This window comes from Tenacibaculum xiamenense (assembly GCF_964513065.1).
In the GTDB taxonomy this organism is placed as follows: Bacteria; Bacteroidota; Bacteroidia; order Flavobacteriales; family Flavobacteriaceae; genus Polaribacter; species Polaribacter xiamenense.
This window is the reverse complement of sequence record NZ_CAZEQU010000033.1, coordinates 693,912-751,582: the sequence shown is the minus strand read 5'-3', so window position 1 is coordinate 751,582 and position 57,671 is coordinate 693,912. Positions and strand designations below refer to the sequence as shown.

General features: G+C 31.8%; 50 protein-coding genes and 1 pseudogene (2 of these 51 cut by a window edge). 19 read left to right on the top strand and 32 right to left on the bottom strand.

The genetic code is table 11. The annotated features are described in order from the left end of the window. Together lpdA and argS are read right to left on the bottom strand one after the other, a co-directional pair. Positions 1–968, bottom strand: partial view of a dihydrolipoyl dehydrogenase gene (gene lpdA / locus ACKTTV_RS14380; protein ID WP_408031544.1) — the 5' portion only. 421 nt of this gene lie to the left of the window's left edge; 968 of the gene's 1,389 nt are visible here — the first part of the coding sequence; its start codon is at positions 966–968; its stop codon lies beyond the left edge, outside the window. Between the two features lie 267 nt (positions 969–1,235). Beyond that, a complete protein-coding gene (gene argS, locus ACKTTV_RS14375) occupies positions 1,236–3,011 on the bottom strand; it encodes an arginine--tRNA ligase (RefSeq protein WP_408031543.1) in 1,776 nt (591 codons plus the stop codon). A 174-nt stretch (positions 3,012–3,185) separates the two neighbouring features. On the opposite strand from argS, the gene ACKTTV_RS14370 reads away from it, so the two are divergent. After that, complete coding sequence (locus ACKTTV_RS14370) at positions 3,186–3,689, top strand: YkgJ family cysteine cluster protein (RefSeq protein WP_408031542.1); 504 nt, start codon at positions 3,186–3,188, stop codon at positions 3,687–3,689. A 57-nt stretch (positions 3,690–3,746) separates the two neighbouring features. On the opposite strand, the gene ACKTTV_RS14365 is transcribed toward ACKTTV_RS14370, so the two are convergent. From ACKTTV_RS14365 to ACKTTV_RS14355, 3 genes are all read right to left on the bottom strand, one after another. Continuing rightward, complete coding sequence (locus ACKTTV_RS14365; protein ID WP_408031541.1) at positions 3,747–4,709, bottom strand: SDR family NAD(P)-dependent oxidoreductase; 963 nt, start codon at positions 4,707–4,709, stop codon at positions 3,747–3,749. 82 nt (positions 4,710–4,791) lie between these two features. Then, entirely contained in the window at positions 4,792–5,145 is a 354-nt protein-coding gene (locus tag ACKTTV_RS14360) for a hypothetical protein (RefSeq protein WP_408031540.1), read from the bottom strand. A gap of 81 nt (positions 5,146–5,226) precedes the next feature. Beyond that, entirely contained in the window at positions 5,227–6,075 is an 849-nt protein-coding gene (locus ACKTTV_RS14355; RefSeq protein WP_408031539.1) for a helix-turn-helix domain-containing protein, read from the bottom strand. Between the two features lie 200 nt (positions 6,076–6,275). Between ACKTTV_RS14355 and ACKTTV_RS14350 the strand changes: the two genes are divergently transcribed. After that, the gene (locus ACKTTV_RS14350; protein WP_408031538.1) at positions 6,276–7,109 is read left to right on the top strand and encodes a sterol desaturase family protein; all 834 of its coding nucleotides are present in this window, start codon (positions 6,276–6,278) and stop codon (positions 7,107–7,109) included. A 59-nt stretch (positions 7,110–7,168) separates the two neighbouring features. Here the strand turns inward: ACKTTV_RS14350 and ACKTTV_RS14345 are convergent, their stop codons facing one another. After that, entirely contained in the window at positions 7,169–7,423 is a 255-nt protein-coding gene (locus ACKTTV_RS14345) for a hypothetical protein (protein WP_408031537.1), read from the bottom strand. A gap of 171 nt (positions 7,424–7,594) precedes the next feature. Continuing rightward, positions 7,595–8,179, bottom strand: coding sequence for an adenylosuccinate lyase (locus ACKTTV_RS14340; protein WP_408031536.1), 585 nt, complete (start codon positions 8,177–8,179; stop codon positions 7,595–7,597). A 46-nt stretch (positions 8,180–8,225) separates the two neighbouring features. Between ACKTTV_RS14340 and ACKTTV_RS14335 the strand changes: the two genes are divergently transcribed. The 5 genes from ACKTTV_RS14335 (at position 8,226) to ACKTTV_RS14315 (ending at position 13,696) form a co-directional block, all read left to right on the top strand. Then, positions 8,226–8,921, top strand: coding sequence for a toxin-antitoxin system YwqK family antitoxin (locus ACKTTV_RS14335; protein ID WP_408031535.1), 696 nt, complete (start codon positions 8,226–8,228; stop codon positions 8,919–8,921). Positions 8,922–9,104: 183 nt separating this feature from the next. Next, positions 9,105–10,292: a tRNA 2-thiouridine(34) synthase MnmA gene (gene mnmA, locus ACKTTV_RS14330; RefSeq protein WP_408031534.1), complete on the top strand. Its 1,188-nt coding sequence runs from the start codon at positions 9,105–9,107 to the stop codon at positions 10,290–10,292. A gap of 44 nt (positions 10,293–10,336) precedes the next feature. Beyond that, on the top strand, positions 10,337–11,953 hold the full coding sequence (locus tag ACKTTV_RS14325; protein WP_408031533.1) for a S8 family serine peptidase: 1,617 nt from the start codon (positions 10,337–10,339) through the stop codon (positions 11,951–11,953). A 92-nt stretch (positions 11,954–12,045) separates the two neighbouring features. After that, positions 12,046–12,984, top strand: a complete 939-nt coding sequence (locus ACKTTV_RS14320) for an NAD(P)H-dependent flavin oxidoreductase (protein ID WP_408031532.1) — start codon at positions 12,046–12,048, stop codon at positions 12,982–12,984. 1 nt (position 12,985) lies between these two features. After that, positions 12,986–13,696, top strand: a complete 711-nt coding sequence (locus ACKTTV_RS14315) for an aspartyl/asparaginyl beta-hydroxylase domain-containing protein (RefSeq protein ID WP_408031531.1) — start codon at positions 12,986–12,988, stop codon at positions 13,694–13,696. 3 nt (positions 13,697–13,699) lie between these two features. Here ACKTTV_RS14315 and ACKTTV_RS14310 read toward each other — a convergent pair whose 3' ends face one another. After that, positions 13,700–14,482, bottom strand: coding sequence for a hypothetical protein (locus ACKTTV_RS14310; RefSeq protein WP_408031530.1), 783 nt, complete (start codon positions 14,480–14,482; stop codon positions 13,700–13,702). Beyond that, positions 14,482–15,036 carry an RNA polymerase sigma factor gene (locus ACKTTV_RS14305; RefSeq protein ID WP_408031529.1) on the bottom strand — a complete coding sequence of 185 codons (555 nt, stop codon included), beginning with the start codon at positions 15,034–15,036 and terminating at the stop codon, positions 14,482–14,484. The genes ACKTTV_RS14310 and ACKTTV_RS14305 overlap by 1 nt, the downstream gene beginning before the upstream one ends. 137 nt (positions 15,037–15,173) lie before the next feature. On the opposite strand from ACKTTV_RS14305, the gene ACKTTV_RS14300 reads away from it, so the two are divergent. After that, positions 15,174–16,424, top strand: coding sequence for a S8 family peptidase (locus ACKTTV_RS14300; protein ID WP_408031528.1), 1,251 nt, complete (start codon positions 15,174–15,176; stop codon positions 16,422–16,424). A 25-nt stretch (positions 16,425–16,449) separates the two neighbouring features. Then, positions 16,450–18,963, top strand: a complete 2,514-nt coding sequence (locus tag ACKTTV_RS14295; protein ID WP_408031527.1) for a CHAT domain-containing protein — start codon at positions 16,450–16,452, stop codon at positions 18,961–18,963. 33 nt (positions 18,964–18,996) lie between these two features. Here ACKTTV_RS14295 and ribB read toward each other — a convergent pair whose 3' ends face one another. The 6 genes from ribB to tpx all read right to left on the bottom strand — a co-directional run bounded on the left by ribB (position 18,997) and on the right by tpx (position 25,752). Then, the gene (gene ribB / locus ACKTTV_RS14290; protein ID WP_408031526.1) at positions 18,997–20,139 is read right to left on the bottom strand and encodes a 3,4-dihydroxy-2-butanone-4-phosphate synthase; all 1,143 of its coding nucleotides are present in this window, start codon (positions 20,137–20,139) and stop codon (positions 18,997–18,999) included. Next, the gene (locus tag ACKTTV_RS14285; RefSeq protein WP_408031525.1) at positions 20,117–21,589 is read right to left on the bottom strand and encodes an LptF/LptG family permease; all 1,473 of its coding nucleotides are present in this window, start codon (positions 21,587–21,589) and stop codon (positions 20,117–20,119) included. Before ACKTTV_RS14285 ends, ribB begins: the two co-directional genes overlap by 23 nt. An 84-nt stretch (positions 21,590–21,673) precedes the next feature. Continuing rightward, positions 21,674–22,351, bottom strand: a complete 678-nt coding sequence (locus ACKTTV_RS14280) for a LolA family protein (RefSeq protein ID WP_408031524.1) — start codon at positions 22,349–22,351, stop codon at positions 21,674–21,676. Positions 22,352–22,361: 10 nt separating this feature from the next. Continuing rightward, positions 22,362–24,839 (bottom strand): DNA translocase FtsK, encoded by a 2,478-nt coding sequence (locus ACKTTV_RS14275; protein ID WP_408031523.1) that lies wholly within the window; start codon positions 24,837–24,839, stop codon positions 22,362–22,364. Between the two features lie 28 nt (positions 24,840–24,867). Further along, positions 24,868–25,248: a diacylglycerol kinase family protein gene (locus ACKTTV_RS14270; RefSeq protein ID WP_408031522.1), complete on the bottom strand. Its 381-nt coding sequence runs from the start codon at positions 25,246–25,248 to the stop codon at positions 24,868–24,870. A 6-nt stretch (positions 25,249–25,254) separates the two neighbouring features. After that, a complete protein-coding gene (tpx, locus tag ACKTTV_RS14265; protein WP_408031521.1) occupies positions 25,255–25,752 on the bottom strand; it encodes a thiol peroxidase in 498 nt (165 codons plus the stop codon). Positions 25,753–25,819: 67 nt separating this feature from the next. Between tpx and ACKTTV_RS14260 the strand changes: the two genes are divergently transcribed. Continuing rightward, entirely contained in the window at positions 25,820–27,244 is a 1,425-nt protein-coding gene (locus tag ACKTTV_RS14260) for an MATE family efflux transporter (protein ID WP_408031620.1), read from the top strand. Between the two features lies 1 nt (position 27,245). Continuing rightward, positions 27,246–27,473, top strand: coding sequence for a hypothetical protein (locus tag ACKTTV_RS14255; protein ID WP_408031520.1), 228 nt, complete (start codon positions 27,246–27,248; stop codon positions 27,471–27,473). Positions 27,474–27,500: 27 nt separating this feature from the next. On the opposite strand, the gene ACKTTV_RS14250 is transcribed toward ACKTTV_RS14255, so the two are convergent. The 3 genes from ACKTTV_RS14250 to htpG form a co-directional block, all read right to left on the bottom strand. Continuing rightward, a complete protein-coding gene (locus ACKTTV_RS14250) occupies positions 27,501–27,983 on the bottom strand; it encodes a hypothetical protein (RefSeq protein ID WP_408031519.1) in 483 nt (160 codons plus the stop codon). 16 nt (positions 27,984–27,999) lie between these two features. Beyond that, positions 28,000–28,959: an OmpA family protein gene (locus tag ACKTTV_RS14245; RefSeq protein ID WP_408031518.1), complete on the bottom strand. Its 960-nt coding sequence runs from the start codon at positions 28,957–28,959 to the stop codon at positions 28,000–28,002. A 142-nt stretch (positions 28,960–29,101) separates the two neighbouring features. Continuing rightward, positions 29,102–31,012 (bottom strand): molecular chaperone HtpG, encoded by a 1,911-nt coding sequence (gene htpG / locus ACKTTV_RS14240; protein ID WP_408031517.1) that lies wholly within the window; start codon positions 31,010–31,012, stop codon positions 29,102–29,104. A 186-nt stretch (positions 31,013–31,198) separates the two neighbouring features. Between htpG and ACKTTV_RS14235 the strand changes: the two genes are divergently transcribed. Next, on the top strand, positions 31,199–32,206 hold the full coding sequence (locus tag ACKTTV_RS14235; protein WP_408031516.1) for a 3-oxoacyl-ACP synthase III family protein: 1,008 nt from the start codon (positions 31,199–31,201) through the stop codon (positions 32,204–32,206). Between the two features lie 71 nt (positions 32,207–32,277). On the opposite strand, the gene ACKTTV_RS14230 is transcribed toward ACKTTV_RS14235, so the two are convergent. Together ACKTTV_RS14230 and ACKTTV_RS14225 are read right to left on the bottom strand one after the other, a co-directional pair. After that, complete coding sequence (locus ACKTTV_RS14230) at positions 32,278–34,668, bottom strand: outer membrane beta-barrel protein (RefSeq protein WP_408031515.1); 2,391 nt, start codon at positions 34,666–34,668, stop codon at positions 32,278–32,280. A 183-nt stretch (positions 34,669–34,851) separates the two neighbouring features. Next, entirely contained in the window at positions 34,852–37,245 is a 2,394-nt protein-coding gene (locus tag ACKTTV_RS14225; RefSeq protein ID WP_408031514.1) for a TonB-dependent receptor domain-containing protein, read from the bottom strand. A 93-nt stretch (positions 37,246–37,338) separates the two neighbouring features. Here ACKTTV_RS14225 and ACKTTV_RS14220 point away from each other — a divergent pair, with 93 nt between their 5' ends. Next, entirely contained in the window at positions 37,339–37,704 is a 366-nt protein-coding gene (locus tag ACKTTV_RS14220; protein WP_408031513.1) for a CoA-binding protein, read from the top strand. A 19-nt stretch (positions 37,705–37,723) separates the two neighbouring features. After that, positions 37,724–38,065 (top strand): hypothetical protein, encoded by a 342-nt coding sequence (locus tag ACKTTV_RS14215; RefSeq protein ID WP_408031512.1) that lies wholly within the window; start codon positions 37,724–37,726, stop codon positions 38,063–38,065. A 42-nt stretch (positions 38,066–38,107) separates the two neighbouring features. Here ACKTTV_RS14215 and ACKTTV_RS14210 read toward each other — a convergent pair whose 3' ends face one another. The 5 genes from ACKTTV_RS14210 to pyrR are packed head-to-tail and all read right to left on the bottom strand — an operon-like array spanning position 38,108 to position 41,255. Beyond that, on the bottom strand, positions 38,108–39,049 hold the full coding sequence (locus tag ACKTTV_RS14210) for a ribonuclease Z (RefSeq protein WP_408031511.1): 942 nt from the start codon (positions 39,047–39,049) through the stop codon (positions 38,108–38,110). Then, entirely contained in the window at positions 39,049–39,372 is a 324-nt protein-coding gene (locus ACKTTV_RS14205; protein ID WP_408031510.1) for a T9SS type A sorting domain-containing protein, read from the bottom strand. The genes ACKTTV_RS14210 and ACKTTV_RS14205 overlap by 1 nt, the downstream gene beginning before the upstream one ends. A 36-nt stretch (positions 39,373–39,408) precedes the next feature. Further along, entirely contained in the window at positions 39,409–39,741 is a 333-nt protein-coding gene (locus ACKTTV_RS14200; RefSeq protein WP_408031509.1) for a hypothetical protein, read from the bottom strand. A 2-nt stretch (positions 39,742–39,743) separates the two neighbouring features. Then, positions 39,744–40,676 (bottom strand): aspartate carbamoyltransferase catalytic subunit, encoded by a 933-nt coding sequence (locus tag ACKTTV_RS14195; RefSeq protein WP_408031508.1) that lies wholly within the window; start codon positions 40,674–40,676, stop codon positions 39,744–39,746. 27 nt (positions 40,677–40,703) lie between these two features. After that, positions 40,704–41,255, bottom strand: coding sequence for a bifunctional pyr operon transcriptional regulator/uracil phosphoribosyltransferase PyrR (gene pyrR / locus ACKTTV_RS14190; protein WP_408031507.1), 552 nt, complete (start codon positions 41,253–41,255; stop codon positions 40,704–40,706). 146 nt (positions 41,256–41,401) lie between these two features. Between pyrR and ACKTTV_RS14185 the strand changes: the two genes are divergently transcribed. Further along, positions 41,402–43,294, top strand: a complete 1,893-nt coding sequence (locus tag ACKTTV_RS14185) for a SulP family inorganic anion transporter (RefSeq protein ID WP_408031506.1) — start codon at positions 41,402–41,404, stop codon at positions 43,292–43,294. Between the two features lie 90 nt (positions 43,295–43,384). Here ACKTTV_RS14185 and ACKTTV_RS14180 read toward each other — a convergent pair whose 3' ends face one another. Beyond that, on the bottom strand, positions 43,385–44,326 hold the full coding sequence (locus ACKTTV_RS14180; protein WP_408031505.1) for a hydrogen peroxide-inducible genes activator: 942 nt from the start codon (positions 44,324–44,326) through the stop codon (positions 43,385–43,387). 116 nt (positions 44,327–44,442) lie between these two features. Between ACKTTV_RS14180 and ACKTTV_RS14175 the strand changes: the two genes are divergently transcribed. Beyond that, a complete protein-coding gene (locus ACKTTV_RS14175) occupies positions 44,443–44,913 on the top strand; it encodes a Dps family protein (protein ID WP_408031504.1) in 471 nt (156 codons plus the stop codon). 64 nt (positions 44,914–44,977) lie between these two features. On the opposite strand, the gene ACKTTV_RS14170 is transcribed toward ACKTTV_RS14175, so the two are convergent. Then, complete coding sequence (locus ACKTTV_RS14170; protein ID WP_408031503.1) at positions 44,978–47,023, bottom strand: thioredoxin domain-containing protein; 2,046 nt, start codon at positions 47,021–47,023, stop codon at positions 44,978–44,980. Between the two features lie 223 nt (positions 47,024–47,246). On the opposite strand from ACKTTV_RS14170, the gene ACKTTV_RS14165 reads away from it, so the two are divergent. After that, entirely contained in the window at positions 47,247–50,525 is a 3,279-nt protein-coding gene (locus ACKTTV_RS14165; protein ID WP_408031502.1) for a VCBS repeat-containing protein, read from the top strand. 45 nt (positions 50,526–50,570) lie between these two features. Here ACKTTV_RS14165 and ACKTTV_RS14160 read toward each other — a convergent pair whose 3' ends face one another. The 5 genes from ACKTTV_RS14160 to ACKTTV_RS14140 form a co-directional block, all read right to left on the bottom strand. After that, the gene (locus tag ACKTTV_RS14160) at positions 50,571–51,287 is read right to left on the bottom strand and encodes an energy transducer TonB (RefSeq protein ID WP_408031501.1); all 717 of its coding nucleotides are present in this window, start codon (positions 51,285–51,287) and stop codon (positions 50,571–50,573) included. A 489-nt stretch (positions 51,288–51,776) separates the two neighbouring features. Then, a complete protein-coding gene (locus tag ACKTTV_RS14155; protein WP_408031500.1) occupies positions 51,777–52,445 on the bottom strand; it encodes an energy transducer TonB in 669 nt (222 codons plus the stop codon). Positions 52,446–52,977: 532 nt separating this feature from the next. Next, complete coding sequence (locus ACKTTV_RS14150; protein ID WP_408031499.1) at positions 52,978–53,667, bottom strand: energy transducer TonB; 690 nt, start codon at positions 53,665–53,667, stop codon at positions 52,978–52,980. Between the two features lie 272 nt (positions 53,668–53,939). Beyond that, positions 53,940–54,716, bottom strand: a complete 777-nt coding sequence (locus tag ACKTTV_RS14145; protein WP_408031498.1) for a sulfite exporter TauE/SafE family protein — start codon at positions 54,714–54,716, stop codon at positions 53,940–53,942. Positions 54,717–54,740: 24 nt separating this feature from the next. After that, positions 54,741–55,658, bottom strand: coding sequence for an AraC family transcriptional regulator (locus tag ACKTTV_RS14140; RefSeq protein WP_408031497.1), 918 nt, complete (start codon positions 55,656–55,658; stop codon positions 54,741–54,743). A 173-nt stretch (positions 55,659–55,831) separates the two neighbouring features. On the opposite strand from ACKTTV_RS14140, the gene ACKTTV_RS14135 reads away from it, so the two are divergent. Both ACKTTV_RS14135 and ACKTTV_RS14130 read left to right on the top strand, forming a co-directional pair. After that, a complete protein-coding gene (locus ACKTTV_RS14135; protein ID WP_408031496.1) occupies positions 55,832–57,328 on the top strand; it encodes an aldehyde dehydrogenase family protein in 1,497 nt (498 codons plus the stop codon). Positions 57,329–57,565: 237 nt separating this feature from the next. Beyond that, positions 57,566–57,671 (top strand): annotated as a pseudogene (locus tag ACKTTV_RS14130) (DUF779 domain-containing protein); it runs 226 nt beyond the window's last position.

Below are 57,671 nucleotides of genomic sequence, written 5' to 3'. Positions count from 1 at the left end.
CCTTCAGCAGAAGCAACGTGCGCTAATGCAGGACCAGGAGTTACATCACCAATAGCATAATATCCAGGAATATTTGTTTGATAGAAATCATTTACTAAAACCTTGTCTCTATCAGTAATAATTCCAACATCTTCTAAACCGATGTTTTCAATATTGGTTTTAATACCTACCGCCGATAAAACTACATCAGCTTCTAATACTTGCTCTCCTTTTTTAGTTTTAACCGTCGCCTTCACTCCATCTCCTGAAGTATCAACAGACTCCACAGAAGAGCTGGTCATTACTTTAATTCCAGCTTTCTTGAAAGAACGCTCCATTTGCTTAGAAACGTCTTTATCTTCAACAGGAACAATGTTTGGCATAAACTCAACAATAGTTACATCAGTTCCCATAGAGTTATAGAAGTGAGCAAACTCAACTCCAATAGCTCCAGAACCAACAACAATCATTGATTTAGGTTGTGTAGATAACGTCATTGCTTCACGGTAACCAATTACTTTTTTACCATCTTGAGGTAAGTTTGGTAATACACGTGAACGAGCTCCGGTAGCAATAATAATATGATCTGCTGAATATTCAGTTACTTTACCATCCTTGTCAGTTACATCAACTTTTTTACCTGTCTTAATTTTACCAAATCCGTCGATTACATCAATTTTATTTTTCTTCATTAAGAACTGAACACCTTTGCTCATTCCTTCGGCAACACCACGACTACGCTTAATAACAGCATCAAAATCTTTATCAATAGCCTCAGCCTTTAAACCATATTCATCAACATGCTTTAAATAATCATATACTTGTGCAGATTTTAATAAAGCTTTGGTTGGGATACATCCCCAGTTTAAGCATATTCCACCTAAGTTTTCTTTCTCAACTACGGCAGTTTTAAATCCTAATTGTGATGCTCTAATGGCAGTTACATAACCTCCAGGACCACTTCCAATTACTAGTACGTCGTATTTCATGTTTTAGTTGTTTACTTAATTTTATAAGAAGCAAGATTTTAAAAAAATAATTGCTCCATTGAATTCATTAATTTAATTTATTTGGGCGTTCGAGCAGGCTTTCCGTTACATCTTTTGTTTTCTATTCTCAATACTTGCTTCGCAAACTCGAATCAAAACCAAAAGGATGCCACTTCAATCCCTAACGCTATTTTAATTATGAATGTTAAATCTTGAATTAATAGTTCAACATTCAAAACTTATAATTCAACATTTATAATTAAAATATTACATTCTTTCAGGAACGTTAATTCCTAACAATTTAAACGCTAGTTTAATAGTGTTTGCTACCTTATTAGATAACTGAACTCTAAATATTTTTTTATCCTCATCTTCTTCTCCCAAAATAGATACGTTTTGGTAAAATGAATTAAATTCCTTTACCAAGTCGTATGTATAATTAGCCACTACAGCAGGAGAATAGCTTCTAGCAGCCTGTTGAATTGTATCTGGGAAAAGGGCAAGTTGTTTAATTAACTCCTTTTCCTTATCGTGTAATTCAATACCAGATATCTCTTTACTGTAATCAAATTCGGCCTTTCTTAAAATAGACTGAATTCTCGCATAGGTGTATTGAACAAATGGTCCAGTATTACCTTGAAAATCAACAGAAGCTTGAGGGTCAAACAAAATTCTCTTTTTAGGGTCAACCTTTAAAATGAAATATTTTAAAGCTCCTAAACCAATAGTATTGTATAAAGAATTCTTTTCTTCAGTTGAGTATCCTTCTAATTTCCCTAATTCCTGAGAAATTTCTTTAGCAGTATCCGCCATTTCGACCATTAAATCATCGGCATCAACAACAGTACCTTCTCTCGATTTCATCTTACCAGAAGGTAAATCAACCATTCCATAACTTAGGTGATATAAATGATCAGCCCAGTTATATCCTAATTTTTTAAGAATTAAGAATAATACTTTAAAGTGATAATCTTGTTCATTCCCAACGGTATAAACCATTCCACTTAAATCAGTAAAATCTTTCGCTCTCTGAATGGCTGTTCCAATGTCTTGCGTCATATATACAGCAGTTCCATCAGAACGAAGCACTAACTTTTCATCGAGTCCTTCATCCGTTAAATCACACCAAACAGAACCATCTTCTTTCTTAAAGAAAACACCGTCTTTTAATCCTTGTTCAATAACATCTTTTCCTAAAAGATAGGTGTTACTTTCATAATATAGCTTGTCAAAATCAACTCCAATGTTTTCGTAAGTAACATCAAACCCTTTGTAAACCCAACCGTTCATCATTTCCCAAAGAGCTACTACTTCTTTATCTCCAGCTTCCCACTTTCGTAACATTTCTTGTGCTTCCAGGAATAAAGGAGCTTGTTTCTTAGCGTCGTCTTCAGAAACACCATCTGCTACTAAAGCGTTGATCTCTTTTTTATACTCTTGGTCAAACTTTACATAATAATTACCTACAAGTTTATCTCCTTTTAAACCAGTAGATTCAGGAGTTTCACCATTCCCATATTTTTTCCATGCCAACATTGATTTACAAATATGGATTCCTCTATCATTAATGATTTGGGTTTTGTAAACCTTATGCCCAGCAGCTTTTAAGATTTCAGATACAGCATATCCTAATAATACGTTTCTAACATGCCCTAAATGCAATGGCTTATTGGTATTCGGAGATGAGTATTCAACCATACGAGCATCTCTAGTATCTGCTTCGACGTAACCGTAAGTTTCATCTAAAGAAATTTGATTGAAAAAATTGGTATAAAAGCTATCCGCAATTACTAGGTTTAAAAAGCCTTTTACAACATTATAACTTGTTACATCCTCAACATGCTCAACTAAGTATTTTCCTAAATCTTCACCAATTTGAACAGGATTTCCTTTCCTATACCGCAATAAAGGGAATACTACAACTGTAATATCTCCTTCAAAATCTTTACGGGTTGCTTGAAATTCAACATTAGGAATTTCTACATCATACAAGGCTAAAAATCCTTCTTTTACTTTAGTTTCTAGTACGTTTTGAATATTCATTAATTGTCATAAATTGAAGTGCAAAATTACATAAATTATTTGGATGATATTTAAACTGATTCTAACAATTTATATGGGTATTTTTGCCACCGGAAAATCAAAGGTTTTATGTTAATAATTTGGCATTGAGTTGAATTGCTAACTCTTTGATTTTTAACCATAATAATGTTAGTGATGATAGATAAGGATTTAGAGAATTTACCACGATTGGCTAAAGAGGCTAAGGAAGAAAATATTAAATATTTTAAGAAGTTAAAGAAAAGAACACCAAAACGCTTGGATGTGTTAATGCAAGAAATTCATGAAGAAGAATTTGAGAGAACTGATTGTTTGACTTGTGCCAATTGTTGTAAAACAACGAGTCCTATGTTTACTTATAAAGACATTGAACGAATAGCGAAGCATCTAAAAATGAAAGTAGCAGATTTCGTTGCTCAATATTTAAGGATAGATGAAGATGATTTTCATGTATTAAAAACGGCTCCATGTCCTTTTTTAGATGAAAGCGATAATACCTGTTTTATCTATGATGTTCGCCCAAAAGCTTGTTCAGAATATCCACATACAAATAGAAAAAAGTTTATTCAATTGGCAAACCTTACGGTTAAAAATACTGAAGTTTGTCCAGCAACTTACAGAATAGTAGAGGAGCTGAAGAAGCGCTTGCCAAGTTCATAAGATACCTATGTATTTGAAATATAAAAAAGAAGTGCTTATTTAATAAGCACTTCTTTTTTATGCGTCGAATATTTTTAAGCTATCCCAAAGAGCTTCTCTAAGCTCAATTTTTTCCAAATCAGTATTCAATGGAGTTTGCTCAGTATATTTTCCAAGTGTTTTCCCTTTAGGAGCACCAATAAGTTCTCCTGATTTACCAACATTCCCCATTAAACAATCTGCATATTTTTCACCTCCTTTTTGTGGAGATTGTGATTGACCAATAAAGTTCATCATACCAAACATAAGATTAAATACTGTTTGTTTAACTCTAGGTAAGTTTTTTAACCCTGAAGACCCTGAAGACCCTGAAGTTAAGCCAGGAGAGAACCATACCACTTCGAAATCAGGTTCGATTTCGGCTAACTTTTTAACCCACAAACCTCCTACAAATTTTGAAACACCTATAGCATTCATTGGATTGTACTTTGGAAGGGATTCAGATTTTAAATGTATATAACCCATCAAAGATTTCTTAGATTCAAAACGTGGTTTCTTTATCATTCCAGAAATTCCACGAGCACCTTCACCTCCAGCCAGAACTATTCTTGCAGTCTTAGAGAGAAGTCCAATTCTTTTTAGTTGAACATAAACAATATGACTTCCGATTAAATTTTGAAAAACCGTTTTTTCAAATTGGGTATTTTTATAGGTAATAGATTCATAATTATCCGAAAAAACAGCGAAACCAGCAGCTAGAAAAACAATGTCGAAAGGTTCTGTCTTATCTAGCTTTTGGACAGCTGCAGTAATTTTTTCAGGATGATTCATGTCAAAACCATCGATCACGACTAAACGTAAAGTTTGATCGGATTTAACCGATTGAAGTATTTCTCTTTTGGCAATTTCACCCTTATGTTTTGTTCGCACGGCCATAACAATATTATTATAACCATGCTTGATTAAGTGTTTGATAGTTTCTTTCGCCATAGCTCCGTTGGCACCGGTGATAAGAATTCTTTTGTTAGTATTATTTTCCATTTAAGAAATGTTAATTTGAGATGCTTTTAAAATGTGGTGTTAGATAGATATTTTATGGACTATCTATATCAATTCATCAGTGTTATGAATTAAAATATGTAGTTACTTTTTTATTGAAAAATGAAAGAAGTATTGAAATAACCGCAACAACAATTCCGATATATGCTTTTGCTGGAATTGCAACTAGTATATTTATGAAGAAAACTACTCGAGCCGCCCATAAATTTCTTTTTAAGATAAAAACTACAAGGCTTATAAAGCTTATAAAATATGCTATTCCAGTATATATTATCCAAATGGGTTGGATATCACCGATATTGATGTTTTTAGAGGTGATAACATAGTAAAATATAAATGGGAGCAAGCCCATAATAGCATTTAGAATAAAAATAATTCTTAAAGGAATTGGTTTATAAACATGTTGTGTTGATTGCATAATATTTAATTAATGATTAATAACAATGCAAATTTCAACAAAACGGTACCCTTAATTCAGGTGAAAAAGTCCTTTAATCCGTTAATTTAGTCCATTATTTTGTCTGAATTCAGTGGGAGAAAGACCATATTTTCTTTTAAAAGATTTAGAAAAACTGTCGACACTTGAAAACCCACAATCAATACTAATATCTAATATTCTATCTGAAGATACTGTTAACAATTGAGCGGCTTTTTCTAGCTTTTTATTTTTGAAGTAGGAGGCTGGAGTATCGTTAAATGATTCTTTAAACTTACGTTTGAAACTAGAGATACTTAAATTACATAAATGCGCAATTTCTTCAATGGATATATCTTCAAAAATGTTATTCCCGATAATATTCTTAAAGTTAATATTTGAAGGATTAAATATGTCATGAAGCAAATTTCTAATATTATTACTATCGATTTTGTAAAGAATATTAAGAAGCTCTTTTACCTTTAAAATAATAAGATCTTCAGCAACAATATCAGGATTATTGAAGTATATCATTAAGCCTTCAATATATAGTTTCAATAACTCATTGCTTTTTATTACTTGAATCTTAGAATCTTTTTGATCAGATTTAGCAGTCAAAAAATCAGGTATTTTATCGTTGTATACGTATTTAATGAGTTCAGGGTAAAGATGGATAGCTACAGCTTCATTCTCTGAATTATCAGCATTTTCTTGCCAATAGTTGAAATAATTACCGCATTTCATCAAAACACCATTATGTGATTCAATACCATACTTTTTATTTACGTGGTAAAGAGAAGAATTTCCTTTTATCGAGTATAATAAACAAGCTTCTGATTCCATTTGTTCTTTCAATCTGAGTGGAGGTGTAAAAACAACTCTTTCCAGAACAATTTTCCCTAGTAAATCATAATGTTGATGACTATGAATCATACGATAGTTTTAATATTTCATGTATTACAAAACTAACGGATTATTTTTAGTAGTTTCAGCTATTTATAAATTCGAGCTATAAAAAACGAGTTAATAAAATTTATGTATAATTAGTTTGTATTCATTGTAAATAATAAAAAGAAATCTTTGTTTTTTTGAGAGAAATATAATATTTGTATTTTTAAGGAAAATGGAAATTAATGGAGACGATTATTAGTTATTTTGAAAACATTCCTCCTGCTCATAGGAGTATGATTTTGGTTGGAGGTATTACTTTTTTTTGGCTTTTAGAGAGTGCAGTACCTTTATTCAGTTTTAAGTATAACAAGTGGAAACATGCGTTTCCAAATCTTTTTTTTACTGCGACAACAATTATTATTAATTTCTTTTTAGCATTCTTATTATTAAAAACTTCTGATTGGGCTGTTGCAAATAATTTTGGATTAATTAATTGGTTACCGGAAATGCCGTTGTGGTTATATGTTCTTTTAGGTGTTCTGTTCTTAGACTTCTTTGGAGCTTATTTAGCGCATTTAGTAGAACATAAAGTAATTCTTTTATGGATGGTTCATCTGGTGCATCATACTGATCATAAGGTTGATACTACTACAGCGAACAGACATCACCCAATTGAAAGTGTGATTCGCTTTTCTTTTACTTTATTGGGAGTCTTTTTAGTAGGAACTCCTATTGGAATTGTAATGTTGTATCAGTCAATGTCGTTGGTTTTTACTCAATTAACACATGCAAATATAAAAATGCCTAAAAAATTAGATAAGGCACTTAGCTATGTCATTGTATCACCAGATATGCATAAGGTACATCATCATAATTTACTCCCTTATACAGATAGTAATTATGGTAATATATTTTCTATATGGGATCGACTTTTTGGTACTTATATGGAAATGGATAGAGAAGAAATTGTATATGGCGTGGATACATTCCCAGATGAAGTAAAGAATTCGAGTTTATTAGAGTTATTGAAGCAACCTTTTCAAGGTTATAGAAAGCCAACGAATATAGGTGAATAATTATTTTTGATTAAATAAATGACAGTGTCTATATCTGTCATATAGACACTGTTTTCATATTATAAAATATGCCAAGCCTTTTGGCACTGTATATTCTTAGACTTATCAGTATCGTTTGTATAGGACATATAATAAGATCCATCTTTGGTATCAATACATCTCCATTCCCAATTTCCAACGGGTACTCCTAAATCGTTTACAGTCATACCTGTCAAGGGATCGGCACTATAATTTCCACCACCTCCAAAGAGATTCTTTTGATCTTTTTTAGATAGTTCATTCACTTCTTTAAAGTTTAAAATACTTTGTTTCATAATTATAAATTTTTTCGTTTCTAACGAATGTGGGTTCATTGTATGAAATGATAATTAGCATTCTTCTGAATGGTAGTATTTTATTTCTGAATATAGGTAGAATAAGAAAGTATTAAAAATATAAGGGGAGATTTTAAGGGTAAATAGTAAAACAAAGCTATTGTATTTCACTTATTTTGAATTATTGAACTTTTCAATTAAATACAAAACATGTTTGCCTCTTGCTTCGGTACCTTTACTTTCGTAAACAATTTTCGAGGTAATAAGATGTTTTAATTCTGGATGTACCCAATCTTTTTCTTTACCAAAGAAAAACAAGGTATTCATAGTGTAGGCTCTTACCGCAATTTTTTGATCGCTAATAAGCCAATCGAATCCTGTTTCAATAATCAAATCAATATGACTTTCAGTTAAAACTACTTTTGTGTTATTATCATTCTTTGAATCATATGCCATTGCCAATCGTTCACATATTTTAGAGCAAGGTCTGATAGCACTATCAAATTTTAATTTACCAATATTTTCAGTGAGGATATCAAGATATGGAAGAATATAATCAATACCATGATGTGTACATATCCATTCTAAAATCCAAGCGGCTTTTATCGACAGCTTATCATCAACATTAAAAACAAATTTTACTAATTCTTTGAATAAACTTTCATCATTTAATATAATATTTGCAGCTTTCGTACGATTAACTTTAGAGGCATTGACTACATCATTTAAAATAGAAATTAAAGAATCTGAATTCATATTGGTATAGTTTATGTAACTTTGAATATGTTTAAAGAATAACAGGATGATAAAGATAAACAGGATATTTTCAATATCGCTTTTATTACTACTATTTTTAGGGAATTTTACCTTTGGGCAAAAGATTAACCAGTTTGACAACAATGGTAAAAGAACTGGTACATGGAAAAAGAACTATAAAAATGGAAATATCAGATATCAAGGCCAATTTATAGGAGGGAAAGAGGTAGGTGTTTTCAAGTTTTATGAACTAACATCACCAACTCAACCCACTATCATTAAAGAGTTTTCAAGATCAAATGATACAGCTAAGGTGAAGTTTTATTCATCTAATGGTAAATTAAAATCACAAGGGAAGATGCTTAGAAAGCATAGAATAGGGAAGTGGCTGTATTATTTTCCAAATGGAGATGTGATGTCAGAGGAGAATTATACGAATGGTGAATTGCATGGAGTACTAAAAAATTATTATCCGAATAGAAAGCTTACAGAAGAAACTCATTATAGCAATGGAAAGAAACATGGTACCTCAAAAATTTATTCAGAAACAGGAAGTATCTTGGAGGAGGTAAATTATAAAAATGGAAATTTGGATGGAGAAGGGAAATATTATGATTTAAAAGGAGCATTAAAGGAAAAAGGAATGTATAAAGATGGAAAACGTCATGGGAAATGGGAGTTTTACATCGATGGACAAGTTTCAAAAAAGAAAAAAGAGAAATTGTCGGAATTTAAAGAATAAGAATTACCTATTCAGCTATTAGAATTTATCATACTTTTAAACGAAAACAAATTCGTAAATTTGTCGCCTTAAAACGAAACTAATGAAACCGGCATGTTCAAAATAATTATCAAACTCAGATGAATGATTATTTTAAACATCCAAGGTTACATGTGACCATTGAAAAACAGTAAAAATAAACACATGAAAAGAGTAGTCGTAGGACTTTCAGGAGGGGTGGACAGTAGTGTAACAGCCTATCTTTTAAAGGAACAAGGATATGAGGTTATTGGGTTATTCATGAAAAACTGGCATGATGATTCGGTAACTATTTCCGATGAATGTCCATGGTTGGAAGATAGTAACGACGCTATGATCGTAGCTGAAAAATTAAATATCCCATTTCAAACGGTAGATTTGAGTAGTCAATACAAAGAACGTATTGTCGATTATATGTTTGCTGAATATGAAAAAGGACGAACTCCTAATCCTGATGTTTTATGTAATCGTGAAATTAAATTCGATGTTTTTATGGATATTGCTTTAAGTTTAGGAGCTGATTATGTAGCAACAGGGCATTATTGTAGAAAAGGAGAAGAAATCATTGAAGGAAAACCAGTATATAAATTGTTAGCTGGAAAAGACACTAATAAAGATCAATCATATTTTCTATGCCAATTATCGCAAGAGCAATTAGCTAAAGCGTTATTTCCAATTGGAGAATTAACAAAACCTGAAGTTAGAGAGATTGCTAAAGAAGCAGATTTAATTACTGCGGATAAAAAGGATTCGCAAGGTTTGTGTTTTATCGGAAAAGTTAGGTTACCTGACTTTTTACAGCAGAAATTACAACCAAAAGAAGGAGAAATAATTCAAATACCCGATAGTTTTGAAGGGTTTAATAAAACGGTTCCTGATTTTGGTAATAAAGAGGAAGAGCTAGCTTATTTTTCTGAAAAATATAAGTACGTAAAACAAAACGGTAAAGTAGTAGGAAAGCATCAAGGTGCCCATTATTTTACCAAAGGTCAAAGAAAAGGTTTAGCTGTTGGAGGCACAAAAGAACCTTTATTTGTAATTGAAACAGACGTAGAAGAGAATATTATCTATACAGGAGAAGGGAAAAAGCATAAAGGATTATATAGGAATGTCTTATTTGTTTCTAATGATGAATTACATTGGGTTCGCGAAGATTTAGCACTAAGTTCGGGTGAGACAATGGAGGTAGAGGCACGAATTAGATACAGACAATCATTGGAAAAAGCCATACTTCATAAAGTTGAAAATGGGGTATATGTAGAATTTGACAATGCCCAATCGGCTATTCAGGAAGGCCAATTTGTGGCGTGGTATAAGAATGAAGAGTTATTAGGTTCTGGTGTAATTAGTTAACCAATTATTTAAAAATAAAATAGAAAAGTAGTAATTTAGTTGACATGAATAAATTACTACTTTTTTTTATTGTTTCCCTTCTGAGTAATTTTACATTCTCTCAGACAGAAGATGCTTGGGTGTTTTTTAAAGATAAGCCAGAAGCAAGTACCTATTTGTCCAATCCTACATCTATGTTAACGCAGCGTTCCATTGATAGAAGAACACGTTTAAACATAGCCCTTGATACAAAAGATGTACCTATCCATTCAAGTTACTACGATCAGGTAAAAAATACTGCTGGTATCACGATAATGGCGAAATCGAAATGGTTAAATGCTATTCATGTTAGAGGTACTCAAGCCGTGATTGACGGTCTGTCGACTTCGTTTAATTTTATAGAAAAGATTGAGTTTGCGAATAAATCATTAAATAGGTCTATTAGCGCTTCTGAAGAAACTAAGAAAAGTAATCATTTAGACAAATTCAGAGGGTTAAATACCGATTTTGATTACGGTGTTGCTAACACTCAAGTAACCATGATCAAAGCAGATTATTTACATCGTGAAGGGTTTACTGGAGAAGGAATGCATATGGCAGTTATTGACGCTGGGTTTCCGAATGTTCAAACACTAAGTGCTTTTCAGAGATTAAGAGACAATAATAAAATTTTAGGAGGATACGATTTTGTCAATCGAAGTACAAACTTCTACACTGGTCATAATCATGGAACGCATGTATTATCCGATATAGCTGGTTATATTGAAAATCAATTTGTAGGAACGGCTCCTGATGCCTCGTTTTACTTGTTTATTACTGAAGATGCAGCAAATGAAACACCTTTAGAAGAAAGTTTATGGGTTGAAGCTGCCGAAAGAGCTGATAGTTTAGGTGTGGATGTGGTGAATACTTCATTAGGTTATACGACATTTGATAATTCAAGTTATAATTACACTTACAATGATATGAATGGAGAAACCGCATTTATATCGAGGGGAGCTGAAATAGGAGCTTCACGAGGGGTAATCTTTGTTACTTCTGCTGGGAATAGTGGAAATCAATCATGGAAATACATTTCCGCACCAGCAGATGCAGCTTCTGTTTTTACCATAGGCGCTGTGAACGGTTCTGAAAACATCGCTTCATTTAGTTCTTATGGACCAACAGCCGATGGTAGAGTGAAGCCAGATGTATTGGCACATGGCCAAAGTGTTTATGTAGTTAATTATATTTCTGGATCTCCTTCAACGAGTAATGGAACTTCTTTTTCATCGCCTGTAATGGCAGGTGCAGTGGCTTGTTTTTGGCAGGCTTTTCCTAATATGACTCATACGGAAATCATGCAGAAGATCCGAGAGTCAGCAGATAGATATGCAAACCCTACCGATCAACACGGATATGGAGTACCTGATTTTGAACAAGCATATAGAACATTATCTACCGAAAAACTACCTAATGACAACGATTTTACGGTATATCCAAATCCCGTTGAAAATACATTGTTTATTGATAGCCAGTATGATAATGTTAACGTTTCAATAATAAACCTTTTGGGTGAATTTGTAAAGAAAGAGGAAGGTATTTCGCAAGGAGTTAATGTTTCCAATTTGTCACAAGGAATGTATATATTGCAGATTGAAAAAAATGGTCTTTTTCAAAAAATTAAATTTCTTAAACAATAACTCGTTAAACATATTTTGATAAAACGAATGATTAAGCTTAAATGTTATAAAATAGGATTGGCTTTGATTCGTGGAATCTACTATTGATTATAATGAATAAAATCACTGAACTTTTTAATATTAAATATCCAATCGTTCAAGGTGGAATGATTTGGGTTTCTGGATGGAAATTGGCTTCAGCTGTTTCAAATGCAGGAGGATTGGGACTTATAGGAGCAGGGTCAATGTATCCTGACGTATTGAGAGAACATATTCAGAAATGTAAAAAAGCCACCGATAAACCGTTTGGCGTTAATGTTCCAATGTTATATCCAGACATTGAAGAAATCATGAATATTATTGTTGAGGAAGAGGTTAAAATTGTGTTTACTTCAGCAGGAAATCCTAAAACTTGGACTAGTTTTTTAAAAGAACAAGGAATAACGGTAGTTCATGTGGTAAGCTCTGTAAAATTTGCTTTAAAAGCTGAAGCAGCTGGTGTTGATGCTGTTGTTTGTGAAGGTTTTGAAGCAGGAGGGCATAACGGACGTGAAGAAACTACAACCTTTACTTTAATTCCAATGGTGAGAGAACAGGTTAAAATACCAGTGATAGCTGCAGGAGGTATTGGAACAGGAAGAGGAATGTTGGCAGCGATGACATTAGGAGCGAATGGAGTGCAAATAGGAAGTAGATTTGCCGCAACAATTGAATCGTCAGCACATGATAATTTTAAAAAAACAATTGTTGATGTAAAAGATGGAGATACACATTTAACTTTAAAAGAATTAGCACCAGTAAGGTTGGTTAAGAATAGGTTTTATGAAAGAGTTCAAGAACTTTACCAAAACAATCCAAGCATTGAGGATATAAAAGAACTGTTAGGAAGAGCTAGAGCTAAGAAAGGAATGTTTGAAGGAGATTTAGATGAAGGAGAGCTTGAAATAGGGCAAATAGCAGGATTAATTCATGAAATAAAGTCAGCAGGCGACGTTATAGCGGATATAATGAAAGAGTTTAACGAAGTAAAGCTCGAATTAAATTCTTTGTAAAATGAAATTAGAAGAAGTAGTTAAGTCTTTGAAATTACCTTTCAATTTTAACACAGAAAAACTTACTCAAGATTTAAGCAAAATAGAAGAATTAAGTTGGAGTGGTCATTTTAATAGAAATGGCTACTCTGGTGTATGGAGTTCTATAGCTTTATTGTCTGTAGATGGTGAATTACAAAATATTTCTGTGCCTTTAGATGGACAAAAGTTACTTGAAACGGAAGCTTTGAGGGGTAGTAAATATTTTAAAGAAGTGCTTACTACTTTTAAAGCACCGATTGTATCGGCTAGATTATTGAAATTAAAAAGTGGTTCTGAAATAAAACCTCATAAAGACTTTAATTTAGGGTATGAAGATGGTTGTTTTCGTATCCATATACCTATAATTACAGCTGAAAATGTAAACTTTTTTATTGAAGATAAAAAGGTGGTTATGTTGCCTGGTGAATGTTGGTATACTAACGTAAACTATACGCATTCGGTATCTAATTTCAGTGAAATAGATAGGGTTCATTTAGTAATTGACCTTGAAAGAAATCAGTGGTCTGATGAGGTTTTCTTTTCACTTTGTAAAAAAGAACAGCTACTTACAAAACCGAAGGTTACTTACGAAATTGAGACTATTAAAAGAATGATTGTTGAATTGCAGTCGCACAATACGGAAATATCAAAAGAGTTAATAAAATCTCTAAAAAAGCAATATCAATTATAATTCTTACTTCATTTTGGAATAGATTTCTTGGGCTTTGTTATAATTGTAATTGTTTTTGTTCTTTAAGATAAAACCTAAAAGTTTTTTAGCTTCTTCGTATTTGTTTTCTTTAAGTAGAAGTAATGATTTATACCAATATCCTCTCGAACTTTCCAAACTATCATTGTTTATTAGAAGATCGAAAAAACGATTGGCACTATCAATATCGTTTAACTGAGCCGAAGCAACTCCTTTATATATTAAGGTATATGGATCGTTTGTATTACCATCTTTCAATTCAACAATAGCCTTATAATCTTTATCATTATAAAGTTTTTCAATTGTAATTAACGAATTTTCATTAGCCCCTTTTTCTACTAATGAAGGTAAGTCATTCCAATCGGCATATTCTTCATAGAAATTTATATTACCTGAGTAAATAGTGCTTTTAATCGTAATAAGCAATAAAATCGTAGCAGCTATGGAAGCAGCATACTTGTAAAAACGGAATCTCTTTTTTCGCTTTTTGTAAGCTGCAGTACTTTTTCGAATGTATTCTGAAGTAGTTTTTAACTCTTCAGATTTAAGAAGCTCTTTGACAGCATCTTTCTCTTGATTAAAGTTAAATGGTGATATGTCATAAAGTTCATTCTGCTTGCTCATTACTCTATGCAAGTTTAGTTGCAGTTGTACTTCTTCTCTTAATTCACTGTCAAGCTTCATTTCATTTTCAAACGAGTTCCTGTCGTTATCACTCATTTGGTTGTGAATGTACCTTTCTATATTTTCTTGATTCTTTTCTTTCATTACTTTAAACTGTTATAACGACGATCTTTTTTTATAATTGAAATTAGTTTCGATTTACACTTAAAAACACGTTGTCTTACAGTGTTTACAGACGAATAAGAAAGATCTTTAACTATTTCCTCATAACTCATTCCATTAAAATAATTACTTAAAATTTCTCGGCAATTATCTGAAAGTTTTTGGAAAGCATCAGTATAAAGTTCTCTTCTTTGTTGTTCAACTATAAATGAGCTTAAATTGTCTTCTTTTATATCTAGTGTCAGAACTTGTTCATTCATTACCTTATTTTTTCTGTTTTTTAACGAAGTTTTCCAAATATTTTTACAAATGGTAAAAAAATATGCTTCAAAAGAGTTAATACATAACTGTTTTTTTTTATGAGTAATAATTAAGTACATAAGAGCATCATGAAAAACATCTTCAACGTCTTCTTCTTTTCCTTTATTTCTTAGTATAAAGGAGCTAATTTTAGGGTAGAATTTAGAGTAAATTTCTGCAGTTACCTCTTCATTTCCGTTCAATAAGGCACTCAAATATCGATTACTTTCTGTCATAAACTACTATTGAGAATTTAAAAATAAACTAATTCCATAGAAAAATTGGGTAATAAAATTCTTAAATTTAGACTATATGGTACAAAAGTATTGTCTTTTGTCAAGGGGGAAAACTATAATTAAAAATTTAAAGAGCAATGAAGTTTTTAAAATTACTATTTGTTTTATTGGTTGGTTGTGTGAGTTATCAATGTAGTGAAAATAAGGATAATATAGAGTTACAACAGCGAAAAAGGGTTACAAAACCAAAAAAAGCGCGAAATATTCCTAGGTATTCTTCAGATGAATTGATTATTAAGTATAAGCCGAATGTAAGTCGACGCAGAAAGCAGTATTTAAGAAATCAATATCGAGTGGTTAGATATCAACAATGCGATTTATGTGACGATGAGTTAATTGAAAAATGGAATTTTGGAGAAGGGATTAATGTAGAAGATAAAAAGTTATCTATTCAAGGGGGAAGTGGAGGTCCAGAGGGTGATATTTCTGATGTTGATTATGAGTTTTCTTTTAGATTAGAAGGTGAAAATGATGTTTACGGATTAGGAGGGGGACAAGGAGCGTATATTGATCAAGTTGTTGAGTCAAATGAAGGTGTTACAATTGCTGTTTTAGACACAGGTATTGATGCAAATTATCCATTGTTTCCAGAACCGTTTCTGTATAATTCATTCGGGACAAATACTCCAGGAACTGCTTCTGGATGGAATTTTGTTAATAATAATAGCAACTTCTTTGATGATTTCGATTTAATTCATGGAACAAAAGTTAGCTATATCATAAATAAGAAATTATGTGATGAAGGAGTGCCTCATCAAATTTTACCTGTAAAAGTGTGTGATAAAAATGGTATTGCGACTTACTTCAATATTTTATGCGGGCTAAAGTATGCATTACCAAGAGCCAATATTATCCAAATTAGTTTGGGATGGTATGAAACAAATACTGATGTTAACACGATCTTTAGTTCTTTGGTTGAACAATACCAAAGAACCGTTTTAATTGTAACTTCCGCAGGGAATAGTACAAAAAACACCGATGATTTTGTTCATTATCCGTCATGTTATCCTCAAAGAAATATTTTGTCGATTGCTTCTTCAAATGTTGATAGCTCCGATATCGCTAGCTTTTCAAATTTTGGATTAAATACGGTCGATTTTTATGCTCCTGGCGAGGAGGTTCCTTTTTATGATATTTCATTAAATCTAGTACCAATATCAGGAACATCTTATTCAGCTCCTCTGGTTTCAGCACTTTCTGCCAAAATATTGTATAATTCAGGAATGTCACATTCACCAAACGATATAATATATCAGTTAAATTTAGATGGAATTTCTATTTCTTATGATCCAACAAGGCCTGTAAAATATAATAAATTATTAAATTAGTGGTTAAACTATAACTAACCACTTTATGAGTCGATTTTTCTTGATTTTTCTGTGTTTTAGCATAAAACTATATGCTCAAAATTCTGATCAAATAAGAAGAATCGATTCTGTTTTTCATTCTGAAGAGAGTGAAAAGAGTAAAATAGAGATAGTTCTTGATATTCTTAAGAATGAGAAGTCTATGAGTACTTCAAAAGCGGCTGATGTTTATCATAAACTCGGTCTGTTAGAAAACAGTATCGGTGATTATGAAAAAGCGATAGAATTCACTCGAAAGTCCGTTAATTTAAGAAGGCAAAGTGATTCAATAGCTTATTATAAGCTCTTAAACAGTTTGTACAATATAAACTACTATTATGGAAAACTGAACAATGAAGATAAGAGAAAAGACATTATTAAAGAAATTTTCAGTTATTCAGTAGAAAATAAGTTCAAATACAAGGCATTAATAGATCTGGCATACTTAATATCTGAGGAGGGAGATTATTTTCGAGCACTTGAAAAGTTCAATGAGGTTGTTAATAGTTATAATAGATATCGAGACCCCAAAACTCTCTTAAAAGCCCATGAGGGTGCTATATATGCATATAGTGAAATCGATAAATCTGAAAAATATTCGGAGGAAATATTTAAACATATCACCAGTATTGATACTATTTTGAAAACTCACTCTAGTTTAAACACTAGTATTGGTCATGACAATAATTTAGCAAATATTTACGACGGTTTAAAGGACTATGAAAGGGCGATAGTATTTTATAAAAAAGCAGAAAAAATATGTCTTCACTATCAGGATAGCTTAGGTTTAAGTCGAATTTATAATAACTTAGGAAGGGTTCATAACGTTATTAACGAGCCAACAACTGCCGATGACTATTTTGTAAAAGCCTTAAATTTTTGCAATGATAAAAGATCTGAAGCTGCTGTTTACAACAACCAAGGAGATGTTATGGATACATCAATAAAGTTGTTAAACAATAAAAAGGCAATCGAAACACTTTTAGGATATACTTATGAAGAGGTACCAGAGTTTGAAGCTATTAAGAATTCTGAATATGCAATTGACATTTTAGATTATATGATCGAAAGTGTTGATGCCGGAACCAAGCTATACACAGATACGGTTAATACCAGAGGAATTGGAAAAACTCTTGAATTGGTCATTTTGGTTGATAAATTAATATCAATTGTTAGGCAGGAGAGTGTTGTTGATATGTCAAAGTTGTTTTGGATTGAAAAAGCAAGCAAGTTTTACATGAATGGCGTCACTTTGGCTTATCATGCCAGTAATTCTTCATTAGCTTTTTATTTTATGGAGAAGAATAAAGGGTTGCTATTATTGGAAGGACTTCATAAATCTAAAAAAGAATACTTTCAAGAGCCAACACCAGAAATGTTATCCAGTAAAATACATGAGTACATAGGTAATGATACATCATTTATCGAGTATATTTTAGATGAAGATGAAGGTTATGGACTGTTTTATGACGATGAAGGAGAAATATTTTTCAAACTAAATAATGTGCCTCAGTTAATTTCAGATATTCAATATTTGAAAAAGAAGGTGATACAATATTTTAAAACTGAAAAAGAAAAGGAAGAGTATACAGCTATAGCAAAAAGGGTTTATGAGACTCTGTTTCCATTTGAGAAATCCTTTGAAAGAATTAAAAATAAGAAATTAATTATTGTTCCAGACTATTTATTACAATACATCAATTTTGAAACAATAACTCCAAATTCTTCAGATGAGTATCTTGTAGAAAATATAGAGATTCTATATTTCTTATCATTATCAATAACCGATCATTTAAATAAACAAAACAATAATTCTAAGTATGGTGTTTTTGGAATTGCTCCGATTGATTTTAAGCACAGTAATTTACCATCTTTAGATAGAAGTACATTAATCATGAATAAGATATCTAATTTGTATCCTAGTCATATGCTCATAGGGAAAAATGCCCAAACAATTTCTTTTAGTAAAGAGCTCGAAAAATACAATATTATCCATTTAAACACGCATGCTGGAATTGACGAAATTGAAAATGAACCTTGGCTTATGTTTCATGATAAAAGTTTAAGTTTTAAGGAGATATCTGAATTAAGAAATAATGCCGACTTAGTAGTACTTGATGTGTGTAATGGAGCCATAGGAGAGCATGAAGTGGGAGAGGGAGTTATGAGTTTGGCACGTGGCTTTTTTAGGGGCGGGGCTAAAAGTGTTATCACAAGTCAATGGGAAGCAAATGAGAAGGCAGTTACAGAAATTTTAAGTAACTTTTACGAAGAATTAAGTGAAGGACAAACGAAATCAAAAGCATTACAAATGGCTAAGAAAAAGTATTTAAAAAACCATCAATTGAGTGAAAAATCACCTTATTATTGGGGTGCATTAGTTTTAACTGGAAATACAGAAGCAGTAACCTTAGAAATTGATTACTTCAGAATGATATGGGTTGTATTGGCTATGGTTTCTGTATTTGTTTGTAGTAAATTAATTATTAATCACTTCCAACAAAAAAAGGAGCAAAACTAGTTTACTCCTTTTTAAATATCTTAACTGTTGAATTTAGTAGGACACGTAATCAACTATTTCAAGTCCATAACCTATCATTCCAACACGTTTTTTCTGTTGTGTATTTGAAACTAAGCGTAGTTTATGAATATGTAAATCATGTAATATCTGAGCTCCAATACCAAAATCCTTATTATCCATTACCACACTTGGTGCTTTCATTTCACCCTTACTTTGATTCTCTTTTAAACCACGTAATCTATTTAAAAGATTAAGTGATTGAGATTGTTGATTAATAAAAAGAATTGCACCTTTTCCCTCTTCATTTACCACTTTAAACATCTGATCTAACTTCTTGTCAGCATTATTGGTTAAAGTTCCTAAAATATCATTATTAACTAAGGTAGAATTGATTCTTGTTAGAATAGGATCCTCTTTTGTCCAGTTTCCTTTTGTTAAAGCAATATGAATTTGATCATTTGTAGTTTGCTTGTAAGCTCTTAAGCGGAAATCACCAAAACGAGTTTGAATATTAAAATCTTCCTTTTTCTCAATAAGTGAATCATGTTCCATTCGGTAGGCAACCAAATCTTCAATCGAAACAATTTTAAGATCGAACTTTTTAGCAACTTCAATCAACTGAGGCAATCTAGCCATAGTTCCATCTTCATTCATTATTTCAACGATTACACCTGCGGGTTTTAAGCCAGCGAGACGAGCGAAATCAATTGCAGCTTCCGTATGACCAGTTCTCCTAAGAACACCTCCATTTTTAGCCTTTAAAGGGAAAATATGCCCAGGCCTAGCTAATTCAAAAGGTTTAGTGTCTTTATTAACAAGAGCCTGAATAGTTTTAGCTCTATCAGAAGCAGAAATTCCAGTAGTAACACCGTTTCCTCTTAAGTCAACAGATACGGTAAAAGCAGTTTCCATAGGATCCGTATTATTGCTTACCATCATTCCTAATTCCAATTCTTTACAGCGATCTTCTGTTAAAGGAGTACAAATTAAACCTCTACCATGAGTTGCCATAAAGTTGACCATTTCAGGAGTGATTAACTCTGCTGCTGCAAGAAAATCTCCTTCATTTTCTCTGTCTTCATCATCAACAACGATGATTACTTTACCATTTTTTATGTCTTCAATTGCTTCTTCAATTGAATTTAATTGAATTTTAGATGAGGTCTGTGTTGTCATTGTGTGTTGTTTCTCTTTTTTTAGAGAAAATATTTTTAAAAAAGGTTATAATTGAATTAAAGAATCCGTTTATATCAAACAGACCTTTATCTTTCGTTGCTCTTATTGTTAATGTTAAGGCTAAGGGAAGCATCAATGCGACGGCTATCCACGAACCAGCGATTGCAGTAACAGTACTCTCTTCAGCCATATTTCGACCAAAAGTATTGGTAAAGAAATATAATACATACACGGAAATAGCCAGTATCATAGGAAGTCCCATTCCTCCCTTTCTTATAATGGAGCCAAGTGGAGCCCCAATAAAGAATAAAAGCAAACACGATAAAGAAAAAGCTACTCTGTTATAATATTCTATATCGTGAAGGTTAAGCCATTTTCTTCTATCCTTCAAATTGTTTTTATAAGATTTTTGGTTATTAAGCGTTCTTTCCAATTTCGAATTGGCAGTACTCATAATTTCATCTTGTTGATCAAGCTCAAAATTTAACAGAATATCTTGGGATAATTCACTGTTCTTTAATGAATCTGGATACTCATGTAGATCACCAATATCTAACGTTAAAAATAAATTTTTTGCTCTATTGCTTATATAAGTATCATAATTTTTCTTTAATGTTGGAATGGTATCTTTAAGTTGCTTTAAACTAAGCATATTAAAGTTTTTCGTGTACTTTAAATCGTCAAGATCTGTTCCATCTAGTGAAGAAACATCAATATTGATGGTATATTCATCGAAATCAGCATGAGATGCAGGCATTTTTTTTCTTTCACGATAATTGGCTGCTTTTTTTTCATGTTGTTCGAAATAATATCCATTATAAAGTTCCAATGTCATATACCTGCTACCTTCTTCAGATATAATCTTACCACTTTTTGCAGTAATTATCTTATTATTTCCCTTTCGAGAAGATAAATCGTAAATAAGAACTTTCTTTAGAAGGTTCTTTTCATCACCATATTTTTCCTCGAATTTGATTTGATAATTTGGGATTTCGGTATTAAAGCTTCCTGGAACTAATGCTAACGCAGGTTGTTTTTTCCTGATATTATGACGTAGATTTAATTGCTTCAGTACAGCATACGGATAAACATAATTCAAGAAAAGAAAATTAATAGAGCTCAAAAAAACAGCTAAGAAAACTAAAGATCTTACCATTCGAGGTAAGGAGATCCCTGCCGACTTGGCTGCGGCAAATTCATAGTTTTCAGATAAACTACCCAAAGTCATAATTGATGATAGCAATACACCAATGGGAAGTGCTTGTGGAGCAGCCATCAAGGCAGAGTACCATAAAAACTTTAAGATTATAACAACACCAATTCCTTTACCAGCAAAACTATCAAAGGCTAACCATAACATTTGCATGATCAATACAAATAGTATGATTAAGAAGGTTGTGAGGAAAGGAATTAAAAAACTTTTAAGTATGTATCTGTCTAATGTCTTCACAGACGCAAAGGTAGTGTGTTAGTATCATATAAAAACATAAAACTTTTGTTAATAAGTATTAATTATAACAAAAGTTTTATGAAATTAATCTATTAGGTAACCTAAGTTCGAGTATTTATCCTTGTTTAATGAAAATGACTCTTCAGAAATAGGTTGATCTTTTTTAAACTTTGTGATCGTAAAAGTGGTTTCCGCTCCATTTGATCCGATTTGGATTAACTCATAAATATGTTTTGTTTTTGCGTCAACACCTAATTTTACTTTTACAATATCGGAGTTACTATCAATAGGAGTTAAATCTACATATTGGATTTTTCTTCCCTTGTTATTTTGAAGTTTACCCATAGTGTAATTATAACCTTCTTTGTAAAAAGTTAATAATTTTGAAGGGTAAATAAAGCCATCTTCTTCCTCCAAATCACCTCCAGAAATTGCTATTTCTTTATCCTCATGATTAATAACGGCTAATTTTTTTCCATCAAATAGGAAGCTATTCCCTAAGTATTCTAAATTATACTTATCGGCAGAAATAACGATATTTCCTCTAATAGGTGGATCATTGGTTATACCAGCTTCTCGGTTCACTAAAGTTGAATTAAACCCAATAATCATATTTTTGTATGCTCCCATTTTAGAAGATACTTCATCAAGTAATTGCTTTGCCTGGTCGGAAGAATTCTGAGCCATTGCATTAAAGCTTATAAGAATTCCCATTAAAAATAAACTGATATACTTCATTCGTCCTATATTTTCTGTTTGCATGTATTTTATTCTAATTATTTTTTTCGTTCTCCAATAACTGTTCCAAAGCAATTAAATCTGGTACTAAAACCTGGCGGGCTTTGCTTCCTTCAAAAGGACCAACGATTCCAGCGGCTTCAAGTTGATCAATTAATCGGCCAGCTCTGTTGTACCCAAGCTTTAATTTTCTTTGTAATAAAGAAGCTGAACCTTGTTGTGCCGTAACGATAACTTCAGCCGCTTCTTTGAACAATTTATCTCGATCTGCTATATCTATATCAACATTTGTGCCACCTTCTTCTCCTACGTATTCTGGAAGTAAATGAGCTTCAGCATAAGCTCTTTGAGAACCAATAAAGTCGGTAATTTTTTCAACTTCTGGCGTATCGACGAAAGCACATTGAATACGTGTAAGGTCGTTTCCTCCAGAATATAACATATCTCCACGACCAATAAGCTGATCGGCACCTGGAGCATCTAAAATGGTTCTACTATCAATTTTAGAAGTTACTCTAAAGGCAATTCTAGAAGGGAAGTTGGCTTTAATAATACCAGTAATTACATTCACGGATGGACGCTGAGTAGCAACAATCAAGTGAATTCCAATGGCACGTGCAAGCTGAGCCAAACGAGCAATAGGTGTTTCTACTTCTTTACCAGCCGTCATAATTAAATCGGCGAACTCATCAATAACCAAAACAATATAGGGTAAAAATTGATGCCCATTTTCTGGGTTTAGCTTACGAGCTTTAAACTTAGCATTATATTCTTTTATGTTACGAACCATAGCATCTTTAAGCAAGTCGTAACGAGCATCCATTTCAATACATAATGAGTTTAAAGTATTAACAACTTTCGTAGTGTCTGTAATGATCGCTTCCTCTTCATCAGGCAATTTAGCCAAGTAATGACGTTCAATTTTATTAAATAGCGTGAGTTCTACTTTTTTCGGATCTACCAAAACAAACTTTACTTCGGCGGGATGCTTTTTATAAAGTAGTGATGTTAAAATGGCATTTAATCCAACAGATTTACCTTGCCCTGTAGCACCAGCCATTAATAAGTGAGGCATTTTAGCTAGATCAACCACAAAAGTTTCATTTGAGATGGTTTTTCCCAAAGCAATTGGTAATTCCATAGGCGATTCCTGAAATTTCTTAGAAGAAATAACAGAATGCATTGAAACAATAGTGGCTTTTTTATTAGGAACTTCTATACCAATGGTTCCTTTTCCAGGGATAGGAGCAATAATACGAATTCCTAAAGCTGAGAGAGATAAAGCAATATCATCTTCCAAGTTTTTAATTTTAGAAATTCTTACTCCAGCCTCTGGAACAATTTCGTAGAGAGTAATAGTTGGTCCTACTGTTGCTTTAATTTGTTCGATTCCAATTTTGTAGTTTTTTAGAGTTTCTACAATTTGATTTTTGTTGGCTTCGAGTTCCGTAGGATCAACAGAAATACTTTCGTTATATTCTTTCAAAAGGTTGAAGGTAGGGAAACGATAATTACTTAATTCAAGTTTAGGATCGAATTCACCAAAATCTTTTAGTAGTTTGTCTGATAAGTTTTCAGTAACACTTTTTTCTTCAGCAATCTTTTCAATAGCAACTTCAACTTCTTTAATCGTATCTTTTGATACTTTTAATTCTGGCTCATTTTCCGACAGAGTAATGTCTAAATCAATTTCGTTAGAATCATTATTTTGATGGTCGTTATTTTGAGCGACGTCAGAATGGTTTTTGATTGTTGGCATTAAGTTTTCAATAGAAAGCTCAAAATTTGACTTTTCATCCTTCTCAGCATTTAAATTATCACTTTCGTGCTTTTCTTGAGGAGTACTGGAATTATAATTTTGCTCATCTTCGCTATTACTAATTTTATTTAGACGCTCTTGTTCTTTCTCTTTTTTCTTAGCTTCCAAATTTTCAACAATGGTGTCTGGATCAATACTAAAACGAATGATTAGGTAAGAAATAAAGAAGAATAGTAATAAAATGATAAGTCCGGTTTTACCGATAAAGGTTTGTAGGTACTCATTAAGTTCAAAACCGACAACTCCAGATAAAATGGCATATTTCGTATTAACAAAACCTAAAGAAATTGAAGCCCATAGCATTCCGAGTAACCCCCAATTCCAAGAGGTAATAATTTTTTTTAAGTTTGATTGTAGTAAGATTCTTGCTCCAGTAAAGAATAATACAACATTTAAAATGAAGGCACCTAAACCAAACCCTTTAAAAACAAGTAAATTACTTAATTTAGCCCCAATTTTTCCCAATAAATTACTGGTGGGAATACTTCGATCTGAGAATTGATTCAAAGAGCTTTGATCTTGTTGCCAAGAGTAAAAAAAAGAGATGAAGGCAACTGTTAAAAAGATAGAAAACAATATTAGAAAAGCTCCAAAAATAGTTTGATTTTGTCTATTTTGAACAAAAGACTTGACTTTTGAAATAGTCGAAACGGATTTCTGATTTTTCTTAACAGATGTTTTCTTTTTTGCCATAAATAAAAATTAATCAGTACTTAAAACGCTAAAATATAGCGATAATTTTAGGGATGTAAATAATACCCGCAATAATCAAAGAGAAGAAAGCTGCGAAAGCAGGTGCTCCAGCAGCTATATCTTTGATAAAACCTATTTTTTTATCATAATCTGGGTGTACAAAATCGGCTACTTTTTCAATGGCTGTGTTTAATGCTTCGGCAACTAATACCAAAGCAATAACCAAAATTTGAGCCAACCATTCATTTGTTGAAATGGAAAAGTAAAACCCCATAAAAGTAACGAGGATAGCGAAAAAAGCTTGTACTTTTATACTATCTTCTGTGGTCAGAAGTAACCACATACCTTTTACGGCAAATTTTATGCTCCGTAGTCTACCTCTTATAAACCCTAGTTTATGATCTTTCATAAAAGATTAAAGAGCTTTTAAAGCTGCTTCGTAATTAGGCTCGTCTACAATTTCATTAACCTGTTCTGTATATACAATATTACCTTCCTCGTTGATTACAACAACACAACGTGAATGTAAACTTTGTAATGGTCCAGTAGTAATTTCTAAACCATACTCTTTTCCAAAGTTACCATCTCTAAAATCAGATAGCATTACTACATTTTCTATACCTTCAGCTCCACAAAATCTTCCTTGGGCAAAGGGTAAGTCTTTTGAAACACAAATTACTTTAGTATTGTCAAGGGCAGAGGCTTTTTTATTAAATTCTCTTACCGAAGTAGCACATGTTCCAGTATCAACACTAGGAAAGATATTTAATACAAGTTTTGTTCCTGCAAAATCACTTAATTTTTTATCTGAAAGATCAGAAGCAGTTAACGTAAATTCAGGAGCTTTTTCGTTTAAGTTTGGAAGGTTTCCAACTGTTTCAATTGGATTTCCTTGTAAGTTAATAGTTGCCATTTTTTCATTTTAATTAGAATTCAAAGGTAGTTAAATAATTTAAAAAAAATGACTGGAATCAAACATTATCAGGTGTAAAAAGAAGTATCTTCGTAGCCAGAATTTTAAGGATATAAAGTTGAGTTTAGGGGAGTATACAAAGGAGTTTAGATACAATTGGAAATTGGCAGCTCCTGTGATGTTAGGGATGCTTGGGCATACCTTTGTGAGTTTTATTGATAATATTATGGTAGGGCAGTTGGGAACAGCTGAATTGGCAGCAGTATCTTTAGGAAATAGCTTTCTTTTTATAGCAATGTCTTTAGGTATTGGTTTTTCAACAGCGATTACACCATTAACGGCAGAAGCCGATTCTTCAAACAATTTTAAAAACGCGAAATCTACTTTCAAGCATGGGGTTGTTCTATGTTTTTGCATGGGCTTAGTAATGTTTTTAGGTGTTTACTTTGCAAAACCATTGATGTACTATATGGATCAGCCAGAAGAGGTGGTTACTTTGTCTTTGCCTTATTTGGATTTGGTGGCATTTTCTTTAATTCCAATGATTACTTTTCAAGCGTTGAAACAATTTAGTGATGGAATGTCCATGACAAAATATCCAATGTATGCAACATTGTTGGCTAATATTTTGAATGTAATATTTAATTACCTGTTGATTTTTGGAAAGTTTGGTTTTCCTGCCTTGGGAATTGTTGGAGCCGCTTATGGAACTTTATTATCTAGGGTAGTTATGGTAATTTTCTTATGGTGGGTTTTAACAAGAAAGGAACGTACGAGACAACTAGTAACCAGAATTAAGATTTTTGTGTTAGAAGGTCGCATGATAAAGAAGATTATAAGTTTAGGAGCTCCAAGTGCTATGCAGATGCTATTTGAAGTGGCAATTTTCACGGCGGCGATTTGGTTGAGTGGTTTATTAGGAAAAAATCCACAAGCTGCAAATCAAATCGCTCTTAACTTGTCATCAATGACATTTATGGTCGCAACTGGTTTAGGGGTTACTTCTATGATTAGAATCGGGAATCAGAAAGGATTAAAAAAATATAAGGAATTAAGAAGGATTGCGTTTTCAATATTCTTGATGGGAACTATTTTGGCAGTAATTTTTTGTGGATTTTTCTTTGCCTTTCATAAATCCTTACCGCATTTATATATAGATTCAAACGATGTTACTAATTATGCTGATAATATGGAGGTTTTGGAAATAGCTTCTCAATTACTTATTGCTGCAGCATTTTTTCAAATTAGTGATAGTATTCAGGTGATGGTTTTAGGAGCGCTGAGAGGTTTGCAGGATGTTGTTATTCCTACAATTATGACACTTATTTCTTATTGGATTATAGGGTTTCCAATAAGTTTTTACTTTGGAAGTGAGGAAATGTATGGAAGTTTTGGAATATGGTTAGGCTTAATAGCAGGGCTTACATCAGCTTCAATTCTATTATATTTGCGCTTTAATTATTTAACATTAAAATTGATTAAAACAAAATAGAATGAATTTACCTAAGTTTTTATTGGCAGATAATAGTAATAACCCTGAAGATATTTTTGTATTGCATACTGAATATCCTAGATTTTTAATCAATTTGAAAGATGATGAAGTGGAGTGGTTTGAGGACGTGTCAGGAGAAAATGAGCAAGATTTGGCCAATGAGTTAGAAAACTTGATAGAATTGGCTGGAACGTTTTACGATGAAGAAATGAAGCAATATGAGGAATAAAAAATGCTGGTTTTACCAGCATTTTTTTTATTCTTCATTATTTTCTAAAAGTTGTTTTGCTTGACCTTTCCAATTATCTCTTACAATTCTACCTGGAAAAAATTGAATTAAATCTGTTACAGTTTCAATTTCATCATTAGATAATTTGCTTATTTGTTGATAATTATAAATACCAATGCTATTTAATTTTTTCTCTATAAAACTTCCAATTCCATTTATTTTAGTAAGGTCATCTTTGCTGTCTTCATCGGCCTTACCAATATTGTCAAATTTAAGTTTTTTAGGGTGTTTTATCTCAATTCCACCACGCTCAACGGTTTTTTTTGCCCGTATTGTAGATTGCATTTCTGTACGTAACTCAGTAATGGTTTCTTTACTTTCTTCTATTTGGTTTTCGTACTTATTTTTGTAGTAAAACCAAGAAAATAAATAGCCAATTAAAAATGAGCCAAACATCCAGAAAAAGAGTCCGAGAAGGTGAGAGGATTTTTCTGCTAAAAAGAGTGCCATATTCAAGGGATTAATGTTAGTTGATTAGTATTTCAATTCTTTTGTTTTTTAAATTATTTGATTTATGTCCTTCTAAAGGCTGGGTGTCTCCTTTAGAACTTGCTTTTAATTTTGATTTAGGAATTCCATTTTCAATTAGATAGTTGGATAATTGGGTTGCTAATTGTAAACCAATTGAATTACTGGTCTCTGGATTCCTTGTTTTAGTTGAGTGCCCAACAATATTTACTGTTTTATTAGGGTTGTTGGCTAAGTAATTTTTTAATTCGAACGTGTAAGCTATTAAACTTTTATCTGGTCTTATTGTGTTTCTTCCGAATACATTTTGTACGGTTTTAGACACAATAAACTTATCCAGAATTTCTTTTTTCTGGTTTGAAACTTCTCCATAATAAATAGTGATTCCTTCTGCATAAAAGCCATCATAGTCATAATTATAATTCACTACAGAATCTTTAATATTAAGTCTGTTCGGATTAACGCCATATTTGGCTAATCGATTTTTAATATATATGGCTCTTGATTCACCGAAAGAGGTTTTATTTGATAAAAATTCATTGGGTAAATAATGCCCCACAACAGTTATTTCTTTAGTAGGATTATTATTTAAAAAATTGAAAATAGAATCTTTGAAGTAAGAAAAGTTTTGAGGAAACAAAACCCTGGTATGTGCCGCATTTGTAATAAACTTATGTTTGAATTTAAGATGGGTTAATTTTGATTCTTTTTTAATCGATTTAATTTCTTTCGTTGGATTTTCTTCTATAGTAGTTGGTTCAGAAGCTTTTTTCTCTACTATTTTTGGAGTTTCAGAAGGTTTAGAAGTTTGTTTAATTTTCTTATCTGAGGTTTCTTTTGTCAAATTTTCATCGGTCGGCGTAGGGGAGTCCTCATAACTAAAGTTACGACTCTGAACGAGAAGAGCTACGGTTGCCCAACACAAAAAAACGAGAAAAGCTTTTAAAAAGTTTCTCATAGTTAAGGGGTAGTTGATTTTTGTTTGTGCATTAAAAATATAAAAATCTTTTTATTAATCAAATAATGTAGTATGATAACTGTATTAAAACAAAAAAGCTTACCGTTTAGGTAAGCTTTTTGATGGTAACATTATATTGTTATTACTTTATTAAATTATAACTTCTTTTAATGAAGTTAGTCAATTCTTCTCCGTGTAATAGATTCTGAGATAATTTCGCTAGATCGAAAGCTTGAGAAATTAATTCTTTCTGTTTGTCTTCATCAGCATTTAGGATATCACTAACCAACTGGTGATTTGTGTTTACCACTAAATTATACATTTCAGGTAAGTTACCCATTCCCATCATGCCTCCACCTGAAGCACTCATTTCTTTCATTCTTCGCATAAATTCGGGAACAGTGATTAAGAAAGGAGAAGCGTCAGAGTCCATAGATTCTAATTGAACCGTATATGATTCTTTTGGAACAGAACCTTCAATAATAGGCTTTAATTTATCCTTTTCTTCATCAGATAATTTAGAAATAACGGTATCATCTTTCTTGATTAAATTATCAACATGGTCAGCATCAACACGAGTAAACTGAACTTTGGTGTCTCCACCTGAAGTCTCTAGTTTTTGCATTAAGTGAGACACAATAGGAGAATCTAATAATAATACCTCATAGCCTTTTGCCTTAGCAGCTTCAATATAGGCATGTTGAGCATCTTTATTTGCCGCATAAAGGATAATATGATTACCATCTTTATCTGTTTGGCTATCCTTAGTTTTCTCAACTAATTCATCAAAAGTAAAATACTCATCGTTTACTGTTGGGTATAGTGCAAACTTTTTTGCTTTATCGAAGAACTTCTCTTCAGATAACATACCATACTCAATAATTACTTTAATATCATTCCATTTCTTTTCGAAATCTTCTCTATCTTTCTTGAATAAAGAGCTTAATTTATCAGCTACCTTTTTAGTAATATAACCTGATATTTTCTTAACAGCACCATCAGCCTGTAAATAAGAACGAGAAACGTTTAAAGGAATATCTGGAGAGTCAATAACACCTTTAAGCATTTGTAAGAAGTCAGGCACAATTCCTTCGACATTGTCCGTAACAAATACTTGGTTTTGATATAATTGAATTTTATCCTTTTGCATATCTAAATTCTGACTTAACTTAGGGAAGAATAAAATACCCGTTAAGTTAAAAGGATAGTCAACATTTAAGTGAATGTGGAATAAAGATTCCTCAAATTGCATAGGATATAACTCACGGTAGAAGTTTTTATAATCATCAGCTTCTAAATCTGCAGGTTTTTTGGTCCAAGCAGGTTCTGTGTTATTGATAATATCATCAACATCGATTTGTTTATGAGGCTCCTTCGTTTCCTTTCCTTCCTCATCAGTAATTGTTTGAGGAGTAAAGTCAGGATCATTAATTTTCTTAGTACCAAATTTGATAGGTACTTGGTTGAATCTGTTATATTTAGTTAGGAGTCCTCTTATTTTTCCGTCTTCTAAAAACTCTACTGAATCTTCAGCTATATGTAGAATTATCTCAGTTCCACGATCAGATTTATCATGCTCTACTAAAGTATATTCAGGTGAACCATCACAAGTCCAGTGAGCGGCTGGCTCTTCTTTAAATGACTTTGTAATAATTTCAACTTTATCGGCAACCATAAAAGCAGAGTAGAACCCTAATCCAAAATGACCAATTACTCCAGTTTCGTTTTTATCATCTTTATACTTTTCTAAAAACTCCTCAGCTCCTGAAAAAGCAATTTGATTAATGTATTTTTCAACCTCCTCGGCTGTCATACCTAAACCTTGGTCGGTAATACTTAAAGTTTTATTGTCTTTATCAATCTTAACTTCAATTTTAGGGGCACCATATTCAACTTGTGCTTCACCTATTGAAATTAAATGTTTAAGCTTTGTAGTAGCATCTGTAGCATTAGAAATAAGTTCGCGTAAAAAGATTTCATGATCAGAATACAAGAACTTTTTAATCAGAGGAAAAATGTTTTCTACCGATACATTAATATTTCCTTTACTCATAATTTATATATTTTATTTGATATTATTTTCTGGAATGAAATAGTCAAAAAAAATACCAAAACTGAAATAATGACAATATGACATGTAATTAAGCCAAAAGGTTTCTTAAATTGTTTTAAAAATTATAAATTGCTACTTTTGATAGTCAAAAATTTGCACACAAGTAAAAAAATAACATAAAAAATTATGTATAGTTCAAAAATTACAGGATTGGGGTATTATGTACCCGACAACGTGGTGACCAATGATGATTTAACCCAGTGGATGGAGACAAGTGATGAATGGATTCAAGAGCGAACTGGAATTAAAGAACGTCGTTGGATTGATCCCAAAACTGGTGAGAATACTTCTTCAATGGGAGCAAAGGCAGCTGAAATAGCCATTGAAAGAGCTGGTTTAACAAAAGATGATATTGACTTTATAATATTTGCTACTTTAAGTCCGGATATGTACTTCCCAGGAGGTGGAGTACGTGTTCAAGATATGTTAGGAATGCCAACTATTGGAGCATTAGATGTTAGAAATCAATGCTCTGGTTTTATATATTCTTTATCTGTAGCCGATCAATTTATTAAAACTGGAATGTATAAAAACATTTTGGTAATTGGTTCTGAAAATCATTCTGGTGGACTAGAGAAATCGACAAGGGGAAGAGGAGTAACTGTAATTTTTGGTGATGGAGCGGGAGCTGCCGTTTTATCTCGTTGTGAAGAAGAAGGTAAGGGAATTTTATCATCTCATTTACATTCTGAAGGGAAGCATGCAAAGGAGCTAGCTTTAGAAGGTCCATCTACAGGTAGATGGGTTCCTGAAATAATGGAAGCGAACGATCCAGAAGATGTTTCTTACTATCCTTATATGAATGGTCAGTTTGTTTTTAAACATGCGGTTGTTAGGTTTTCGGAAGCTATTGTTGAAGGACTACAAGCGAATAATTTAAAGAAGGAAGATATTGACATGCTAATTCCTCATCAAGCAAACTTACGAATAGCGCAATTTATTCAGAAAAAATTCCAGTTATCTGATGATAAAGTATTCAATAATATACAAAAGTACGGTAATACCACAGCGGCTTCTGTTATTATAGCCCTTACAGAAGCATGGGAAAACGGAAAGATTAATGATGGAGATTTGGTAGTACTAGCTGCTTTTGGTAGTGGATTTACCTGGGGATCGGTTGTGATTCGTTGGTAAGAAAGAGTATATTCCAATAAATATGTTTTAAAGCAAACCCCGAAGCAATTAATTGCTTCGGGGTTTGTCTGTTAAAAGAGTCCACCTCTGGACTCATTATCGTCTCTCTCTTTTCGTGATCTTGTTTTTCCTTCCGAACCTCCAAAGGCATAGCTAAATCCAATATAAAAAAGGTCATTTTCTAAACTGTAGCTTCCATTTTGAGGAAAAGGATTGTCAGAAAAGTATTTATAGTTAAAATTATTGAAAATATCTGCTCCACGTATAGAAATAGTTCCTTTGTCATTTAAAATATTCAAACTTGCTCCAAGATCAACGGTAGTAAAAGGTTCTACCTCAAATTGTATATTTTTTCTCCTACCTCTGTGATTAATGGTTAACTGAGCGTTGAATCCCTTGTTTATTTTAAAGCTGTTTCGAAAAACCGTTTTAAAATAGGTGTTTTTTACAGATTCCATTTGGTTATTAATAATTCCTTCTGATTGTTGAATGTAGGCTTCTACAGAAGGAACAATATTCCACCATTTATAAATCTTATAGCTACCAGAAAGTTCGACACCATAGTTATCTGCAAAGTCATAATTATCATATGACATAATTTGAATGTCAGGATTCGTTTCACTTTGTTGAATTGTTCTTCCAATTCTGTTGGAAAGTCGTCTGTAGAAAGTTCCGAAAATTATGTATCCTTTAGGAATTGTTCTAGTGTAGTTTATCTCAAACGAATTAGTAAATTGTAAACTCAAATTTTGATTTCCTTGCGAGGTGGTCAGTGGAGATACCCATTCTTGTATAGGTGTTACCTGCGTAAATGAAGGTCTTTCTACTCTTCTGCTATAAGCAAGTTGAACATTATCTTTACTTGTGATAGCATAAGAAGCAAATACTGATGGATAGATATTAAACTCTTTATCAGAGTAAGGTACATTAGCTATTTGCTCGGTATTTGAAAACAGACCAAATACATTGTATTGTTCAAAACGCATTCCTGCTTGGAGTGATAACTTTCCAAACTCTTTGTTAAGATTGAAGTATGCAGAATATATGAAACGATCATAATTGAAGTTGGTATTACCTCTAGGGACAATAGTTACTGGTGATCCTACTTCAATTTCTTGATTTGTAATAATACTATTATGCATTAGTTGACTTCTATATTCAAGTCCTGTCTCAAGTTTTACACTATCAAGAATGATTTTTTCAAAATCTAAATTGATAAGCCATGATTTTTGAGTGTCATCAATATCGTTATTATAGTGATAAAGTCTATTACTTGGATCTTGAGGTAAGCGGTTAATTGATTCTTCAGGATTTTTATAATCACTATAATTGACTTCCAGCTCAATACTACCTTCATTTTTCAGGGTATGCTTATAATCAATATTATAAATCCTTTCTGAGAAGTCGTAGTTCGAAATGTTGGGCGTATATAAATTACCAGTATCTGACTGAAATAATGCATTATTACTTAAAGAATTCCTACTAACAGTTTGGTACGTATAAACCGAAACTGTGTTTTTCTTATCGATAAATAGATCAGCACCGACTCTAAATGAGTGGTCATTATAATCATATAAAAAGTCGAAATCTTGGGTTAAAAACTTGTCAACTCTTTCAATATTTTGAATGGTTCTTAATTTCCCAAAGTAGCTGCTATAATTTCCATATAGGTTTATAGAACCCGTATTATAATTTAAATCAATGGAGCTATTGGGTCTTGTATGTTTACTGTGTTCCAATCCAACCATGATAGTTCCGTTAAATCCTGCATCCGCATTTTTTTTCAAAATAAAATTTATAATCCCACTCATTCCTTCCGGGTTATATTTGGCAGAAGGTGAGGTAATGATTTCTATTTGTTTTAATAAAGTGGAAGGAGTTTGTCTTAAAAGTTGAGCAGGATCCATATTGGAAGGTTTTCCATTGATTAATATCCTAACATTTTCATTTCCTCTCAAGCTGATACTACCAGATTGTGCATCAACACTAACGGAAGGTGCATTTTGTAAAACTTGTAATGCATTGGCTCCAGTAGCGGTAATATCTTTACCTATATTAATAACCTTTCTATCTATTTTTTGAACAATATAGGTTTCATCTTTTTTAACTGTAACGTCATCGAGGATAACATTACTTTCTTTTAAATAGAGTTTGTTTAGTTGGAGTTTAGCGTTGGACTTAGATAAATTTATGTTCTTTACAAGTGAATCAAACCCCATAAATTGGACGTCTAATACGTAAGTTCCAAATGGAATTTTTTTTAGGGAAAATTTTCCAGTTTTATTGGAAACAACTCCAGCTATAATCTCTCCTTCTTCCGACTTAAGTGTTATACTTGCGAAGGGAATAGCGATTTGCTTTGTTTGTTCGTATATATAACCATGAACCTCACCAAAGTTTTTTTTCTGAGCAACAAGTTTAGATATACTAAGACATAGAAATAGTAGTAATAGTCTTTTCATTTTAGGGTAACTAATGAAATAGTACACTTATAATTAGTATAGTGGGGAGATATTAACAATATCTTATGCAGTATATAGCCGAGTAACAAATTCTCAAGTAAATTGGAGAATACTGTACAATAATAAAAAAAAAACTCCAGATAAATAAATATCTGGAGCTTTTCTGTACGTGAGTTTGGTTTATTACATAAAACCACCTCCACCTTGTTTTTCGTTATTATCTCTTTTTCTTCTTGATTTTGCACGGTTTTTACCTCCACCAAATCTATAGTTGAATCCAAGATACGTAGTTCTACTTTCCCATTTGAATCGACCATTTTGAGTAAATGGATTTTCAGATTGGAATTGAAACCTCATAGTGTTGAAAATATCGTTTACTCTGAATGTAATATTCCCTTTTCCTTTTAAAACACTGTAATTTGCTCCAATGTTAACCATTTTCATAGGAGATACTTCCCATTGAATATCTTTTTCAGTACCTCTATACATAGCAAACAATTGTAAACGTAATTTTTTAGATACAGTAAAACTGTTACTAATACGTGCACTGAATACTTCGTTTTGTACTTCTAATCTCGGTGCGTTAGGGTTGTTTAAGTCGGCCGTCCCAAATTGCTTTTGAGAGTAAAACTCGGCACTAGCATTGGCTCTCCACCATTTAGCGATTTTATAATTGGTTGATAATTCTAAACCATAAAAATCGGTATCATCAAAATTTTGGAAAGTTAGAATTTGGCGAACATTACTTGGATCACTAGGATCTTTATAAGTAACTCTTGAAATCACATCGTTAACATTTCTGTAGAAACTTCCAAAAGAAATAGATCCACCTTTTATTTTTCTTGTATAATTAAACTCAATTGAATTTGTAAATTGAGGAAGTAGCTCTGCATTACCTACTGAAGTAATTAAAGGAGTACTCCACTCTCTAATTGGATTTACCTGTTGAATATTGGGTCTATCAACTCTTTTACTATAACTTAACTGAAATTGATTCTTTTCAGAAGGGCTATAAGTAAAGAAAGCAGATGGATATATTGTAAAAATATCATCAGTAACCGTTTGGCTAGCTTGTGTCTCTTGATTAAATATTCCCTCAATATTGAATTGCTCTATCCTTGCACCTAATTGCATACTTAGCTTTCCAAACTGATGACCGTAATTAACATATCCTGAATAAATCTTTCTGTCGTAAGAAAAAGAAGAATTGTTAAATCCTGTTTGGTTTGTGATGTTTGTGTTATCGGTGTTATTTTCACGATATTCAAGACCAAGCTCTAATTTTCCATTTTCTGAAATAGGGTTTGTATAATCAAGGTTGATCAAAGTATTTGATCGATCATTGAATATATCATTAAAATAGTTTAAAGATCCATCATTTGGGTTAATTAGGTCACTATTAAATAGATCTTGGGGAGTATCGTTTTGCGAATAAGTGGCTTCAAGTTCAATATTATGTCCTTTTTTCTCAAAATCGTGTTTATAGTTAACGTTGTAGGTTTGATTTTTACTATTTGATAATTGTGAGTTTGGAGATATGTTAGTAAGAACACCTGAGTTGTCAGTAATTTCTACTCGTCCATTAGCATTACTGTCAAACCAATTTTGAGTGGTATAAAATGACAATGTATTTTTGTCGTCTAAGTAAATATCGGCACCAAATTTCACTAAGTGAGATTCGTTGTCATTTATAAAAACAAAATCTTGATTGTTTATTCCTGCTCTGTTAACGAAACCAAAATTATAACGATCACCTCCATTAAATCCATAGTTCCCAAAAAAGTTTACTTTTCCAGTTTTATAATTCATATTAGTAGAGGCGTTGTAACGAACATAGTGCCCAGCTTCAACTCCTGTATTAATAGATCCATTAAAGCCCATATTAGCATTCTTGTTCAATATAATATTGATAATTCCACTCATTCCTTCTGGGTTATACTTAGCTGAAGGGTTGGTGATTAACTCAACACTTTTAATCGAAGAAGAAGGTAATTGTCTCAGTAATTGGGCCGCTGGAACATTTGTAGGTTTCCCGTCAACTAAAACTCTTACATTGTCGTTTCCTCGAAGACTAATATCTCCTGTTTGACTATCTACACTAACTGATTGTACGTTATTTAATAATTCAGAAGCGGTAGCTCCGGCAGAGGTTAAGTCCTTTCCTACGTTGATAACTTTTCTATCTATTTTTTGCGTAACAGTGGAAGTTTCAGCTCTTACTTCAACTTCTTCTAAAGTAGTAGAATCTTCTTCTAATTGAATAGTTCCTAATTGAATATTTTTATTTTTCTTACTAACCGTAATTGACTTTGTATACGTTTTATATCCAATAAACTGAACTTCTAAGGTGTTGTTCCCGTTTGGTATGTTTTTTATAGTGAATGCACCACTTTCGTTAGTAATACCACCAGTTATTAATTTTTTGGCAGCATCTTTGATAATAATGTTTACATAAGGTAAAGGTTCTTTGGTAGTTTTATCAATAACCTTTCCTGATATAACTCCTGGTTTGGGTAAATCATTTCCATAGGAGAATAAGCTCATAAAGGCTAAAAATAACAGTAATAATCTTCTCATTTCGTAAGTTTTTGAATTGTCTTAATGCTTAATAGACAATCCAAGTCGTATTTTTGTTACTGTAATAATCCAATTTAACGTATAATTAACAATATGAAAAATACCACATTAGTGTTAGGAGCTTCTTTAAATGAATCAAGATATTCGAATAGAGCTATAAAGTCACTTGTTGAAAATAAAGTTAATACTTTAGCTATTGGAGCAAGTAAAGGAGAGGTGTCTGGAGTTCAAATTTCGGATGAAAAAGAATTATTTAAAAATATAGACACTGTAACTTTATATATCAATCCTAAAATACAAGAAGACTACTATGACTATATATTGAACTTAAAACCTAGAAGAGTTATTTTTAACCCCGGAACGGAAAATATTGAATTTATAAATATTCTAAGATCGAACAATATACTTGTGGAAGAGGCGTGTACCCTAGTGTTGTTGTCAATAAATCAATATAATTAGTGTATATATAATAATAACAATGTTTGATAAAAATAATCTCAACTTAGGGTGCGTTATATATACTTTAACTCATAAAGGGCTTGAAGCTGAGTGGCTTTTTAACGAAAATAATAGCTTACAAAAGGGGATAGGTGTAGCAAAAAGATTAACAAAGTTAAATGGAACTAGAAAGTTTGAGGGAAATTTCGAAATTGTTTATACGGACTTAAGTGGAAATGAATCACCAAAGTTGGAGTTGGAAATTTTATTTAAATCGGAAGTTTACTACTTAACATGGATTTATAATGAAGAAGTAACCGATTTGGGAATTGGAATTGAAAGCGATGATAGACTATTGGTTAGTTACAAAAAAAATATTTAATAGTAAGGTTTCCTTTTTACCAAAATTAGTACTTAAAAACAATTAATTAAGAATTTCAATAGGGTAGGAGTTAATAGAATATCGTTTACCCGCTTCAGCCAACTCAACATTGCTGAACACTGTTTCGGCCTCCTTTTTAAACTCTGCAATATCTTTATATCTACTAGAATAATGCCCGATAATAAGTTTGCCTGCATTTGCTTGGTCAGCTATAGAAGCAGCTTGTTCGGCAGTAGAATGCTTCGTTTTTTCGCACAAATCCTCTCTGTCTTTTAAGAATGTAGCTTCATGATACAAAACATCAACATCTTTAATAATTGGAACAATATCAGGTTTATACGAAGTGTCACTACAAAAGGCGAAGCTTTTCGGTGTGTCAGGTTCTAGAGTTAATTGATTATTAGGAATAATTTCACCAGAAGAAAGCTTAAAGTCTTTTCCCGATTTTAAATTATTGTAATCACATTTTTCTATCTCATCATATTGTTTGATTTTTTCAATATGAAGTTTTTTCAGTTTTGGTTTTTCTGTAAACAAAAAACCATTAGTATAAACCCTATGGTCTAATGGGATTGTCTTAACGGTTACTTTTTCGTCTTCAAAAATAACTTCACTTTCTTTAGATGATAATTCATGGAAAATAATATCATATTTTGTCCATGATTTAGATAGTTTTAATTGCAGGATAGTTACTTCTTTAATTCCTTTAGGACCATATATATGAAGAGGTTTTTCTCTATTTAGAATTCCAAATGTTGAAATAAGTCCTATTAAACCGAAAAAATGATCGCCATGAAGGTGAGAAATAAAAATGTGGTTTATTTTAGAAAAGCCTATTTTATATTTACGCATTTGTCTTTGCGTTCCTTCTCCACAATCAATTAAAAAGTGACGATTATTAATTTCTAAATATTGAGAGGTTGGAAAGGCATTAGCACGAGGTGTAGCTGAATGACATCCCAATATCGTAAGATTTAAATCCATTACCTTATAACAAGTCGTTTTGAATGTACCTCTTCACTTGTCTGAATAGAATAAATATACATGCCCGATTTTAAATCATTCCTTCTAAAAGTAATGCTGTTTTTTCCTCTTTCAGCTTTAATCTCTTTAGCTAAAATGGTTTTTCCTAAAATATTTTTAACAGTTAAAATAACAGGCTGTGTTTTTTCAGATATAAAAGAAATTTTAGTTTCAAAATTAAATGGGTTTGGGTGAGTTCCCAAACTTTTAAGTGAATGAGTTTCCTGGGCGTATATAATCGCCGAAACCGAAAACAATATAAAGAAGAGTAATTTTTTTATCATATATAATTCATTAGGGGGTGATGAATAAATTAATAGTTAAAAACCTAAATCACGTTGAATATCCTCCATCTCAATTACATCTTCTGCTTCAATTAAGGTTGGAACTATATTAAAGTTCTCAGGGAAATTATCAACTTCTACACCCTTTTTGATAACTACAAAAGACATGCCATTTTCTCTTTGAATATCAGCGTATTTCAAAAATAGCAAAATATTTTGTTCAGTAAAATTATTTTCAGAAGAAATTTCTAAAACAATATGTGAATCTTTGAGATTTTCATATTCTTGCTCGAAATTTTTTAAGAAATCATCAAAAGAAGTTTCTTCTGAACTAACCAATTTATAATGATCCTTCTGTACTATTTTCATCACTATCTCTTAATTTGTTGAGCTAACAAATATATTACAGCCATTCTTACAGCAACACCATTCTCAACCTGATTTAATATAATTGATTGATCGCTATCAGCAACATCACTAGTTAATTCTACTCCTCTGTTGATCGGTCCTGGGTGCATGATTACAATATCTTTACCTACATTATCCAATATTTCCTTATTAATACCAAATAATTGCGTGTATTCTCTTGTTGATGGGAAATATTTGATGGCCATTCTTTCGTGTTGAACACGAAGTACGTTGGCAACATCACACCATTCTAGCGCCTTTTTCAAGTTTGTTTCCACTTCTACACCTAAACTTGTAATGTATTTTGGAATTAATGTAGTTGGACCACAAACTTTAACCTTAGCTCCTTGTAATTGTAAAGCAAAAATATTTGAAAGAGCTACACGCGAATGTAAAACATCACCTACAATTACAATTTTTTTTCCTTTTAAATTACTGTTAAGCGCTTCTCTCATTGAGAAACTATCCAGTAATGCTTGGGTTGGATGTTCATGAGTTCCGTCACCTGCATTTACTATTTTAGCATCGACATGCTTAGATAGAAAAATCCCTGCACCAACATTTGAATGACGCATTACAACAATATCAACTTTCATTGAAAGTATATTGTTTACAGTATCAATTAAGGTTTCTCCTTTTTTAACTGAAGATTGTCCTGCAGAGAAATTGATTACATCTGCAGATAACCTTTTTTCAGCAAGTTCAAAGGATAATTTGGTACGAGTACTATTTTCAAAAAACAGATTAGCAATAGTAATATCACGTAATGAAGGTACCTTTTTAATAGGTCTATTAATAACTTCTTTAAAATGAGAGGCAGTTTCAAAAATAAGTTCTAAATCTGTTTGATTTAAGTACTTAATGCCTAATAAATGTTCTACACTTAACTGCTTCATTCTTAAGGTAATTTTTTAATCATAAGGTTAATCAAGCTTTTGCTTGGTTTCAATATAAATAGCGTCTTTTTCGTGGGTTTCTTTCCAATGCACAGCAACTTTTTCTTCGTTAATGGCATCAACTTGTCTACCCCTATAATTCGGTTGTATTGGTAAATGGCGGCTAAACCTTCTATCTATTAAAACCAAAAGTTCAATGCTTTCTGGTCTTCCATAAGATTGAATAGCGGTTAAAGCCGAACGAACACTTCTCCCAGAATATAAAACATCATCAATAAACACAACTTTTTTCCCTTCAATAAGGAAATCTATTTGAGTTGATGTTGCTTCCAAAGGTTCGTCTCTTCTTCTAAAATCATCTCTGTAAAAGGTTATATCCAATAACCCTAACTGTAAATCAGTAATTGAATAATCATTCTTTAATAATTCAGCCAAACGTTTTGCTAAAAAGGTGCCTCTTGGTTGAAGTCCTATCAAAACGGTATTAGAAAAATCGTTGTGGTTTTCGATTAACTGACACGCTAATCGATGCAGAATGATTTCAATTTCTTTTGAAGTAAGTAGTATTTTTCTGCTCATTGTTGCTACCAAATTTGTTTGATAGTTTCAACGTTCAAAATTACTACAAAAAAATAGTGTAGCAAAATTAAAGTTAATGAAACATAAAAGTATATCAGTAAAATTATCTTTACATTTGCCAACTTTTAGAAAAGTCTCGTAACATTATGATGAAATACATTAAAAATAAGAAGATTAAGATAAAGGATGATTCCTTAGCTGGAATTACCGTTTCTTTGGCAATGATACCTGAAGTGGTGGCTTTCGCCTTTGTTGCACAGATAAGTCCTATAGTTGCTTTATTTGGAGCTTTTGTTGTTGGAATCATTTCGGCGATCTTTGGAGGAAGACCTGGTCTTATTTCTGGAGCAGCGGGAGCAGTAGCTGTAATTTTTGTACATATGATTCAGGAAGGTCATGCAAAAGGACTCTTATTTGATACACCTGTTGAAAATATGGGGTATTTCTATTTACTTGCTGCAGTTGTTTTAATGGGAATTATTCAAGTGCTAGCAGGAGTTTTCAAATTAGGAAAATTTGTTCGTTTAATTCCTCATCCTGTTATGATGGGATTTGTAAACGGATTGGCTATTGTGATTTTTATGGCACAATTAGGAATGTTCAAGGAGAATTCTAAAGATATTTTTGGTCAAAATAAAAGAAAAACTGAGAATAAAGAATTAGTGTATAAGATAGAAGGAACGGAAGTAAAAGATATTGCTTCAAACAATACTATTTTTACAATAAAAGATAAATCAGTTTTTAATAATGGGACGAATAAAGAAATGTTCTTGATGTCAGAAGGACAGGTTTTTGATGTAAATACTAAGAAAGTTATTTTTAACGTTGGAGATGAAGGATTTTATTCGGTAAAAGATGAAGGTGTTGTAAAATCGACCATGCAAGGAACCAAATTATACACAATGATTGGTCTAGTATTGTTAACCATGTTAATTGTTTGGGGATTACCAAAATTAACAACAAAGGTTCCTGCCGCGTTAACTGCTATATTAATTATCACATTTATTGTTGTTTTTGGAGGGATTGAATCTATTAATGTAGGAGACTTTATTCGTGATGGAGGAGGAGCCGGTTTAAATGGTTTCGATGAGTTATCTAAAAAATTAAATTTAGCAGAGTTGTGGGGTAATCTACCTTTTAATTTAGATACGTTAAAATTTATTGCTCCATATTCATTCTTAGCAGCTTCAGTTGGATTAATTGAAACTTTAATGACTATGAATTTAGTTGATGAGTTAACAGATTCGCGTGGTAATGGAAATAAGGAATGTGTAGCGCAAGGAGCTGGAAATATAGTGAGTGGTTTGTTCGGTGGAACTGGTGGTTGCGGTATGATTGGTCAAACTGTAATTAATATTAATGCCGGTGGTAGAGGTCGTTTGTCAGGTGTAATGATGGCTGTAACACTTTTAATTTTCATTCTTTTTGCAGATAAATATATTGAACAAGTTCCTATTGCAGCTTTAGTAGGCGTAATGTTTATGATGGTAATAGAAACTTTTGCTTGGTCAAGTTTTAGAATAATGAATAAAATACCTGTATCGGATGCTGTTGTGTTAATTATTGTATCAGCAGTAACGGTTGTATTTGATTTAGCAATTGCGGTATTTGTTGGGGTGATTATTTCAGCTTTAGTATTTGCTTGGGAAAATGCTAAGAGAATTAGAGCAAGAAAGAGAATGAAAGCCGACGGAACGAAAGTATATGAAATTTGGGGACCATTGTTCTTTGGAAGTATTACAGCTTTTAATGAAAAGTTCGATATTAAAAACGATCCAGAGAAAGTAGAGATTGATTTTGTGGAATCTAGAGTTTCTGATCATTCCGCGATTGAAGCTATTTTTAATTTGGTAGAAAAATACGAAACAGCAGGGAAGAAGGTTGTATTGAAGCATTTGAGTGAAGATTGTAAAGTGTTAATGTATAAAGCAAGTGAAAAGTTTCATAATATAATTGAAGAAGATATTGATGATCCGAGATATCACTTAGCTGAAAATCCTGAAAAGTTCCCGAAACCTTTATCTGAATATGAGTTTTAATTGTAGGAGAATAGCGAAGAGTTTAACTCTTAAAAATTGTTCAAACATCATAATAAAATAAAAACTCCCGCAATTGCGGGAGTTTTTATTTTATGCTTTATTTAGTGGACTTATAATTTCTACATCGCTGAAAGCAATAGCACCTCTTACAACTCCGTCAATGGTACTTTTTAGTGCTTCAATAAGCTGCATTTTAAGCTGTGATTTGTGATAGATTAAACTAACCTCTCTTGCTGGAGGAGGCGTTTCAAATTCTCTTAAGTGTGCTTTGTCTCGGTCGTTTAAATCTAAAGTATTTAAATAAGGTAGTAGTGTCATTCCTAATCCATCTTTAGAAAGTTTAATCAGAGTATCAAAACTTCCACTTTCTAATTGAAAATGGATGTTCTTACTAGTTTTAGGCGATCTACAAATGTTTAGAACACTATCTTTAAAACAATGGCCATCTTCTAATAGTAAAATATCTTCCACATTTAACTCATCAACAGTTATCTTATTTTTTTGATATAGTTTATGTTCTTCAGGAATTAATCCAACAAAAGGCTCATAATATAAAACACGTTCTTTAATGGCTTCATTTTCTAATGGAGTCGCCGCAATGGCGGCATCAATATAGCCATCTGTTAGCTTTCTAATGATTTCTTCAGTAGTAAGTTCTTCAATAATTAGTTGAACTTTAGGATAGTTTTTATTGAAGGTTTTTAAAAACATAGGTAAAAGAGTAGGCATAATTGTTGGGATAATACCTAATTTGAATTCTCCTCCAATGTATCCCTTTTGTTGGTGAACAATATCAACAATTCTATTGCTTTCGTCAACAATAACTTTGGCCTGTTCAACAATACGTTTTCCTACCTCTGTAAGTTCGATTGGTTTTTTTGATCTATTGAAAATTTTGGCATCTAATTCTTCTTCGAGTTTTTGTATTTGCATACTCAACGTGGGTTGCGTAACAAAACAATTTTCAGCTGCCACGGTAAAGTTTTTATACTCTGCAACCGCTAATGTATATTTCAATTGCGTAATAGTCATTCCTATAATATTTTTTGATAAAGATATTAAAACAATCAATATAATTTATATCATAAACATGTTAATTTGAGGTAATTTTGACATAGAAAAACTAGTAAACATAAAATCAACAAAATATGGCAATTTCAATATTAGGATTAGATAAAAACAAAACAGAAGAGTTAGTAAAAGAGTTAAATACGTTACTTGCTAACTTTCAAGTATATTACCAAAATGCAAGAGGTTTACACTGGAATATTAAGGGGAAGAACTTTTTTGAATTACATTTAAAATTTGAGGAGTTTTATACAGATGCTCAGGAAAAAGTAGATTTAATTGCTGAAAGAATTTTAACACTGCAAGGTACTCCTTTACATACTTTCGCTGATTATGAAGCTTTGGCATCGGTACCAGTAGGTAAAGATATTTCTAATGATGAGCAAGCTGTTAAATTAATAGTGGATTCTTTAGCAGAATTATTAAAAATAGAGCGTGCAATACTTGAGTTATCAGATGAGGCAGATGATGAAGGAACAAACTCAATGATGAGCGATTTTATTTCAGAACAAGAAAAAACATTATGGATGATGAATGCTTGGTTAGGCTAAGCTCATATCCATTTTTTAGGGGGAAGCAAAGAGGTAACATTAATACGTTACCTCTTTTTGATTTTTATAAGTTTAGCATTTCTTTAGCTTTTTTAACCGATGTAACAGGAAGTTTACAGAAGCCTTTTTCGCAAATGTAAATATAGGTTTCACCTTCGACGTACTTGTTCTTAAATACAGGAAGTGAATTTGAGAAATTTTCTCTTGTAAAGTAAGTTAATGTATTAGGGAAGTAGGTGTTTTGAAACTCTCTAGATTTACGTTTAGCTTCTGTTCCTACAATAATAATTTCTTTAAGAGGAAATAACTCTTGTAAATGAAGATTACCCCATTTCAAATAATTGGAAAAATCTTCCTTTAAATAGGGCGTTATTGTTGTCATCATTTTAGAAAATCGATCTCCATATACTTGGTTTCTATAAAGAATACTTAATTTTTTAAGGTTCTCGGCCATTACAGAATTAGGTGAAGGAAGTACGCCATCACTCAACTTTACTAATGGTGAAACTAATTTTGATTTCTCTGTAAAAGTGAACATGTTATCTTTCGTATCTGTAAAATCTTCTAAGACTATTTTTGTCAGATCAGAAGCATAAGTAGCATAAGTGGAATTACCAGTAATACTGTAGAGTTTTAAATAGGCGGAAATCAAGTAAGCATAATCTTCTAAAAAAACATCCTTTTTATTCGAGTTATTATTGAATATGTGTTTTAGCTTTCCATTTTTAAAAGCTTGAGCATGCAAATCTTTAGCTAAAGATTCTGCCAAATCTAAGTATTTTATATCTCGTAATGCTCTATAGGCATCTGCATATCCAGTAATGAGTAAAGCATTCCATGAGGTTATTTTTTTTATGTCTCTATTTGGAGGAGTACGCTGTTTTCTTTTATTTACTAAAAGATTAACCCATTCTAATTTCTCTTTAGAAATGGATGGATCATAAGAGTTTTTTGATAAAATATAAGTATTTCTTTCCTTTTCTATAGGCGTAAGTTTGTAGCTCTTCAAAAACTCCTTGTAACTTGCACCAAGTATCTCTTTTAATTCTTGTTTATTCCATATGTAATATGCTCCTTCTTTTCCTTCATTATCAGCATCAATAGAAGAAATATAGCCTCCATTTGAATTTAGCATGTTTTGTTCTAAGAATTGAACGGTTTTTTCTATTACATATTTATATCTTAAATCCTTATATTTTAAATAACCATTTGCGTAAATACTAAGTGTTTGTGCATTGGTGTAAAGCATTTTTTCAAAATGGGGAACCAACCATTTACTATCGGTACTATATCGAAAGAAACCACCTTCTAAATGATCAAAGACTCCGCCTTCGTACATTTTGTCTAAAGTTGTTTTTATTTGTTTTGAAACATTTGTGTCTTTAAACAAATATGCATAGTCCATTAAGAAGGTTAAATTTCCTGTTTTTATAAATTTTTCTTTTGCAATTTCTTGACCGTTAATAGTATCCCAAGAAGATTTCCAAGAAGTCATTTTGTCATTAAAATCCTGCTTTGAAAACCTTGATTCTTCACTCTTAACTTCTATGATATTATTCGATTTAATTCCTTCTGATAAACTTTGAGCATAAGAAGTTAACTCTTCGGGTTTGTTTTTGTATAATTCTAATAGCTTCTTTAAAACTGAGTTCCATTGCTTTTTAGAATGGTAAGTGCCTCCATAAACTGGTTGACCGTTGGGAAGTAAAATAACATTTAAAGGCCATCCACCTTTTCCTGTCATCAGTTGCAAGGCGCTCATATATAAATGATCAATATCTGGTCTTTCTTCTCTATCAACTTTTATGTTAACAAAGTTGTCATTCATTACTTTAGCAGTTTTTTCATCTTCAAAAGTTTCTTTTTCCATAACATGACACCAATGACAAGAAGAGAAACCAATACTTAAAATAATAAGTTTGTTGTTTTCTTTAGCGTAGGTCAAGCTTTCATCATTCCACGTATTCCAGAAAACGGGATCGTCAGAATGTTTTCTTAAATAAGGACTTAACTCACTGGCCAAAGTATTTTTTGAATTATTGAAAGAGCTACTTTTTTTAGCTTTTTCCGAACAACTAATGGAAAGTAAAAGACCCAATAATAGTATCAATGAAAAAACTTTTGAATATGCGTAGTTTGTCATAATGAACGAAAATATAAAAAATGAAGATATACTTAAAATCTACAAGAATTAAAATACGTCAAGTAATTGAGTTGATACTTTTGATTTAGTTATTTGTCGGGTATTCTTGGTTTTTTAGGAATAAGATTAAAAGAACATCAAGAATATTCTTAATTTAGTGGGCTTTACAACAAACAAACTAAAACTACATATGAGGGCATCTTTATCTTTTTTAACATTATTACTTTTAATTTTTACAGGTTGTAAGAATAATACATTAACAAAAAAAGATAAAGAACAGGTTTCATCGAATTATCTTTTTAAAAAGCTAGGTAAAGAAAAAACGAATATAAATTTTAAGAATAACTTTGAGGAGACCCTATACTTTAACTTCTTGAATTATCCTTATGTGTATAATGGAGGTGGAGTAGCTGTAGGTGATATTAATAACGATGGTTTAGAGGATGTTTATTTTAGTTCTAATCAAGGTTCAAATAAGTTGTATTTAAATAAAGGGGATTTTGAATTTTCAGACATAACAATATCAGCAAAAGTTGAAGATGCTCAAGGTTGGACAACAGGAGTTTCTATGATAGATATTAATCAAGATGGATGGTTGGATATTTATGTATGTAAATCAGGCTCTTTGCAGGATAACAATCTTAGAAGGAATAAACTCTTTATTAATAAACAGGACGGTACTTTTAAGGAAAGTGCAAAAGAATATGGATTAGATTCCCCAGCCTTTTCAACCCAAGCTTATTATTTGGATTATGATAAGGACGGTGATATTGATGTATTTCTTGTAAACCATAGAGCCGACTTTAGAAACAATACAAATATTGAAGCTTCTATAAAGAATAATGTTCACCCTTTAATGACAGATGAATTATTCGAAAATATCAATGGAAAGTTTGTAAATGTTACTCAAAAAGCGAATATAACAAACAAAGCATGGGGACTGAGTGCTGCAATTGGTGATTTCAATGATGATGGTTGGGAAGACATTTTTGTAGCTAACGATTTTTTAGATGCCGATTTCCTATATCTTAATAATGGAGATGGAACATTTAAGAATACTGTAAATTCTACATTTGAGCATATTACAGCCAACAGTATGGGCTCGGATTTTGCTGACGTTAATAATGATAATAAACTCGATTTGGTGGTGGTAGATATGGTTTCTTCAGATCATAAAAGAAGTAAAGAGAATATGGCTACTATGAGCACAGCCAATTTTCAGAGGCTTGTAGATGAAGGTTACCATTATCAATACATGTCAAATATGCTTCAGCTAAACTTAGGAGAAGGGGTATTTGGTGAAATTGGGCAATTATCAGGTATTTCCAAAACAGATTGGAGTTGGTCACCACTATTAGCCGATTTTGATAATGATGGCTATAAGGATTTGTTGGTTACAAACGGAATATACCATGATCTTTCGAATCAAGATTTTAGAAATCAAATGAGAACCAATATTATGAATCGAAAGAAGGTGACTCTGGAAGAAGCTATTGCTATGATGCCTTCTACAAAAATTCCGAACCAAGTTTTTAGAAATTCTAATGGATATGTTTTTAAACCAGCAAATGATATTTGGGGAATGAATGAAGCTATTAATTCCAATGGTGTTGCTTATGCAGACTTAGATAATGATGGTGATCTGGATTTAGTGGTTAATAATCAAATGGAGGAAGCTAGTGTTTATAAAAATACTCAAACTAATAACTTTCTAAACATCTCTTTAAAAGGCATAAATAAGAATAAGCAAGCTATTGGAGCCAAAGTGAAGCTATTTTTAGATGGAAATATTCAAAGTCAACAATCATACCCCAGTAGAGGGTTTCAATCTTCGGTGAGTCCTTTATTACATTTTGGTATTGGAAATAAAGATTTGGTGGATAGTTTGTTTGTGTATTGGCCGTCTGGAAGAGTATCAAGCTTGAAAAATATTGAGAAGAATCAGTTCTTAAGGCTAAGTGAAGAAGAAGCAAAAGATGGTATAAATAAAGATGTTGAATCCTCTGGTTTTAAGCTTTTAAATGGAAGTGATTTCGGGATAAGTTTTAAACATAATGATAGGTTATTCAATGATTATGGAAAGCAATTACTGTTACCTCAAAAACAAAGTGAAAAGGGAAAAGCTTTATGTGTAGGAGACGTTAATGGGGATGAATTAGATGATTTTTTTGTAGGTAATGGAAAAGGAAGTATTGCGCAGTTGTATATACAAACGGCTAATGGAGTATTCAAAGAAAGTAGTAAAACTTCGTTTGCAAAGGATTCGAAATATGAGGATAATTCTGCTGAATTTTTTGATCTTGATTCTGATGGAGATCTTGATTTGTATGTTGCTAGTGGAAGTTATGAAGATGATTTGAATAGTGATGATCTGATAGATAGAATATATTTAAATGACGGACTGGGCAATTTTACGAGATCAGAAAAACATCATACTCCAATAAAAATGGTTAGCTCTATTGTTAAATCTATTGACTTTGATAATGATGGAGATATAGATGTTTTTGTCGGAGGAGGTGTTGTACCAGGGAAATATCCATCAGCTTATCCTTTAAAATGCTTGAAAAATGAAAACGGAAAGTTAATTGATGTAACTTCTGAGTTAATAGATGACATAGATGGAATAAACATGGTAAATGATGCTGTGTTTAACGATATTGATAAGGATGGATTTATTGATTTAATTATTGTGGGAGAATGGATGCCAATAGCTGTCTTTAAAAATAACAAAGGAAAGTTCGAGAGAATTTCAGATACAGTATTAAATACGACGGGGTGGCATTATTCTGTATACGCAAACGATGTTGACTCTGATGGGAATATGGATTTTCTAATTGGGAATATAGGCGATAACAATAAGTTTAAACCAACAGTAGATAAACCACTTCATATTTATGCAAATGATTTCGACAAAAATAAGAATGTTGATGTTGTTTTAAGTAAAGCAACAAAAGACGGAGGGCTACTTCCAGTTAGAGGAAAAGAATGTTCATCCGAACAACTACCCATGCTAAATGCAAAATTTAAAACGTACAAACAATTTGCAAGTGCCAGTTTATCGGATATATACGGGGCAATGGCTTTAGAGAATTCAATTCATTTTGAAGCAAATGATTTTAGTTCTTTTGTATTAAAAAATAAAGGTGATTTTTCATTTGAGTTAAAGAAGTTGCCTACACAATCACAATTTGGACCAACAACAAGTTTTATTTCTTTGAGTAATTCTACCAGCAAAGAGAACTTAATTTTAGGAGCTGGATCCGTTTATGAAGCGGAAGTGGAAACTGTAAGGTATGATGGTAATAAAGGGTATTTACTAAATCAAAAAGGAGATATCTTAAAGGCAGAGGCTTTAAATATTTTCGATGAATTAGAAGTAAAGGCGCTAAAGTCTATAGCTATTTCAAATAAAAACTATGTGCTAGTTTTATGTAAAAATGATGAGATTAAACTTCTTGAAAAGATTTAGTATACAAGTAAATAAACTTTTTAGATGTAGCTTAGTACATCGTTATTATATTTGATTGGCAGTGTCAATTTTAAACTCCATAGGGAAGCTGTATGTAACGTTTACATTTTTGCTATTACTTTTTCCAGGAATAAATTTTGGTAATAATGATATAATACGAACTGCTTCTTTTTTTAATACTTCGGTATTTTTAGAAGAAATTGTTTTAATATTAGTAACATTTCCTTCCGTATTAATTACAAAGCTTACTAAAACAACACCTTCTAATTTGTTATCCAAGGCTTCTTCTGGGTATACAAAGTTCTTGTTTATGTGTTCTTGCATGTTATTATTAAAACAATTGTTTTGATCGTCAGAGTTTTGATCGCATCTTGGAAATAAAGGAATACTGTCTACTTCTGAAAAAGAAATAGTATATTCTTCAGATGTTTTCGTTATTGAAGTAGCAAGACTATTGATGTTCTTTTTTATATTGGCTAGTTCAAGGTCTTCAACAGAGTTTTGTTCATTATTTTCATTGATAATTTCTGAAACTAAGCTTCTATTTTTGTTACTTCTTTTTCTTTTAATAAGGTATCTTGTATTTAATGAAAAATCATTAGAAGTAGCATTTTTTTCACTTTCCTTTTCTGTTACTTTACATTTACTTATAGAAGAAATTGAATTCACATCAACTTGTTCTGCACTTTCTTCAGAACAGTGCTGAGAGAAGTTTTGCTGAACCACAAAACAAAACAATATTAATATTACTTTTTTCAACATAAGTCGTACTTCTTTTAATTTTTAATGATATTCCTTACAAAGAATATCTCATAACTTATTTCAAATATAAAAGAGTATTACCATGTAAATCTTTTTTATAGCCAGTTAAACTAATATGATCGGTGAGTTGCATTTAATGAAGGTCGAAAAAAGAAAGGGATGGTTTGATTGTGTGTGAAATAGCTTTTTATATGTGTAGATTGTTTGTTTTTAGGTATTATTGGTTTTGATGATTTTTGGAGATATACTGAAATTCAGAGAGTAGTTGGTAGAATTGCAATTGAAAGCTTAGAATTTGATACTAAAAATCCCTCATCAAAAAGGAGAGGGAAGTTTTGAGAAAGGGGATTCGCGTATATCAGTATCGAAAAATTAAAAATGGGAATCTTTTAATATGGGATAGTTTATTTGATGATAACGATACTGAATTGCTTATATATTCTTGGAGAAAGAAATTATAAATTATTTTGTAGCTCTGGTCTATTTTTATCAATTCGATGAATCAATTTTAAACACCATAGGAAAGCTATAAGTAACGTTTACATTTTTACCATCTTGTTTTCCAGGAATGAATTTAGGAAGTATTGAGACAATTCTAACAGCTTCTTTCTTGAGTATTTCAGTATTCTGAGGAGAAATAGTTTTAATGTTTGTTATGTTTCCATTTGCATCGATAACGAAACTCACTAAAACCGTACCTTCCATTTTATTTTCTAATGCTTCTTCAGGATAATTAAAATAGTCATTAATATGTTCTTGCATTTTTATATTAAAAGAATTGTATGGATCTTCAGAGTCTTCATCAAATTCAGTAAATAATGGCACATTGTCAACTTCAGAAAAAGGTATAGCGCTTTCTTCAGAAGTTTTCATGATAGAAGAAGCCAAACTATTAATATTCTGTTTTATGTTTACTAACTCAACACTTTCTACTGATTGGTTAGGGTTTTTACCTTCGTTAATATCAGCCAATAAATTTTTGCTTGTCGTGCCTTTTCTTCTTTTTAAATACCTGTTGTTTAAAGAAAAGTCTTTCGAAGAAGTAGTATCATCATTGTCAGTATCACCAGCCTTACATTTCTCCATAGAAATTGAATTAGCATCAACTTGCTCAGGTTGCTCACTTGAACAGTGCTGAGCAAAGTTTTGTTGGATCACAAAACAAAACATTAATATTATTACTCTTTTCAACATAAATCCTGCTTCTTTAAATTTTAATGGTGTTACCTGCTGGGGACTTGATTATACACTCTAATATATATTATTGTTTTAAAATTTAATTTTTTTATAGATGATTGGACTCAGATGATCGGTGAGTTGCATTTAACTATAGACGAAAAAAACGTTAAAAGGTTGTTTTTGGTTACATGGTGTTGTTTTTTATGTATAAATGGCTTGTTTTTAACTGTAAATGGATTTGTAGATGAAAGGTAGATGAATTGATTTTGAAGTATTGTCCTAAAATTAGCTATTGTAAAAGTTGGTTGAGTAACTCATGAGGCAAGAATAATACGGAATATTCATGGACAGAAATTGATAAGGGTAGTCAGGTCAATATCTCATTCCATTTTTTATGTTAAGGAGGGGGGGAAAAAAGGGGGGAAGGGGAAAAAATAGGGGATTAATTAAGGGGATTTGCTAAATCATCATGTTATGTGTTAAAATGGGAATCTTTTAGTACATGCTGATTTTAGTTTATTTTGAACTCCATAGGAAAACTATAAAGTACATTTATATTTTTGTTATTTGTTTTTCCGGGAATGAATTTTGGTAGCATTGAAATAATACGTACAGCTTCTTTTTTCAATATCTCATTATTTTGAGAAGAAATGGTTTTAATGTCAGTTACATCTCCTTCGATATCAATTATAAAACTTACCAAAACAACTCCTTCCATTTTATTTTCTAAGGCTGCTTCAGGATAAGTGAAGTTCATATTAATATGTTCTTGCATTTTATCATTGAAACAGTTTGTCGCATCTTCATATCCCCCATTGCAATTGGTAAAAACAGGAACATGGTCTACCTCTGAAAAAGAAATTACGTCTTCTTTGTTTGTTTTGTAAATTGAATTGGCTAAACTATTTATATTTTTCCTAATACTTGTTAATTCTAAATTTTCAACGGAATTATGTTCTTTATCCTCTTTTGTGATGATAGTTAATAAGTTTTTACTAGAGTTTTTTCTTCTTTTTAAATATCTATTGTTTAGAGAAAAGTCTTTTGAAGAAGTAGTATCATTGTTATCCTCTACTTTACATTTTTCAATTGAAGAAATTGAATTCACATCTACTTGTTCTGTACTTTCTTCAGAACAATGTTGAGCGAAATTTTGTTGGATTACAAAACAAAAAACTAATATTATTACTCTATTCAACATAAACCGTACTTCTTTTAGATTTTAATGGTAAATCTTACCGGGGGGTCTTGTAATTAGTTTCAAATATAGAATAGTACTTCAGTCTTATTTTTTTTTATAGTTAACCTGTTTTATATAATCGATGAATTGCATTTAACTATAGATGAAAAAAAAGATCAACTACTTAAAATATGTATGTGTGGTAATTTTATGTGTTTAAATGGTGGTTTTATTGTTGTAAATGGTGTTTGTTTTTTTGTGTAGATAAGTGTAGATGAAGCACAAAGTTAGAATTAAAGGAATGATTTCCATAATATTCTTAAACTAACAAAGGCTATAAGGATAGCTGTAGCTTTTTTTAATTTGATGGGACTTAGTAGCTTATTGCTTAGGCGATTTCCCAAAATACCTCCTAAGAATACAGTTACTAATAAAATTGAAGTAAGAAACCATTCTATTTGAAAATCAGGGTTTGAAAATTGCCCTACCAAACCGCTAATCGAATTAACCAAAATGAAAAAACTGGCGGTCGCAGCAATTTTTCTTGGAGTGTCCCAATTTATTAAATGCAAAAAAGGAGCTAAGAAAATACCACCACCTATACCCACAATTCCAGAAATAAAACCAATTGTACCTCCATAGAATGCATTTTTTGAGATGTTCATTTCTTTTTTTATTTCACTTGAGACGATTTTTTGAGATTTCCACATAACAATAGCAGCGAATAGAAGCGTAATACCTAATAAAATAAAGAAAGAGGTTTCTTTAATTCTTAAGTAACCACCTATAAATGCTAAAGGAATGCTAAAAACAACCAAAGGAATAACTTTTTTCCAGTTGTACTTGTGGTGTTTCATATATAAAAATACATTTCCGGAAACAACAAGAATATTACATAATAAAGAAGTGGCACGAATCTGTGAATAGACCATACCAGTTAATGCTAAAACTGCTAAGTAACTAGAGCCTCCACCAAAACCTACAGAAGAATAAATAACTGCAATTGCAAAGAATAAAAGTATTAGATACCAGTGATGAATAAAAAGGTCGGTCACTAAAGTTAAGGTCATAGATTCTTAAAAAGCCTAAAAATACTAAAGTAGAATCGATTTTTTAAATTGTTGAGGAGTCATTAACTCCATTTTTTTAAATTGCCTGTTAAAATAGCTAGTACTGTTAAAACCTGATTTGAAAGCAACTTCCGACATTCTATAGTTTTTATACTCCCTCATTAGTTTTTTTGAAAACTTGATCTTCTCAGCATTAATATAATCAATTGGAGAAACACCTAAAGTATTCTTAAACTGTTTGTGAAAATGTGAAGCACTCATATAAGCTTTCTTTGCTAACAAGTCAACGGTAATATTCTTATTAGTTAAGTTTTCTTTGATAAACTTAATTACGGTTCCAATTCGGGTATCTGAAAAGGTTTGGTCTTTATCATTTAGAATTAGTGACTTGGCTTTGGTTTGAAGTAATCTAACAATTAGTTCCTGAATCATTAAATTCAACAAAACATCTTTAGAAGAGCTATTTTGAATAAAGGTATGTGTTAATCTAGAAACCAAATGGTTTATATCTTCATTGTGTAACAAGTGTGAGCACTGTTCACTTAAACTCCATTGATTGTTTTCATTTTCAATTGCCACAGATTGATTAAAGTTATAAACTACTTCTTCAATTTTCTGCGCATCAATTCCTAAAGCTAAACATTGTGTAGGTGATTCTTTGGTGGCAATAGGAAAATCAATAATCATTTCTCTATTGGAAGGCATTACAACAGATTCTCCAGGAATAAAATCAAAAGATGGGGTGTTAGGTAAATACATTCTTTTTTTTCCAGATAACATACTTGCTATAATTGGGAAATCAAAAGTTAATGAAACCTTTTCAGCATAGCTATGTGTTTCGAAAATATTTAACTCTGCAAATTCCGCATTATAGGTAGTTCTATTTTCAATTAGAGTAGTAAGCTTTCTCTGTTTTGTATGCTGACTTAACAATGGGTTCATACACAATATTACGAAATATAAAGGATAAAAGAAAAATATGATAGATATGTTCAATGAATTAATAAATATGTTCATTTCATTTTGTGATTGGTAAAATATCTTTACAAATGTTGTTTTATTCGTATAAAGACGGATTTAAAATAGCGAATCGTTAATTTAAAAGCTATTGATCTATGCAATATTCAAAACCTACATTTAAAGATAAGTATGAGAATTTTATTAATGGAAAATTTGTGTCTCCTGTTGGTGGGGAGTATTTTGAAAATACATCTCCAATAGACGGAAGTGTCATCGCAAAATATCCAAGATCTCAAAAAGAAGATGTTGAACTGGCAGTTGATGCTGCCAATGCAGCAAAAGATTCATGGGGAAAAACTTCGGCTACTGAACGAGCAACCCTTTTGAATAAAGTTGCTGATGTTATTGAGGCAAACTTGGAAGAGTTTGCACTAGTTGAAACATGTGACAATGGTAAACCCATTCGTGAAACTTTAAATGCTGATGTGCCATTATCAGTTGATCATTGGCGATATTTTGCAGCTTGTATTAGAGCAGAAGAAGGAACCGCAACGGAGTTAGATGCCAATACCTTATCTATGAATATAAAAGAGCCATTGGGGGTGGTTGGACAAATTATACCTTGGAACTTTCCTTTATTAATGTTGTCTTGGAAATTGCCTCCGGCTTTAGCAACAGGAAACTGTGTTGTGCTTAAACCAGCTGAGCAAACACCATCTTCGGCAACGTTACTCTTAGAAAAAATAGCGGATGTATTTCCTCCTGGTGTCTTAAACATTATACATGGATTTGGACCAGAGGCGGGAAAACCACTTGCATCAAGTTCGAAAATAGATAAAGTTGCTTTTACGGGAGAAACTACGACTGGACAATTAATTATGCAGTATGCTTCCAAAAATTTAAACCCCGTAACTATGGAGTTAGGAGGAAAATCTCCGAACATATTCTTTAATAGTGTTATGGACGAAGATGATGCTTTTCTTGATAAGGCAATAGAAGGTGCAGTATTGTTCGCTTTTAATCAAGGAGAAGTTTGTACCTGCCCGTCTCGTTTGTTGGTTCAAGAAGATATTTATGATGCGTTTATGGAAAGGGTTGTTCAAAGAACCAAAGCAATTATACAGGCAGATCCATATGATGTAAATACCATGGTTGGAGCACAGGCATCAAATGATCAATATGAAAAAATTCAATCATACATTAAAATTGGTGTTGAAGAAGGAGCCAAAGTATTGTGTGGGGGAGAAGCAAATAAGGATGGTGATTTGTCTAAAGGGTTTTTCATTCAGCCAACTATATTAGAAGGTCATAATAAAATGAGAATATTTCAAGAAGAGATTTTCGGACCAGTTGTGTGTGTAACGAAATTTAAAGATGAATCTGAAGCTCTTGAAATAGCAAATGACACACTTTATGGTTTAGGAGCTGGTGTTTGGACACGTGATGCCCATCAATTATATCAAATTCCAAGAGAAATAAAAGCAGGACGTGTTTGGGGTAATTGCTACCATGCTTATCCAGCTCATGCACCATTCGGAGGCTACAAAAAATCTGGTTTTGGAAGGGAAACACATGTGATGATGATGGATCATTATCGTCAAACTAAAAATATGTTGATATCATATGATAAGAATAAATTGGGGTTCTTTTAGAGGAAAATTGTTTATACATCTTTTAATGTAAAAAATCATTTTATATGAAAGTCTTTATAAATCTATTTTTTAGGTAGATAGTGATTTATATTAAAATGTAAAAAGGACCCCAGAAAGGTTGAATAGTTATTATTCAGCCTTTTTTTACTTAGAAAGATTATGAGTAACAAATGTAATTAGTAGAAGAAAATGATATGGAATACCTTATGAAAAGGTTAAAAATCAAATTTGAACTTTATGAAACGAATAGCAATTACAGAGAAAGCCAAAGCAATAGTGCAAGAATTAAAGGAAAAACATGGAGATTTAATATTTCATCAAAGTGGAGGCTGCTGCGATGGAT

Excerpts from the sequence above, each read along its gene's own strand:
- ribB (WP_408031526.1), bottom strand. The coding sequence starts at position 20,139 with ATGACAACACAGACCTCATCTAAAATTCAATTAAATTCAATTGAAGAA.
- ACKTTV_RS14235 (WP_408031516.1), top strand. The coding sequence starts at position 31,199 with ATGTATAGTTCAAAAATTACAGGATTGGGGTATTATGTACCCGACAAC.
- ACKTTV_RS14175 (WP_408031504.1), top strand. The coding sequence starts at position 44,443 with ATGGCAATTTCAATATTAGGATTAGATAAAAACAAAACAGAAGAGTTA.
- mnmA (WP_408031534.1), top strand. The coding sequence starts at position 9,105 with ATGAAAAGAGTAGTCGTAGGACTTTCAGGAGGGGTGGACAGTAGTGTA.
- ACKTTV_RS14185 (WP_408031506.1), top strand. The coding sequence starts at position 41,402 with ATGATGAAATACATTAAAAATAAGAAGATTAAGATAAAGGATGATTCC.
- pyrR (WP_408031507.1), bottom strand. The coding sequence starts at position 41,255 with ATGAGCAGAAAAATACTACTTACTTCAAAAGAAATTGAAATCATTCTG.
- ACKTTV_RS14340 (WP_408031536.1), bottom strand. The coding sequence starts at position 8,179 with ATGAATTCAGATTCTTTAATTTCTATTTTAAATGATGTAGTCAATGCC.
- ACKTTV_RS14225 (WP_408031514.1), bottom strand. The coding sequence starts at position 37,245 with ATGAGAAGATTATTACTGTTATTTTTAGCCTTTATGAGCTTATTCTCC.
- ACKTTV_RS14135 (WP_408031496.1), top strand. The coding sequence starts at position 55,832 with ATGCAATATTCAAAACCTACATTTAAAGATAAGTATGAGAATTTTATT.
- ACKTTV_RS14200 (WP_408031509.1), bottom strand. The coding sequence starts at position 39,741 with ATGAAAATAGTACAGAAGGATCATTATAAATTGGTTAGTTCAGAAGAA.
- ACKTTV_RS14195 (WP_408031508.1), bottom strand. The coding sequence starts at position 40,676 with ATGAAGCAGTTAAGTGTAGAACATTTATTAGGCATTAAGTACTTAAAT.
- ACKTTV_RS14220 (WP_408031513.1), top strand. The coding sequence starts at position 37,339 with ATGAAAAATACCACATTAGTGTTAGGAGCTTCTTTAAATGAATCAAGA.
- ACKTTV_RS14325 (WP_408031533.1), top strand. The coding sequence starts at position 10,337 with ATGAATAAATTACTACTTTTTTTTATTGTTTCCCTTCTGAGTAATTTT.
- ACKTTV_RS14335 (WP_408031535.1), top strand. The coding sequence starts at position 8,226 with ATGATAAAGATAAACAGGATATTTTCAATATCGCTTTTATTACTACTA.
- ACKTTV_RS14245 (WP_408031518.1), bottom strand. The coding sequence starts at position 28,959 with ATGAGAAACTTTTTAAAAGCTTTTCTCGTTTTTTTGTGTTGGGCAACC.
- ACKTTV_RS14140 (WP_408031497.1), bottom strand. The coding sequence starts at position 55,658 with ATGAACCCATTGTTAAGTCAGCATACAAAACAGAGAAAGCTTACTACT.
- ACKTTV_RS14215 (WP_408031512.1), top strand. The coding sequence starts at position 37,724 with ATGTTTGATAAAAATAATCTCAACTTAGGGTGCGTTATATATACTTTA.
- ACKTTV_RS14345 (WP_408031537.1), bottom strand. The coding sequence starts at position 7,423 with ATGAAACAAAGTATTTTAAACTTTAAAGAAGTGAATGAACTATCTAAA.
- ACKTTV_RS14270 (WP_408031522.1), bottom strand. The coding sequence starts at position 25,248 with ATGAAAGATCATAAACTAGGGTTTATAAGAGGTAGACTACGGAGCATA.
- ACKTTV_RS14370 (WP_408031542.1), top strand. The coding sequence starts at position 3,186 with ATGATAGATAAGGATTTAGAGAATTTACCACGATTGGCTAAAGAGGCT.
- htpG (WP_408031517.1), bottom strand. The coding sequence starts at position 31,012 with ATGAGTAAAGGAAATATTAATGTATCGGTAGAAAACATTTTTCCTCTG.
- ACKTTV_RS14255 (WP_408031520.1), top strand. The coding sequence starts at position 27,246 with ATGAATTTACCTAAGTTTTTATTGGCAGATAATAGTAATAACCCTGAA.
- ACKTTV_RS14310 (WP_408031530.1), bottom strand. The coding sequence starts at position 14,482 with ATGAAAGAAAAGAATCAAGAAAATATAGAAAGGTACATTCACAACCAA.
- ACKTTV_RS14305 (WP_408031529.1), bottom strand. The coding sequence starts at position 15,036 with ATGACAGAAAGTAATCGATATTTGAGTGCCTTATTGAACGGAAATGAA.
- ACKTTV_RS14280 (WP_408031524.1), bottom strand. The coding sequence starts at position 22,351 with ATGCAAACAGAAAATATAGGACGAATGAAGTATATCAGTTTATTTTTA.
- ACKTTV_RS14300 (WP_408031528.1), top strand. The coding sequence starts at position 15,174 with ATGAAGTTTTTAAAATTACTATTTGTTTTATTGGTTGGTTGTGTGAGT.
- ACKTTV_RS14250 (WP_408031519.1), bottom strand. The coding sequence starts at position 27,983 with ATGGCACTCTTTTTAGCAGAAAAATCCTCTCACCTTCTCGGACTCTTT.
- ACKTTV_RS14320 (WP_408031532.1), top strand. The coding sequence starts at position 12,046 with ATGAATAAAATCACTGAACTTTTTAATATTAAATATCCAATCGTTCAA.
- ACKTTV_RS14145 (WP_408031498.1), bottom strand. The coding sequence starts at position 54,716 with ATGACCTTAACTTTAGTGACCGACCTTTTTATTCATCACTGGTATCTA.
- ACKTTV_RS14355 (WP_408031539.1), bottom strand. The coding sequence starts at position 6,075 with ATGATTCATAGTCATCAACATTATGATTTACTAGGGAAAATTGTTCTG.
- ACKTTV_RS14315 (WP_408031531.1), top strand. The coding sequence starts at position 12,986 with ATGAAATTAGAAGAAGTAGTTAAGTCTTTGAAATTACCTTTCAATTTT.
- ACKTTV_RS14230 (WP_408031515.1), bottom strand. The coding sequence starts at position 34,668 with ATGAAAAGACTATTACTACTATTTCTATGTCTTAGTATATCTAAACTT.
- tpx (WP_408031521.1), bottom strand. The coding sequence starts at position 25,752 with ATGGCAACTATTAACTTACAAGGAAATCCAATTGAAACAGTTGGAAAC.
- ACKTTV_RS14295 (WP_408031527.1), top strand. The coding sequence starts at position 16,450 with ATGAGTCGATTTTTCTTGATTTTTCTGTGTTTTAGCATAAAACTATAT.
- ACKTTV_RS14210 (WP_408031511.1), bottom strand. The coding sequence starts at position 39,049 with ATGGATTTAAATCTTACGATATTGGGATGTCATTCAGCTACACCTCGT.
- ACKTTV_RS14350 (WP_408031538.1), top strand. The coding sequence starts at position 6,276 with ATGGAGACGATTATTAGTTATTTTGAAAACATTCCTCCTGCTCATAGG.
- ACKTTV_RS14360 (WP_408031540.1), bottom strand. The coding sequence starts at position 5,145 with ATGCAATCAACACAACATGTTTATAAACCAATTCCTTTAAGAATTATT.
- argS (WP_408031543.1), bottom strand. The coding sequence starts at position 3,011 with ATGAATATTCAAAACGTACTAGAAACTAAAGTAAAAGAAGGATTTTTA.
- ACKTTV_RS14165 (WP_408031502.1), top strand. The coding sequence starts at position 47,247 with ATGAGGGCATCTTTATCTTTTTTAACATTATTACTTTTAATTTTTACA.
- ACKTTV_RS14160 (WP_408031501.1), bottom strand. The coding sequence starts at position 51,287 with ATGTTGAAAAAAGTAATATTAATATTGTTTTGTTTTGTGGTTCAGCAA.
- ACKTTV_RS14180 (WP_408031505.1), bottom strand. The coding sequence starts at position 44,326 with ATGACTATTACGCAATTGAAATATACATTAGCGGTTGCAGAGTATAAA.
- ACKTTV_RS14275 (WP_408031523.1), bottom strand. The coding sequence starts at position 24,839 with ATGGCAAAAAAGAAAACATCTGTTAAGAAAAATCAGAAATCCGTTTCG.
- ACKTTV_RS14205 (WP_408031510.1), bottom strand. The coding sequence starts at position 39,372 with ATGATAAAAAAATTACTCTTCTTTATATTGTTTTCGGTTTCGGCGATT.
- ACKTTV_RS14150 (WP_408031499.1), bottom strand. The coding sequence starts at position 53,667 with ATGTTGAATAGAGTAATAATATTAGTTTTTTGTTTTGTAATCCAACAA.
- ACKTTV_RS14365 (WP_408031541.1), bottom strand. The coding sequence starts at position 4,709 with ATGGAAAATAATACTAACAAAAGAATTCTTATCACCGGTGCCAACGGA.